Below are 57,671 nucleotides of genomic sequence, written 5' to 3'. Positions count from 1 at the left end.
ACATACTGATGTAACGACATTTACCTCTAGAGGAAAAAACATTTACCATTAGAGGTAAATGTCGTTACAACGGTATGTAAACGGCAATTATTCCTATTGATTCTCCTCGGAAAGCAGATTCCCCTCCTCATCCCAGCTACGCCAGACACCAGATTTCTTCCCTGCCGTATAGAACATCTCATACAACAAATTTCCCTTATCGCTCCAGATACGCCAAGGGCCGTCCTTTTGCCCTTCCTTATAAGAAGCCAGGCCGATCAGCTGGCCGTTATCGCTATACGTGCGCCATTCACCATGGAAGATCCCGTGATAGTAGGAACGCACCTCGGCGATCTTGCCATCCGGATAATAGATCACATAGGTTCCCTCGGGACGGCCATCCTTCAGGTACAGCTCCATCTTGAGCATGCCATCCTCATAGAATTCCGTATAGCGGCCCGTATACGGGGTGGTTTGTGTCTCATCGGTATAATACTGTCCCTCGCTCAATACCAAGTCTTGCGCCAGCACGGTCCAAGAGGCTCCCGCCAAAAAAGCGGAAAGTAACAATAGCTTTTTATTCATGATACATTCTTATCTAAATTATACATAAAAAGACACCGAGGGATCTTTCCGGATACCTCAGTGCCTTTAACAAATTCACAACCTATTCAATGCCAAGCTTGATTAATATTCGGTATTTTGAGGATCCCAATTAGTCCAACCGGCAGTCCAGTCATTCTTTCCGTCGAAAGCACCTTTGTAAGTTACTTTTTCGAAGAAGCTGTTGTTCAATACCTCATCGACAAATTCAGCGCCTTGCACAGCTGAAGCTACGACAGAAGAGTAATCACCATCTTTAGAGATAATCTCGTTGGTCGTTGCCAGAGTCGTGTTGCTACCGGCAAGATTGAAGAAGTTCTCACTTACCTTATCATCCTCATAGAAGTTCTTCCACATACCAGCAAAGATCACATTCTTGATGGCGATGCCATCGTTTGCCGTACCTTTCTTATCAGTAGCACGAAGTCCGTAAGGCCAGCCGGTGAATACGGAGTTGTAAACATTCAAGCTGGTATTACGACGCAGGTGCATGGCTGCCTGGAATTTACCACCCTTGGCACCGTTAGCAGCGTCGGCTGTCTTGGCTTCCACCTCAGCCTGTGTCTTATCGGATACCTTGCCATAGAAAGGACCTATCAAGGTTACATTGGAGAAGACCGGCTTGGTAAGCGGAGTGTTGGAAGAACCGTCACCGTCGTTATCAGATTCAAAACCGTTAGAGTCTGAAGTATCAGCGATATTCTTATCACGTACGCTCAACAAGAATTGCAGTTTACCCGTATAACCGAAGTCTGTATCGAAATCATCATCCCAGCCTTTGTAAGCGATCAAGTGTTTGGCATTTACCGTTCCACCGAACCATTCGTAAGAATCATCGTTCGAAAATGAAACCTGAACGAACTCCACTTCCGTGCCGCTACCAACGCCGCCGAAGGTTAAGCCATTGATTTCCTTGTCTGGCTCCAAAGGATAACCGGCAAACTCGATACGAACGTATTTCAATTTACCGGAACTTTCCGCATTAAACTCATCGGAGGTCGTATTTCCATATAATGTACCAGGTCCTCCTTCGATAGTTGGTTGATTGGTACGATTCACACGAGCGTTACCACAAATAATCAGACCGCCCCAGTCACCTGTCAAACGTTTACCCGGCTCTTTATCGGACGTAAAGACGATCGGTTTGTCAACAGTACCTTCGGCGATGATCTTAGCGCCCGGCTCGATAATCAAGGAAGCGGCTTTCTCGCCCGGACTAACGGACACACCTTTGATAACAGAACCAGCCTCAATAGTCAATGTAGCGCCTGATTTCACGTATACGAAGCCTTTCATGAAGTTCTTGTCGGCAGCGTTGATCGTTAGATCAGCCGTGATATTTCCTTCCAATATCACCTCTTTGGAAGACGGAGCATCATTAGAGACAGTCACGGTACAAGTAGCCGTTTTACCGCCATCCTTCGTAGTTACAGTAATCGTAGCGGAACCTTCGGCCACGGCTGTTACCTTACCGGCATCAACAGTCGCTACCTTTTCATCGGAAGTACTCCATGTAACCGTTTTATCCGTAGCGTCACTTGGAGTAATAGTCGCGGACAAGGTAGTGGATTCGCCCACCTTGATAGTAGCGGTAGTAGGACTGACTGCCACAGCCGATACGGCTACAGAGCCATCAGGTTTATCATCGTCATCACTACACGATACAGTCCCAAACATAACGGCCATCGTTAACACAGAGGCCAAACCTTTTAAGAGAAATCTGTTCATAATAAAAACATTTTGTTTGTAATAGATATATATTCAATTAAACATCAAAACCTAAGGGAAACACCGATATTGATATCCACTCCCGGGCGATAGCTGCGGATCAGTTGCTCACGCTCGCTCTTGCCGCCTTTGTCGTCTGTCAGTTTCACGAACTGCTTGTACTCGACCTTGGAGTTCAACATATCCTGGATTCCCGCCTTGATCTCGACAATCTTGCCAATCTTCTTCGAGAAAGTAAGATCCAACGAGTTGCGGGGCATCTCATATATATCAGGGATATCCTCGTTCTGGTTCTGCATCGGGACACCGACCGACTCAATACGCTTCCCGATCCGGTTATAGAGCAGGGAGGCGGAAATCCCCTTGTCATCGTACTGGTAGAAAAAGCCGGCATTAACCAAGTAGGGAGATTGCCCTGCCAAAGGGCGATCCCGCTCCGGTGCCCCTTCCTCAAAACGGACACGGCTATAGATATATGCGGCGTTGCACACAAAGCTCAAGCCTCGCAGCCCTATAAAGTCGAGGTTCTTTTTAACGTCCAACTCTACGCCGAAGGTCTCGGCGTTCTTCGCGTTATGATAGGTATATTGCAGGCCGGAACCAGCCTCGTTGTACGTCTCCTCGATAGGATCCTTGAAGTGCTTGTAGAAACCGCCGATCGTGATCATTTCGCCCGCGGCTGGATAGAACTCATAACGAAGGTCGATATTGTCAGCATAGGCATTCTTCAGCTCCGTATTTCCCACGATGTTTGCGTCTCGCTCGAAGTTGAAGTACACATAAGGCACTACCTCTCGGAACTCCGGACGGTTGACCGAGCGACCGTAAGCGGCGCGGACCAAATGTTTTTGTGAGAGGTTGTAGGCAACATTAACTGAAGGGAAAAAATCCGTCGTCTTATTATCCAAGTGTACCGGGGTCGTACCGTCCGAGCTATATCCGTCCATCTTCAATTGGTAGTATTCCATACGAACACCGATATTAGCGTTCAACACCTCCCCATAATTCAGTTTAGCGGAGACATAGGCGGCTCCCAACATGTTCTCGGAAGTATAAGAGTCACTGTTCGTAGTTGTCTCACGCATCCATATCTTATCCGCCGAGATATTTTCATCAGCGAACAACTCCGTATAATCCCAGTCCGCATACCGGTCGTAGCCGCTACCCAACAGGTTGTAGCCAAAGCGACGGGCAGCGAAGGTACGGCTCTTATATTCACCGTAGACACCTCCATTGAGAACAGGAGCGAACCTATCGGATACGGTGAATTTATGTTCGTAGTTGGCGGCTATAGAGGCGCTATGATCCTTCAATTCTTGGTAATAACGCATCGGGTCAGAGACATAGTAGTTCGGCTGTTCCGTACGGTTCTCGTCAAGGATGGAGTTCACGATCTTACGATCCGGCTCACGGTAGGAGGCGAAGGCATAGCCCGCCGTCCAATCCACCTTGTTAACATTCTCTCGCAAGGTATGCACACCGCTGATCTGCCCGGAGTAAGTGGTACGCCCGGTATAGAGGGATTCCCACTTACGGATATTCTTGTCGGAATAATAGTTCATTCCTTCCCTTTGTGTCAGAGCGGAAACGCCACGCTGGCTGAAGAAGTTGCGAAGCTCATATTTGCTGCCATCCCGTTGGAATGACCAGTTAAAGAGGGCCCCTAGCTTGGAGGTATTCTTATAGCGGATATCGTTGTACTCAAAGCGGGGACGGGATACGTCGTTCTTCACGTCGTAGGCGATGTAGTTGTTATTCACCGTCTCCGAGTAATCGTACTCGGTACTCCAGTTCAAGTTCGTAATATTTCCGATCTTCCAGCCGCCCACATCATAAGAGCGGTGCGAGGTAAGGGATATCTTCTGATCGGGGATGGCGGTGAACTTGTTGATCCCCCAACGTTGGTTGATTTGACGGGTAAAGGCAGCCGCCTCATCCGTGGAGTGTTCTCCTAGGTGAGCGGGGAAAGAGGAAGGCAGGTTTCTCACGCCCGCTCCGAATCCAAGGTAATCCTTTGCCGTGCCGTCCGTCAGCTGGAAGTTACGGAAGGTGGCGTTCGTGTTGAAGCCCATTTGGCAGGATACGTTGAAGGTGTTCCCGTCCGGGATATTCTTGGTCATCACCCGCACGAAACCGCCGGAGAAATCCGCCGGAAGCTCGGCCGAGGGGCTCTTGTATATCATCATGTTATCGATCAAGGAAGAAGGAAGCACATCGAACGAGAAGGCACGGCTGTCCGTCTCGCTGGAAGGGGTCGTGGCGTTGTTCAGCCATACATTATTATAACGTTGCGCAAGCCCTCGAACTACGATAAAACGATCGTCCACGATGGTGATTCCCGGGATGCGGCGAAGCACCTCGGCGGCATCGCTATCCTGTGTTTTACTGATTTGTTGGGCAGAAATGCCGTTCACGACCGGAAGGCTCTTGCGTACGGTATTTAATACGGCCATCTCGGTTCCCAATTTCCGTTGGGCCACTACGACCACATTCTGTAATTGGAGGTTAGCGTCGGAAAGCTCGATATTCAACACCACCTCTTGACGTGCGACTACCGGAACATCCTTTACCGTTTGCGTTTGGTACGACACGTAAGAGGCGGCTACCGTATAAGTACCTGGTCTCACGTTCTCGATACGGAAATTACCGTCTATATCCGTGATAGCGCCAACCGTAGTCCCCTCGATCACAACCGAGGCGCCGATCAACGGTTCTTTTATCTTTGCGTCCGTAACCGTCCCGCAAATAACCCCTGTTTGTGCCCATAGAGAGAATGACAGGAAAACTCCCACCCAGAAAAGCCCTAACCTTTTCAATCTTTTGCCCCTTAAACTCTTTCCCATTATCTTACTACTTATTATTTCATCTTTGATTTCGACGCAAAAGTACGGGGGCGGTATTTCAAAGATGTTTAGATCCAATAACAATGAAGACAACAAATGTTACATTTTTAAGACCGCAACTTTTCCTTATCGTTTGACATAGCTAACGTATTTTTACTACATTTGCACTCCTGAATGCATAAAGACATTTAATAACATGAAGAACATTAAAATTTTCCCGAAAGACTGGTTGCAGTTGCATCCCTATAAACAAAGCACTCCCGTGGATTCCTATTATACCGGAATAGCGAACCGTATCTACGATATCATGGAGAAGACCGAGTTGGTAAACTCCTTCGAGGGCGAGGAAACAAAGCAGATCTGTATCCGCATGGCCGCCTACTTCGAAGACGTGATCTCCGGCATGGGGCTTTGGCGTGCCTTCATCCTTACCCATAAGGAGCTATACGGCAAATACCTCCCCTTCTACACTCCGGACGATCATTATTACGACGATGAGGTGAACCTTGAGGACGTGCGTTTTCTCCTTTGGCATTATACCCAGCAGTATCACGGCTATCGTAAAGGCACTTTCGTCAGTCCGGACAACCCTGCCAACGAATCCACCGGCATGCTTATCTACGACCTGTTCTGCAAAGAGTGGACCACGGCGCCGGAGAATACCCGCATGGCCAAGCTTTTCGCCCTTGATACCCGCTACGAGCGGCAAGAGGATTACGACCGTCTATTGCAATGGTTCCATTACGAATCCTATATCCTGCCTGAGTCGGCCCGGGAACTGAGCGACTTCGCCCACGACCGCTGGAAGGAGCAGCCCGACCTCAACCAAGAGCAGCTTAACAACCTGCTCGTCAACAGCCACGGCATGATGGCCTACACCAGCAAGACCTCCTTGCTAGGCCTGACCTCCCCGCAATGGCTGGCAAAGATATTGCCCGCCGAGCATCCCGACCATGCGGTATTTCAGAACACCGCCGACGAGTCTGTAGCCACCCTGCCCGACGATATGCTGGAGGAAAACCGCCAACAATACGAGACTTTCCGCAAAGCCGCAGGTGACAAACTGCTTCTCTATTTCGACAAGACCGAAGATGCACAAACATTTATCACGGAGACTTCCGGCCTTATCCCCGCCGAGAACTTCCATCTTCCCGAGGACTGGCAAGGCAAGAAGCTGGCGATCTACGCCACGCCCGAGGAAGGCGCCCAAGTCATTACCCGTGACGTGGAGCTGATCAAGGATGAGAACAATCCCTTCTACGACGCCAACCGTGCCGCCAAGCAAGCGCTCTCTTTCTTCATCGTGAAACATTGCAGCGTTTACTTCCTGAAAGAGCTGGTAGACCGAGGCATGTTGGCCGACGCACAAACGAAAAGCCTTACCAGCCCGGAACGTGGCAAGGCGATCATACAAGATAATTGGAAATTCCTATCCCGCTATTTCATCCGAGAATATCCCGATAGATAAAACAGATAGGAAGCGACATCACAATCCGTGACAGCGCTTCCGGAGAAAAAGAAGCACTGTCGCAATCCGTGACAGCGCTTCCGGAAAAAAAGAAGCACTGTCGCAATCCGTGACAGCGCTTCCGGAAAAAAAGAAGCACCGTCGCAATCCATGACAGCGCTTCCGGAAAAAAAGAAGCACTGTCGCAAAACGTGACGGTGCTTCTTTTTTAGTTTGTCTTTCATTTAGAAAACTAACCAGCCAAATATCTTTCAAATAAAAAGAATAAACCCAATAAATACTTACAAATAGAAACATCAGATAAGATATTCTTATCTTTTCTCCATTCTTTCGCTCCTACAAGCAATCACATTATGCCATTAATACCTATATTTGCGAAACAAATTGACGCAATAATCATTTATACGCAAACATAAGGTCAACAAATGAAAACAAACAGGAATCATTTTAATAGCAGACAAGGATTATACGACCCGTCTTATGAACATGACGCTTGTGGAGTAGGAATGTTAGTAAATATCCACGGCGAGAAATCGCACGACATCATCGAATCAGCCCTTAAGGTACTAGAGAACATGAGGCATCGAGGCGCTGAGGGAGCCGATAACAAAACGGGTGACGGAGCGGGAATCCTATTACAGATCCCTCATGAGTTCATCCTCCTGCAAGGAATTCCGGTTCCAGAGAAAGGCAAATATGGCACCGGACTAATCTTTCTCCCCAAAGACGAGGAACAGCAAGCAAGCATCCTCAGTATCCTCATCGAGGAGATCGAGAAAGAGGGATTAACCTTGATGCACTTACGCAAAGTTCCCGTTCATACGGAAATCTTGGGAAAGGACGCACAAGCGACCGAACCAGATATCAAGCAGATATTCATCATCGGCTGCAACGATCAGCAAGAGCTGGAACTAAAGCTATACCTCATACGTAAGCGGGTCGAGAAAAGGGTATCGGCCACCGACCTTCCGGCCAAGGATGATTTCTATATAGCGTCTCTTTCCACCAAAAACATCGTTTACAAAGGCATGCTGGAATCCATGCAGCTACGCCATTACTTTCCGGACCTGACGCAACCTTATTTCACTAGCGGACTGGCATTGGTACATTCACGCTTCAGTACCAACACCTTCCCCACTTGGAGTCTGGCGCAACCTTTCCGCCTACTAGCACATAACGGGGAAATAAACACGATACGGGGCAACCGGGGATGGATGGAGGCCCGGGAGAGCGTACTATCCTCCCCCAGAATCCCGGATATCAACGATATACGCCCGATCATCCAGCCGGGCATGAGTGACAGTGCCTCACTGGATAACGTATTGGAATTCTTCGTGGCCTCCGGGATGAGCCTGCCGCATGCCATGGCGATGCTGGTACCGGAGAGTTTCAACGAGAAGAACCCGATCTCCGAAGACCTAAAGGCTTTCTACGAATATCACTCCATCTTGATGGAACCGTGGGACGGGCCTGCCGCCCTGCTCTTTAGCGACGGACGCTACGCCGGAGGCATGCTAGACCGTAACGGTCTCCGCCCCGCCCGTTACCTGATCACGAAACATGACATGATGGTCGTGGCCTCCGAAGTCGGCGTCATGGATTTCGAGCCTAACGAGATCAAGGAAAAAGGCCGTCTGCAACCCGGAAAGATCTTACTCATCGATACCGAGAAAGGCGAGATTTATTACGATAGCGAGCTGAAGGAACAACTGGCGAACGCCCAGCCCTACCGTACTTGGCTGGAGAAAAACCGGGTGGAATTGGACGAGTTGAAATCCGGCCGTAAGATTCCTCATAAGGTAGAGAAATACGACAAGCTACTGCGTACGTTCGGATACAGCCGTGAGGATATCGAACGTATCATCGTACCGATGTGCACGGGAGGGGCGGAACCGGTCGGCTCCATGGGCAACGATACGCCACTGGCCGTATTATCCGCCCGTCCGCAAATCCTCTATAATTATTTCCGCCAACAATTCGCCCAAGTAACCAACCCGCCGATCGACCCGATCCGCGAGGAACTCGTCATGAGCCTGACCGAGTATATCGGGGCCGTGGGAAGCAATATCTTAGTTCCAACCGAGAGCCACTGTAAAATGGTTCGGCTGAACCATCCGATCTTGACCAATACACAACTGGATCTCCTGTGTAACATCCGGTATAAGGGCTTTAAAAGTGTTAAGCTCCCCACTTTGTTTGACGCAGAGAAAGGATGCGCAGGACTGAAAGCCGCCTTGGACGAATTATGTAAACAAGCGGAGCAATCCGTCACCGACGGCGTTAACTACATCATTTTAAGCGACAGGAACGTAGATGAGAAAAAAGCGGTGATCCCCTCCCTGTTAGTGGTAAGCGCCGTGCATCACCATCTGATCTCCGTGCAGAAAAGGGTGCAAACAGCGCTGGTAGTGGAAACCGGCGAGATGCGTGAGGTAATGCACGCCGCCCTCTTACTAGGCTACGGAGCCAGTGCCATCAACCCTTATATGGCTTTCGCTATCTTGGATGATCTAGTAGACAGGCAAGAGATACAATTGAATTACGAGACTGCCGAGAAGAATTACGTAAAAGCCATTTGCAAGGGTTTATTCAAGGTTATGAGCAAGATGGGGATCAGCACGATCCGCAGTTACCGGGGAGCAAAGCTTTTCGAGGCGATCGGCCTAAGCCGGGATCTGGCAGATACTTACTTCGGGGGAACCACCAGCAACATCGGTGGTATCCGCTTGGAAGAGATAGCGGCAGATGCGATCGCCATGCACAATGACGCATTCTCCCACCCCACGGATTCTTTATTGGAACATAAAGGCATTTATTCCTTCCGCAAGGATGGCGAGAAACACGCTTGGAACCCGGATACCATTTCCATGCTTCAACTGGCTACCCGCTTGGGGAGCTACAAGAAATTCAAGGAATATTCCCATGTGGTTGATGAGAAGGAAAGCCCCATATTCTTGCGTGATTTCCTGACCTTCAAACAACGCACCCCGATCCCCTTGGAGCAGGTAGAGCCGGAAGAAACGATCATGCGCCGCTTTGTCACGGGAGCGATGAGCTTCGGCTCTATCAGCCGGGAAGCGCACGAGACGATAGCTATAGCCATGAACAAGATACACGGACGCAGTAACACGGGCGAGGGTGGTGAGGACTCGGCTCGTTTCATCCCCCGTGAGGACGGGTTATCGCTCCGCTCCGCCATCAAGCAAGTAGCCTCCGGACGCTTCGGCGTGACCACGGAATATCTGGTAAACGCCGACGAGATCCAGATCAAGGTCGCCCAAGGAGCGAAACCGGGCGAAGGAGGACAGCTTCCCGGCTATAAGGTGAACGATATCATAGCGAGAACCCGTCACTCGATCCCGGGTATCTCTCTGATCTCTCCCCCACCTCACCACGATATTTACTCGATCGAGGACTTGGCGCAATTGATCTTCGATCTGAAGAACGTGAACCCTCAAGCCGAGATCAGCGTGAAACTCGTATCCGAGAGTGGCGTGGGAACCATCGCCGCCGGTGTAGCCAAGGCAAAAGCGGACCGGATCGTGATCTCCGGGGCAGAAGGAGGAACGGGGGCTTCCCCGATAAGCTCTATCCGTTACGCCGGAATCCCACCCGAGCTAGGACTATCCGAGACTCAACAGACGCTCGTGATGAACGGCCTCCGGGGACAAGTCCGCTTGCAAACAGACGGACAATTGAAAACCGGACGGGATATCGTATTGATGGCGATGCTGGGTGCCGAGGAGTTTGGATTCGCCACCTCCGCCTTGATCGTCTTAGGCTGTGTGATGATGCGTAAATGCCATATGAACACGTGTCCGGTAGGTGTCGCTACCCAAGATGAGGAATTACGTAAACGCTTTCATGGCCGACACGAATATTTGGTGAATTTCTTCACCTTCCTCGCCCGTGAAGTTCGGGAATATCTGGCAGAGCTAGGCTATACGAAACTAGACGATATCATTGGCCGTACGGACTTACTCATGCGTAAACCTTCCGATCATATCGAGAAACATGATCTATTGGATCTCAGCCGCTTGATCCATCTACCGGAACAAGCCGCCACGCAGGCCATCCATCATGTCACCCGTCAACTCCACGCGATCGACAACGTGAAAGATGTGGATATAATCCGTCACGCAAAGGCCGCCATCGAATCCGGACAGGAAGTATCGTTGGATTACGCGATAGCCAACACCGATCGTTCCGTAGGAGCCATGCTTTCCGGCGAGATCGCCAAGCGGTACGGGAACATCGGGTTACCGGAGAACACCCTGCATATCAAGTTCAAGGGGGCGGCGGGCCAGAGCTTCGGAGCCTTTCTGGCTCACGGCGTACATTTCCGGTTGGAAGGCGAGGCGAACGACTATCTCGGAAAAGGATTGAGTGGCGGACACATCAGTTTAATGCCTCCGGTACGCTCCACCTTTATAGCGGAAGACAATACGATAGCCGGTAATACCTTATTATATGGGGCTACCAGCGGTGAGGTTTATATCAACGGCCGGGTCGGAGAGCGTTTCTGCGTGCGAAACTCCGGGGCGATCGCTGTCGTGGAAGGTGTAGGCGACCACTGTTGCGAGTACATGACCGGAGGCCGGGTTGTCGTCTTAGGCAATACAGGCCGGAACTTCGCCGCCGGAATGAGTGGCGGTGTCGCTTACGTATGGAACAAGAATGGTGATTTCGATTATTATTGCAACATGGAAATGGTAGAGCTTTCCTTGATCGAGGATAGCACCTCACGGAAGGAACTTCATGAATTGATCCGCAAGCATTATCATCATACCGGCAGCCATCTGGCCGGATTAATGCTCGATAACTGGAACAAGTACGTGGATGAGTTCATCCAGATCGTCCCGATCGAATACAAGAAAGTACTCCAAGAGGAACAGATGCGCAAACTCCAACGCAAGATCGCGGAGATGCAGAAAGACTACTAAATATTTACACAAAAACAAGAGAACTATGGGAAACCCAAGAGCATTTCTAACGATACATAGACAAGAGGCGGGCTATCGTCCCGTCCACGAACGTATAGATGATTTCAGCGAGGTAGAACAGACCTTGAACAGCGGCGACCGCCGTACGCAGGCCTCCCGCTGCATGGATTGTGGCGTACCCTTCTGCCACTGGGCCTGCCCGCTGGGTAACAAGCAACCCGAATGGCAAGATTTGTTATACAAAGGCCGTTACAAAGAGGCATATCACGTATTGGAGCAGACCGACGACTTCCCGGAGTTCACGGGACGTGTCTGCCCCGCCCTCTGCGAGAAAAGCTGCGTACTGAAACTTAGCTGCGACGAACCTGTCACGATCCGTGAGAACGAGGCGGCTATCGTGGAAGCCGCTTTCCGGGAAGGATACGTACAGCCTATCCAACCGGTACGCAACGGGAAAAAGGTAGCCGTGATCGGTAGCGGTCCCGCCGGATTGACCGTGGCGAACCAATTGAACCGGAAAGGATATGAAGTCACCGTATTCGAGAAAGATGAGTTACCGGGCGGCTTGCTACGCTTCGGCATCCCCAATTTCAAGCTAGGCAAGCACATTATCGATCGCCGTATCCGTATCATGGAGCAAGAAGGGATTCTTTTCCGTGTAAACACGATGGTCGGCAAAGAGATATTAGCGAAAGATGTAGTGAAAGATTTCGACGCTGTTTGCGTAGCGATCGGCGCCGAGGTTCCCCGGGATCTATCTATCGAGGGACGTCATTTAAGAGGCGTACATTTCGCCTTGGAGTTATTAAGCCAGCAGAACCGGATCTTAGAAGGCATCCCGATCCCGCCCAAAAGCCAGATCAATTGCAAAGGCAAGAAAGTCTTAGTGATTGGCGGAGGTGATACGGGTAGCGATTGTGTAGGGACAGCGAACCGTCATGGGGCGGCCTGTGTCACCCAGATCGAGATCATGCCCCAGCCACCCGTCGGACAGAATCCGGCGACACCTTGGCCCATGTATCCGCAAGTACTGAAAACCAGCAGCAGCCATGAGGAAGGTTGTATCCGCCGGTGGAACCTAACCTCTAACCGTTTTATCGGAGAGAAAAACAACCTGATAGGGGTTGAGGTAGAAGAAGTCGAATGGGTTCCCTCCCCAGACGGAGGCCGTCCGCAGATGAGGCTGACCGGCAAGAAAGAGATCATCGAGGCCGATCTGGTTTTCCTCGCCATGGGCTTTCTGCATCCGGAACAAGAAGGATTGATCAAAGAACTGCGATTGGCTACCGACAACCGCGATAACATCGCCGTAGACAACGCCGGATATACCGCCAACAGCAACCTATTCGCCTGCGGAGACGCTGTCAGCGGAGCGAGCTTAGTCGTAAAAGCGATGGCCTCCGGCCGTAATGTCGCCCGATCCATCGACCGTTTCTTACAAACCAACTAATTTTCAACTTTCAATTTTTAATGATCATGTGTGGTATAACAGCGATATTCAATATACACGACGGAGCGCAAGCCCTGCGTAAACAAGCGTTATTAATGAGTAAACGAATCCGTCACCGGGGGCCGGACTGGAGTGGTATCTACCAAGGCAAAACCGCTATCTTAGCCCATGAACGCCTTTCCATCGTAGACCCTGCCTCCGGAGGGCAGCCTTTGGTCAGCCCCGACGGCAAACTCATCCTCTGCGTCAACGGAGAGATCTACAACCATCAGGAATTACGAGAACGGTTAAAAGGCGATTACGAGTTCCAAACCGGCTCCGATTGCGAGGTGATCCTCGCCTTATACAAGAAGAAAGGGATTGATTTCATCGAGGATCTCAATGGTATTTTCGCCTTCGCTCTCTATGACGAGGAGAAAGGGGTTTACTTGATCGCCCGTGACCCGATCGGCGTGATCCCGCTCTACATCGGATACGATGACGAGGGACACTTGATGGTATCTTCTGAGTTAAAAGGACTTGAAGGCTTCGCCACTCATTACGAGCCGTTCCTCCCCGGTCATTATTTCTATAGCGAAGACCGTAAACTCACGAGATGGTACACCCGTGACTGGATGGATTATGCCAACGTGAAAGATAATCCTACCGACGTACAACAACTTCACGATGCGCTGGAAGCCGCCGTCAAACGCCAACTGATGAGCGATGTCCCTTATGGCGTCCTTCTATCCGGAGGTCTGGATTCCTCCATCACCTCCGCTATCGCCAAGAAATACGCGGCGAAACGCATCGAGACCAATGGGAAAGCGGACGCATGGTGGCCTCAACTCCACTCGTTCGCCATCGGATTGAAAGATGCCCCGGACTTGCTCGCCGCCCGTAAAGTAGCGGATGCGATCGGTACGGTTCATCATGAGATCCATTATACGATACAAGAAGGATTGGACGCTTTACGAGATGTCATTTATCATATCGAGACCTATGATGTCACTACCGTCCGAGCCTCTACCCCCATGTATTTATTGGCCCGTGTGATCCGGAGCATGGGTATCAAGATGGTACTAAGCGGCGAGGGTGCGGACGAGGTATTCGGGGGATATTTATATTTCCATAAGGCCCCGAATGCACAGGCTTTCCATGAAGAGACCCTGCGTAAATTAAGCAAATTGTATTTATATGATTGCTTGCGTGCGAACAAAAGCCTTTGCGCATGGGGCGTAGAAGGACGAGTGCCGTTCTTGGATAAAGAGTTTCTTGATGTGGCCATGCGTCTGAATCCGGCGGCAAAGATGTGCCCGGGTACGACCATCGAGAAGAAGATACTTCGAGAAGCATTTTCCGACAGCTTGCCCAAGGAGATCGCTTGGCGGCAAAAAGAGCAATTCTCGGATGGGGTAGGCTATGGCTGGATCGATACATTAAAGAAAATAACCTCCGAGTCGGTCACTGATGAAGAGATGGCGAATGCCGCCAAACGATTCCCAATCAATCCACCCCAAAACAAGGAAGAGTATTATTACCGCTCCATCTTTGAAGAGCATTTCCCCAGCGAAAGCGCAGCGAGAAGCGTACCTTCCATTCCTAGCGTAGCATGTTCTACCGCAGAGGCTTTAGCTTGGGACTCGGCTTTCAAAAACATGAACGAGCCAAGTGGCAGGGCCATAAAAGACGTACATGAATCCGCTTATTGACGAATATTTCTTTTCTTTAGTAGCAAAATGCACCAACTTTTATGAATAATAAACGCTGGTGCATTTAATTTTTATAATAACTTTGCCAGCTAGAGTCATAAAACACTTTAAAACAAATTTATATGAAGAAAATCTTTACATGCATTAGTTTGGCAGCCGCTACATTCATGGCTACCACCCCAGTGATGGCACAACAACAAAAACAATTAACAGATAAAGAAAAGGCTGCTGTTGTTAAAGTTATTGTTCCTGCCGTTTTTGATCAAGTAAAGCAAATCAGTGGAGTTGATTTCATGTCTCTCACAAATCCTAATATCGAAAGCATAATTAATTCCCCTTTATTTTTGCCTCAAGTATCAAGCCTACGTGCAGATCAATTAAATCCAATCTCGGTTACTCCTGATAGTTTAAAATTGGATCTTAGTTCTATGGATTTTTCTGCGATAGCACCGGGAATGGGTGATTTCATCGCAGGGATCGTTAATGACGTAAAACTGACATTCAGTGATTATAAAGAATATAACGTTTCACTTAACGGACAATCCGTAAAAATTGATTTACCAGAGAAAATTGATGTATCCGCAGCTGCTTTAGTTGACGCAGAAACGGGTAAACCCACAAATTTATTATCGGTATTAATCAAGACCGGGAACAAAGGAACCATTCTTCCTTTCAACAGCTTATCCGTAGAATTGAAATTAGGTTGGTTAGGTACCGTGGGTAGCATGATCCCTAATTTCCCGCTTAAAGATGGAAAATTGATAAGCCTAACAGAAACAGCAAATAGCTCTGGTACGATTGATTATACGATTACTTTAGAAGATAATTTACGTAGTCTAGCTGCAACGTTAGCTCAAGTCCCGAACTTCCAAATATCTCTTGATATGACAAAGTTGATGACAGAAAGTACTATCAAGGCTAGCTTATTCGGTAAACCTCTACAAGCACCTAACGCAAAATTGCCAATGGGTGACGCCGTCGTATATGCAAACTTGAAATCAACAACAGGCATGCCTGCAGATTCTATTGTCTTGACTTCATATGATGCCGCATCTAGCAAAATCAAAGGATATAAGAAGTTGACTCCGACAATTGGCGTATCTGGAGCAAATCTAGTTTTAACGACAACAGATTCAGTACGTGCTGACGTAAATACAGCTTGGACTCCAATGTCTAAACAGATCGTTACAATGCCAGCAACAATGAGCACAGCAATCAATTCTATTATGTCCTCTCTTGTTAATGGTGTCGTTAGTAATCTTAAAGCAAGCGCAGAAACCAATTACACTATTACAATCGATTCTATTTACGAAGCTAAAAAAGATGAGGTTATTCGTGTAATGGAAATCGACGCAACGACAAAAGTTGAAGCTACGAGCTTAAAAGATACAAAGATGATCGTAGATGTCAACTTCTTGAAAGGAAGCAGTAAAGAAAAAGTCATGAATATCAAGGCTACGGCTCCTACAAATGATACTAAGATTACGGTAGACTTTAGTCCTGCTGTTGATCCTAATGGCGATGGCGTTAAAGAAAATGTCCGCATGGCGACATTATATATTACATCTGACGCTATGGGTATCATCACCGATAACGAGACTATCAGTGACGAGGTTCAAGAGGTTACGGTATCTACAAACGCTAGCGGTCTTTATGTAAAGAATGGTAAGGGTAATTATGTAATCGTTAATATGGTAGGTAGAGTTGTTTCTACGGGTATCATCACTAGCGATGAGCAATACATCAGTACTCCGAATATGCCGAACGGTATTTATATGATCTCAATCGATCAGTCTAAGCTCTTGAGATCTGCTCATAAGACAACTGTTAAGTTCGTAAAATAAATTATCTAGATAATTAGTTAATCTGATAAAAGGAGCTATCCGGAAACAAAACCGAGTAGCTCCTTTCTTTTTGTCAATTTGTAAACCAAACTCCCGGAGAGTTGATTTTTCTGGCCTGATGTACTTCTCGTCCCTAAATATGAGAAAAAATATTAGCAAATGATTGTTTAGTAATATATTAGCCAAATACGACCTTTTGTTCTAGAAAAATAATTCATGCTAGTTCACATTTATACGGGTCAAAACATATTTTTTATACGGATAAAAGAGGCATTTCATACGGTTGTATCGCCCGACGCGACTATATGTATCGCCTTATGCGACCTATTGCGTTGGCTAACGCCACTACTTGCGTCGCCCAACGCAACCTTTCGTGTGACAAAACATGACCTTTTACGTAGAAATCAGTGGTTAAATACGTATTTTCACCCATTATCTATCCCTAGTTAAGGCTTCTTGAAAAAGAGGCTCGTCAGACAAACAGACTTATTTTAAGCAAATAGATAGATATATAGCTTTTTTACTTACAGTTACAGCAACCCATATTCACAAAGCATATATTACGATATAAAACCAAAACACACACTTCTAATTATCATTTATAACTAAAAGCATATATTATAACTTCAATCTATTACAAACCTCATATTTATAAAACATTCGAGCCTCTCACCTGTTATATACTTATCAAAACGTTATATATTTGCATTACAATAAAACAAAAAGAAATAATATAAAGAATAATATCATCAAAATGACAAAATCAATCAGATTCACAAAGATGCACGGTGCCGGAAATGATTACATCTATGTAAACACGATGGTCTATCCGATAGACAATCCCGAGGAATTATCTATCGCATGGAGCAAGCCGCACACAGGCATAGGATCTGATGGTTTGGTCTTGATAGGTTCTTCAGACATCGCCGATTTCAGCATGCATATCTATAATGCGGACGGCTCCGAGGCGATGATGTGCGGAAACGCATCCAGATGTATTGGCAAATATGTCTATGAGGCCGGCCTAACGCAAAAGAACAAGGTCACCTTAGAGACCTTATCAGGTATCAAAGAGCTACAATTGAAAATAGAGCGTGAAGAGGTCACCGAGGTCACGGTAGATATGGGAATGCCTGCCGTAGGCGAGATGGCCTTGGAGGTTGAGGCTGGAGGAGAAATTTACACCGGCACCGTCATCTCTATGGGAAATCCTCACTTGGTTATCTTCGTGGACGAGATGGACCAGGTCGGTCTGGCAAGCGTAGGCCCGTTACTGGAATGCCTCCCGCTTTTTCCGGACCGGACAAACGTGGAGTTCGTGCAGGTGCTAAAGCCGGACGAGGTACGGATGAGGGTGTGGGAACGAGGTTCCGGCATCACACAAGCCTGCGGAACCGGAGCTTGCGCCACCGCCGTGGCCGGGGTCGTACGTGGGAAGACAAAGCGAAAGACGAAGGTCATCATGGATGGGGGCCCTTTAACCATCGAGTGGGACGAGCGAAGCGGTAAGGTCTTTATGACCGGCGGAGCGGTCAACGTGTTCGAGGGATTCATCAAAGTCTGACACGGGGAACAAGACAAAACAACAAAAACAACAACATAAAAACAAAAGAACTGAGTATGGCACTAATTAATGAACATTTCCTGAAACTACAGAACAATTACCTTTTCTCCGACATCGCGAAAAAGGTAAACAGCTTCAAGGTTACCCATCCCAAAGATAAGATCATTCGAATGGGTATTGGTGATGTTACGCAACCACTTGCCCCCGCCGTTATTGAGGCGATGCATAAAGCCGTGGAAGAAATGGCGAGCAAGGATACATTCCACGGATATGGCCCCGAGCAGGGATATCCTTTCCTAATCGACGCTATCATCAAGAACGATTATGCCAGCCGGGGAGTCTTTATCGAACCGAGCGAGGTATTCATCAGCGACGGAGCGAAAAGCGATTGTGGAAATATAGGTGACATGCTCCGCCACGACAATAGTATCGGGGTGACAGACCCCGTATATCCGGCCTACATCGACTCGAACGTAATGAGCGGACGCACCGGGGTATTGGAAAACGGGAAATGGAGCGATGTCGTATACATCCCTTGCACGGAGGAAAACAACTTCGTACCGGATCTGCCCAGTCGCAGGGTGGACATCCTTTACCTCTGCTATCCCAATAACCCGACCGGAACGACCTTGACTAAGGACGAATTGAAGAAATGGGTAAACTATGCCCTTGCCAACGACGTGCTTATCATGTACGACTCCGCTTACGAAGCTTATATACAGGACCCGAATATCCCCCACTCTATCTACGAGATCAAAGGAGCGAAGAAGGTAGCTATCGAATTCCGGAGCTTCTCTAAAACCGCCGGGTTCACGGGGATACGTTGCGGATACACGGTCGTACCGAAGGAGCTGAACGCCTTCACGCTGGACGGGCAACGGGTACAGTTGAACAAATTATGGAACCGTCGCCAATGCACGAAATTCAACGGAACCAGTTACATAACCCAACGGGGTGCGGAAGCGGTTTATTCCACCGCCGGGAAACAGCAAGTGACAGCTACTATCAATTATTATATGACCAACGCGAAGATCATGAAAGAGGGCCTGCAAAACTGCGGTCTCACGGTGTACGGAGGCGATAACGCCCCATACCTCTGGCTAAAGACCCCGGACGGCCTCTCCTCATGGAAATTCTTTGACAAACTGCTTTATGAAGTCAAGATAGTCGGAACCCCCGGAGTGGGATTCGGACCGAGCGGGGAAGGTTATCTACGCCTCACCGCTTTCGGCGATAGGGATGACACCCTAGAGGCCATGGCTAGGCTGAGGAAGTGGCTAAGATAAGTCATTTACTATAAACAACAATAATCATCAGGTATTATGTCAAAGTTAAGATTTAGAGTCGTAGAATCGGCGTTCGAGAAAAAAGCGACCGAGCTAACCACTCCCGCCGAGAGACCTTCCAAGTATTACGGCGAGCTGGTATTCAACCGTGAGAAGATGTTCAAATATCTTCCAGAGAGAGCGTACGAGAGACTGGTGGACTCCATCGACAACGGTACCCCGTTAGACCGTGAGACAGCGAACGCCGTGGCCTCCGGCATGAAGAAATGGGCGATGGAAAAAGGCGCTACCCACTACACCCACTGGTTCCATCCCTTGACGGAAGGTACCGCCGAGAAGCACGATGCTTTCATCGAGCACGATGGCAAAGGCGGCGTACTTGAGGAATTCGAGGGGAAACTACTGATCCAGCAAGAGCCGGACGCCTCCAGTTTCCCGAACGGCGGTATCCGCAATACGTTCGAGGCCCGTGGCTACTCGGCTTGGGATCCTTCCTCCCCTGCTTTTATCGTAGGAGACACCCTGTGCATCCCGACGATCTTCATCGCTTACACAGGCGAGTCCCTCGACTACAAAGCTCCCTTGCTGAAAGCCTTGGAAGCCGTGAACAAGGCGGCGGTCGATGTCTGCCACTACTTCAACCCGGACGTGAAGAAAGTATACGCCTACCTAGGTTGGGAACAGGAATACTTCCTAGTAGACGAGGGCCTATACGCCGCACGTCCCGATCTGTTGATGACCGGCCGTACTCTGATGGGGCACGAGAGCTCGAAGAACCAACAGTTGGAGGATCATTACTTCGGAGCCATCCCCACCCGTGTCATGGAATTCATGAAAGACCTCGAGGTTGAGGCATTGAAACTTGGCATTCCCGTAAAGACCCGTCATAACGAGGTCGCCCCGAACCAATTCGAGCTGGCTCCCATCTTCGAGGAATGCAACCTCGCCAATGACCATAACTTACTGATCATGGCCCTAATGCGCAAGATCTCCCGCAAACATGGGTTCCGTGTCCTGTTGCACGAGAAACCGTTCAAAGGCGTGAACGGTTCCGGCAAGCACAATAACTGGTCGCTGGGAACCGATACCGGAATCCTTTTGATGGGACCGGGTAAGACGCCGGAAGACAACCTGCGCTTCGTGACCTTCGTGGTCAACGTACTGAAAGCCGTGTACACCCATAACGCATTGCTGAAGGCCAGCATCTCCAGCGCGACCAACGCCCATCGTCTGGGAGCGAACGAGGCTCCCCCAGCGATCATCTCCAGCTTCTTAGGGACACAGCTATCCAAGGTATTGGAACATCTGGAGAACAGCGATACGGAAGATTTCAACCTAGCGGGAAAGCAAGGCATGAAACTCGATATCGCCCGTATCCCCGAGTTATTGATCGATAACACGGATCGTAACCGTACCTCCCCTTTCGCCTTCACCGGTAATCGTTTCGAGTTCCGTGCCGTAGGTTCCTCCGCGAACTGCGCCGCCGCCATGCTGGTATTGAACGCCGCCGTAGCGGATCAGTTGAGGCAGTTCAAGGCCGAGGTAGACGCTAAGATAGCCACCGGAAAGGATAAGTTCGCCGCTATCATCGAGGTAATCCGCAAGGATATCAAGGAATGCAAGGCGATCCATTTCGACGGCAATGGCTACAGCGAGGAATGGAAGGCCGAGGCCGCACGCCGGGGCTTGGATTGCGAGACCAGCGTGCCTTTGATCTTCGACGCTTATTTGAAAGATAGCAGCGTCCGCATGTTCGAGTCCACGGGAGTCATGACCCGCAAGGAGCTGGAGGCTCGCAACGAGGTCAAATGGGAGATGTACACGAAGAAGATCCAGATCGAGGCCCGTGTATTAGGCGACCTGACAATGAACCATATCATCCCGATGGCCACCAAATACCAGTCTTCCTTGATCGACAACGTATATAAGATGCGTGAATTATTCCCCGCCGATAAAGCCGCCCATCTATCCTCCAAGAACATGGAGATCATCGAGGATATAGCGAACCGCACGATCTTCATCAAGGAAAAAGTGGACGAGATGGTCAACGCCCGCAAGATAGCCAACAAGATCGAGAGCGAGCGGGAGAAGGCGATCGCTTACCACGACCGGATCGTCCCGATGATGGAAGCCATCCGTTACCATATCGACAAGTTGGAACTGGTTGTCGACGACCAGATATGGACCTTGCCGAAATACCGTGAGCTTTTATTCATCAGATAGTCTTATTCAGACAGTAGTTTTTTGTTGATTGTTTTGTGTTAATAAGGAGAGGATGCTGCGAAGTATACCTCTCCTTCTTTTTTATCCCATACAAAATACATACCTTTGGGGCATAAATATATAGGAGGGAAATTGATATGACGACAATAGAGTTACAGCAATGGAGAGAAAGCTTCGTGGAGAGATACCTTAACAAGATCGATGACATGGAGATATCGGAGGAACTGGAACGGGCTGCCAAAAAGATCTTTTCCAAGAGAAGGACACCCCGCCCTTGCGTAATCCACTCGCAAGAGGAGATGATAGCAGAGGTACGGAAATCGGTAGAAGACGCCCGAGAAGGTAGAGTCACATCAAGTGAGGATCTAGATAAAGAGATAGAGACATGGTTCTGAAACAGAAAAATCCATATTGGACAGCCAAGGCCAAAGAAGATTTGAAAGAAATTACGAAGTATTATAAGAAGGAGATTTCTATCAACATGGCCCACAAGAAAGTCAAGGACCTGAAACATTACGCCGATTTGTTAGCTGACAATCCTCTTCTCGGTTTTTATGAGCAAGCTTTATCCTCGGAGCCGCAAGGCTTTCGGTCTCTTGTTCATGAACATTACAAAATCATCTATTTTATAGAAGATGATATCATCTATATCTCCGCGATCTTCGACTGTCGTCAAAACCCCGATAAATTAAGAACATCTATCAGATAAACAATAACAAATATGAATTACGGATTCGTCAAAGTAGCGGCAGCCGTACCACATGTTAAAGTGGCTGACTGCTTTTATAATATTCAACAGATCGAGGGATTGATGCGCCAAGCGTCCCAAAAAGAGGTCCAGATCATCGCTTTCCCCGAATTATCGGTTACGTCTTACACTTGCATGGACTTGTTCTCGCAAGAGACCTTACTCAGAAACGCCGAGAAAGCCTTGCTGGATTTAGTGAACAACACCGCCGATCTGGATTTACTAACGATCGTAGGTTGCCCGCTTGTCAGCGGAAGCCAACTGATAAACGCCGCCGTCGCTTTCCAACGGGGCGAGATACTAGGGGTAGTGCCCAAGAGCTACCTGCCCAGCTACAAAGAGTTCCAAGAAGAGCGTTGGTTCACGGCCTCTTCACACCTACAGCAATCCATGATCACGATCGGTAACCGGGAAGTGCCGCTGGATTGCTACCTGATCTTCGAGTATGATGAGGTACGTGTGGGTATCGAGATCTGCGAGGATCTTTGGGTTCCCATCCCTCCCAGCTCCGAGCTAGCCATGCAGGGGGCCAACTTGATATTCAATCTATCCGCCAGCAACGAGTTGATCGGTAAGCATGCTTACTTACGATCCTTGATCTGCCAGCAATCCGCACGTTGTATCGCCGGATACGTCTACGCATCCGCCGGTTTCGGGGAATCCAGTACCGACCTCGTATTCGCAGGAAACGGTATCATAGCGGAGAACGGCACGTTGCTGAAGGAATCCGAACGTTTCTCCATGGAGGAGCAACTCGTTATCAGCGAGATCGATATCCAGAACTTACAGAACGACCGACGGATCAACACCAGTTTCATGCAGGGTTATCTCAACCATAACATGGATAACGGCACCGTAGTCTCATTCAGCCTTCCCAACCGGACACTGGATTTGACCCGGGCAATCGACCCGCATCCCTTTACCCCCTCCGGCGACGCGCTGAAAGAACGTTGCGAGGAAATATTCCATATACAGGTAGCGGGACTCGCCAAGCGTATCCTCCATGCCCACGCCCAAACCGCCGTCGTAGGCATCTCCGGGGGACTGGATTCCACCTTGGCCCTACTGGTCACCGTCATGACCTTCGATGCCTTGAAGATCCCACGGGATAAGATCATCGGCATCACCATGCCCGGCTTCGGAACGACGGATCGTACCTATACCAATGCCTGCGACTTGATACGCTCCCTTGGCGTGACCCTCCGGGAGATCTCCATCAAGGAGGCTTGCGTCCAACATTTCAAGGATATTGATCACGACATCCATGTACATGACGTGACCTACGAGAACAGCCAAGCCCGCGAGCGTACCCAACTTCTTATGGACGTGGCGAACCAAGCGAACGGCCTCGTGATCGGTACGGGGGATCTCTCGGAGCTTGCCTTGGGCTGGGCTACTTACAATGGCGACCATATGTCTATGTACGGCGTCAACGGTAGCATTCCCAAGACATTGGTCAAATATCTGGTGGAATGGGTTGCCAACAACAAGGTAGACGAGGCTTCCCGCGCCACGTTATTAGATATAGTAGACACTCCGATCAGCCCGGAATTGATTCCCGCCGACGAGCATGGAAATATCAAGCAGAAGACGGAGGATTTGGTAGGCCCCTACGAGCTGCACGATTTCTTCCTCTATCACTTCCTACGCTTCGGTGCCTCCCCCGCGAAGATTTATTTCTTGGCGAAGCGGGCATTCGGGGAAACCTACGACGATGCCACCCTCAAGAAATGGCTCCATACCTTCTTCCGCCGCTTCTTCCAGCAACAGTTCAAGCGCAGTTGCCTGCCCGACGGCCCGAAAGTAGGCTCCATCAGCCTCTCCCCGCGTGGAGACTGGCGAATGCCGAGCGACGCGATGGCTACGCTTTGGCTGGATGAGATCGCAGGGCTTTAACATTCGTTCACGGGTATGGTCATAGACGAGGCTCTCTCATGGGTGTCGAAGCCTCGGCTATGACCCGTGAGAGAGCCTCAGTTATGATCGGTGAGAAAGCCTCGGCTATGATCCTGCCTAATCGAACTGCGTGATCACCCTCCGGATCCGGGTGAAGCTATCGCCGTCCTTCTCCAGTTTATAGATGTGCTTATAGGACAGGGCATCCTGCTCGGTCGGTGAGCCATTGATCAAGAGAATATCCCGGTCGTTGGCGAATTTCAAGATCCCCGCCACGTTATTCGGGTGTAGCTTCCCGATCTCATCCATCATGCAATGTAGCTTGAAATCAGAGAATACCGTGGAGGCGTTCCGCTTGAACACGTTCAGCAACATGATATTCACCATGGATTTGACCAAGATATCCGTACCCTCGGAGCCTACGTTCGTAAGGCGCTCCACGAAGCCCGTATCATTCCGGTTCTCGATCACCCGGAATTTAAGGTCGAAGAAATCCGCCAGACGGATCAAGTTGCCGGAATAAGCGTCCATCGACTTGATCAACTCACGTAGCAACGTCGTCGCCTTCTCCCGGGTAGCCGTATCGTCGGCCGAGGAAGCGAACAGGTTCTGCCCCAAATCCCAGCTATATTCCTCGTTGAATCGCTTGATCTCCTTCAACAGATTGACGATCTTGTTCTGGCTCGGATCGATACGCATCTCGATACACTGGATAATCCCCACGAAGTTCTTCTCCTTGAAATCGGCGTTGATCTGATCCACCACGCCACGGATATTGCCTTCCTGAGAGACCATGCTTTTCGTGTCCGCCGTAATCTGCCGGAAGATATCGGAGTTGCGGGTATTGATACGCAATTGGTATTCCGAGACCTTGTCCTCGTCGATAAACTCCTTCAAGTCGCAAGCGAAATCCATATACTCTTTATCATCCGAGAAGCTCGTCTTGAAGGCGAACACATTATCCTCGGAGAAATTGCCGGTGTAGGCGGTTATCTCCTTGCGCAGCTCGGAAAGTTTCTGGGATTGCTCGCTGACGCAGATCGTGATCTCCCGTACCAAGGAACGGCAATCGCCATTCGTATCCGTACGGTTCATGGAAGAGAAGACGGATTCCCTAGAGGTAAACCAGTCCAACAGGGTAGAGCGATGATATTCCTCCCGGTTCTCCAACGCTTTCCGGTTGGCCTCCTTCAGCTCCTTCAGCTCGGCATCTATCTTGAAGATATTCCGGTTCACGTCCGCCAGACGCTTTTTCAATTCCTCCTGTTCCCCGTGGATGATCTGCTGCAAACGTAGGCTCTCCGCCGTCCAGTCAGGTACCTTATCCAGCATCTCTCGTTTATCTTTCAGATACTCGATAATCAAAGCCTTGGTCTCGTTGATATACTTGATCTCCCCACCGATATACGCCAAGCGGGAATGTATCTCCTCCAAACGCCTCGGATCGCCACCACTGGCGGTCAGGCTATCCAATTGCTCCCTGTCATATCCGGATTTGCGCTCTTCCAGCTCCACTTTCTTGCGTGCGATCTCCTCCGAGATAGCTTCCCTCCGGGCGGAGAGTTCCTTATCCAAAGCAGCCAACTCATCTTTCTCTTGCTCATCCAAGGAAGCGAGTTCCCGGTCCATCTTGCCTTGAAGCGTGGCGATCTCCTGCCGGATCGAGGAAAGGGCGGCCTCGGCAGCGTTCAACTCCTCCTCCAAACGCCGGATCTCCTCCTGCCTCAGACGGGTCGCCTGATCCCGCAAGGCCGACAGACGAGACTCGTCCTCTTTCTTGCGAACCGCCAGTTGCTCCAACTCATATTCCGCGTGATAGATATCCTCCTTGATGGGCTTCACGGAGGATTGATATTGCTTGCGGAGATTCTCCTTGGCCGCCTCCAAATCCTGCCGCGCCGTAGCGATGAAGCGCTGGATTCCGGCACGTTTTTCCTCGGCCTCCTTCTTCTCCGTCAAGTAATCCTCCTTGGTCTTGACATTCCGGTGAATCCCGGAGGTGAAGCGGATTCCATAAAAGGTATCTCCCTCGCCTACCTCCGCCGTAAACTCTTTCCCGTAAAGCAGGCGCTCGTCACACACTTGCCCGATCGTCTGCTCCCAGCCGGGTTTATGCTCGGACAGCCAGTTGAAGAAGCTATCTTTCTGGTTATCCAAGAATTCCGTCAGTTCCGCTAGCTTAGCGCTCAGGGCCTCGATCTTCACCTCGTTGGATTCCGCTAGCTTTTGATAATCCTCATCCAAATGCTTCTCGGCGGTCTCGAACTCTTTCATCTGGTAGTTCAACTCGTACTTCAGCTCACGGATCTTCAGCTCCAAGTCCTTCCGGTTCGCGTCGTAATTACCGAGACGCCCTTTGACCGCCTCCAATTCCTCCGAGGTTCCCGACTGCCCCCGGGCAGTCTTGATACGCATCTTCAAGGCGGCGACCTCCGTCGTACGTTTCTCCCGATCCACCAACAAACGCTCTTTCTCCTCCGAGGCGGCATGGCGCGATTCCTCCCGTAGCCGTCGATAATACTCCCGGCGAGCCTCCCGACGAGCATTGATCTCAGTCTCTGCCGCCAGTAATTGTTTCTGTTTCTCGTTCTCGAAGCCGGCCAACTCGTTCTTCAGATTAGCGATCAAATTGGCGTGCAAGACCGAGGCTTCTTTATTCTTGGAAGAAAGCAAATCTTTCTCCACGACTAAGGATTCCTGTTCCTGCTGTAAGATCTCCAATTTGTTACAACGATCCATCGCCGTCTGGATATCTTTTCCGGCATAGAAAACCCGTTTCGCTTCCGCCTCCGACAAGGCGTTTTTCAGCACGGCCAACTCGCCTTCCATCGTGGCTGTCCGGTTCTTCGATTCAGCGTCCAGCTTATCCCTTTGCTTATAGAAATCCGATTTGACCGCCTCCTGCTCGTGTATCTTCCGGGACAACTCCGGCAAGATACGCTCCGTTTCCAGATAAGCCCCGCGCAATTGGCGGCACAGATCGTTGATCCGTAAATCCCGCTTACGGATATCGTCCGACAAGGTAGAGATCCCAGCGGCCTTCCGCGCCATGCCCGGCTCACGGAAAACACCGATATCATTCAGTTGCGCCTCAAAACCGGATAGATGGCTCCGGTAACGGCTCAAGTCGATCACGCTATCCGCCTCGTTCAAGGAGGTGATGATCGTCTGCTTGATATAATCCGCCTCCAAGCGTGAATTCAGCAAGACGTTCTGGATCGTACGGATGATATTCTGATACGAGCCGCTCTCCATCAAGGAATAACAGGAGTAATCCCGTTTATTATCCGAGTTTCCGTAGAGGATATTCCGGTATTCCTCATACGTGGAGATCGCCCCGCTATATTTGATACCGTTCTTATCGAGCACCGAGCGGATACGATCCGACGGATAAGGCGCTCCCTCCTCGTCGATAAAAAGATCCGGCCGGTACGGAGAGGCGATAAAACGGTAGCAGATACGGTTCATCGTCTTATAACTAAGTACCGTAAACCAACCATCCTCCCTCGCTACCTCGTAGATGATCGAGGAATCGGCATAAGGGAAATAATAATCCTGATACGACTTCTTCTCGACCGGGATTCCGAGCCGCTGCGTATCGGCGTTGTAAAAGAAAAGGATCGCACGGAGGATCGTACTCTTCCCCACTCCCTGCGTTCCGATTAAATGTATATTTCCATCCAGCTGTACTTCCGAGTAACGGATAGCGGCGCTGTTTATAAATACTATTTTATTGAGATATCTCATCTTCGTTCTTTATGTTAATACTATGGATCATCTTCGTGAGGTAGTCCCACGAGGAGAGCACTTTCCACGTCCCGTTCATATCGCTTACGCACTCGATAAAGCCCTCTTTCGTCATCCTGTCCAAGATGGTATCGAGGATATCCTTGCGTTTCTCCTTGCCTCCGGTATGTTTTTTCAACCCGTCCAGCTTCATCTCTAGATCCATGTCGATACGGGAACGTACCAATATCTCCGCCGGCGAGAAAGTGAAACCGGGCCCGAAGGCCGTATCGTACGTACAGAAGAAGTCCATGATATCGATCCAAGCGAAGAAACGCTGGAGCTTTTGCTCCAAGGTAGCCCGGGGCTCCTTGCGGGAGAAGTAGAAGTAATTATTCCCCTGCTCCAACACGAAATTGATATGCGAGAAATAATCACGTAAACGCTCAAAATTATCTTCTACGACCGAGAAGAGTGTCCTCAACTCCTTTACACTTGTATTCGAGCACAGAAAATTACCTTTCGACAGGTAATCATAGATCTGTGCGGTCTGTACCGGTAAATTATCTATCATCCTTATTATTATTGTTGTTCTATTTTATCCAGTTGTAGAGACGGGGCGTGCCCCGTCTCATCACAGGGGGCACGCCCCGTCTCTACAACTAGGTTCTTTGAATAATGGCATATTCTATATGCTCCATATGCCCAAAACGGTCTGTTATCTCCAACTCATTCTCATAGAGGGAGAGTAAACGGCAAAATAACGTAACCTTCGCCTCGAAATCCATCTTCCGGTTATAATCATACGCCATCACGAAAGAGAACAAATCCCCTCCGGTCCGGCTAAAAACATCCATCATCTTCCGGGTATTGATAGCAGCCTCCCCCACCTCTTGATTCTCCATCTGCTCGGCGGAGATCACCCCCAGCTCCTGCCGGTGGATCACCTTGTCCGGCCGTATGCCGTCGGCCACCTTCAAGATGACATCCTGTGCCTCGTCCGTTTGCAAATAAGGAATGGAAACCTTGAATAAGGTAGGCTGCACGCCCTCCAATACCACGGAACGCTCCGCATCTACCACCTCCCGCACGTTCGTGTTCTCCTGTAACTCAAACTGCTCCCGCAGATATTTGATACGACGCAGCTTACGGGTAAAACCCACCTGCGTACGGATCTGGTTCAAGTAATCAATGATATCCTGTTGGGAATGGATCAAGCTATGGCCGGCGCTCAATAACTCCGTCTTCAACTCACGGGCGATCGTCAACAGCTCCTCGTCCGGGGCTTGGGCGAAAAAGGGAGTCCGTTCCCGATCCAGCAGCTTCTCCACTTCCACGATCAGGCGGTTGATCTCGATTCGTTTAGCGTCCAGATTCTCCAGTTTGGCGATCTTCACCTTATAGCTCGGCTCGTTCTTGAACGTATTATCGATCACCCGTTGCAAGGACACCACGTTACGTACCAAGATCTTCCCGATCTTCCGCAAATGCGCCTTGACCGATCGCAGATAGCCCAACTTACGCAAATCGTTATCCTCCTTGCTATAATAATCGATCAATTGATACACCAACTGGATATTCTCATCGATCACCGAGGTAGAAATCTCCTCATTCGCCTCCAGAAGCAGCTCATAGAAAGAGAGATAATGCTCATCCATCTCGATATAAGGGCCGTTCCTGCGGATCACCTCACGCTCGATCAAGATATTCAATTTATTCTCATCGATAATATCCAACGCATAATCATAGCGAAACGGTAATGATTTTCTTTTCTCAAATAAGACCTCCAATAGGTCCTTTCCCAGATTTAGCGTGTTCGTTATATGGGGTATTGAATTATATATGTACATCCTAAACAATTAAGGACACAAAGGTAATAAAAATACAAGTAACCCTTTTTTCTCCGTGATGAAAAAGGATTTCCATCGTAGTGAAAAAGCTTTTTCATCACGGTGGAAAAAGTTTTTCACTACGATGGAAAAAATGGAAAATCACGAAGAGTTATCAATCCGCCGGATAGACAATTCCCAACTGCCGGCGTACTTCATCGATAATCTCCAATGTAATCAAAGAATTATCAAGGCTATTGATTTCTGACTCCCGCTTGCCAGACAAGACGAGGTTGATAAATTCCGCTACCTCATAATAGTACTCATCCTTATCGGCGACCACGCTTAGGTCTTCCGGAACCGGTTCCGGGCCTTTTCCCATCGCCGGAGCTAGACGAGGAGAATACGTCACTTTACGGATGATATTGATTCGGTCCAAGGTCAAGTTCCCCTCCTCTCCTTGTATCTCGGTAGGCAAGGCGGAGTTGGCGATCTTAGAATAAAGCACCGTGGCGTTCATCCCCTCATACAAGAAATTCACGGCCCCTTGCCCGTCCGCTCCTGAGGACAGGACTATGCCCGAGGCGTCTATCTTCTTTGGGCGACCAAACAAGACAACCATCGGATAGACCGTATAAATACCGATATCCATCATGGCCCCATTAGACAACTCCGGCTTGAAAGCGTTCAACACGATTCCTTCCTTGAACTTATCATAACGGGAGGAATACTGGCAATAGCAGGCGAAATAACGACGAACCGTACCTACACGCTCAAGATTCTCTCGTACGGCAAGAAAGTTCGGCGTAAGCGTAGGCTTCATCGCCTCCATCAACGTGACATTATAGGTACGGGAAGCCTCGATCATCGCACGTACTTCTTTTGCGTTGGAAGCGAAGGGTTTCTCGCAAAGAACATGCTTGCCATAGCTCATGCAAAGAATACTCTGGGAGGCATGAAGGAAGTTCGGGGAGGCAATATACACGGCGTCGATCAACGGGCTTTTCGCCATCTCCTCCAAGGAGGTAAACGTATACGGTATATTATGTTTCGAGGCGAAAGCATCCGCCGTCTCCTGAGTTCTCGAATATACAGCTACCAGTTCAAAACGCTCATCCTGCCGGGCTCCGGCAATCACCCAATCGGTTATGAAATTGGTTCCGACTACACCAAAACGTACTTTATCCATATTCTATCGTATTATGTTCTTCGCTTACAAATGTACGATTTCTGTTTAACATAAATACTCCGTGGAAATGTTATTGTATCTATAAAATGGATAAGCCGCAGGAACTTTTTCGCAACGACGCTGTTTAATCTATACAATTTAAAACCGTTTTAAAACTAAATCAAGTATGAAAAGAATTGTATCTTTTATCGTCGTTCTCGCTGTCGCTATGTGCGGAATGACACAAGTAATGGCTCAAAAATCGATAACAAAGGAAGCCAAAAAAGTAGAGAGAGAAATCAAGAAACAAGAGCGTCTGGCACAAGATGCCGTAGAAGGCCAAGAAGAGTTTAACGCCGCTGTACAAGCTATCAACAACCAATCATTCGTATTGGAGGCTAACAACATACAACCGATGAACGGACAGGTATTCTACGTAAATTCAAATACGAACTTCGTATCTTTGAATGACGGACAGGCTATGGTCCAGATCGCGTCCAACTCTCCGTATCCCGGTCCTAACGGATTAGGTGGTATCACCGTACAAGGTAGCGCCTCCAATATCCAGACCAAGCAGGATGACAAGGGCAATGTTTATCTGAACATGAACGTACAGGGTGTGTTTATCTCCGCTACCGTTAGCTTGATGCTTACCAACGGAACAAACAACGCAACCGTTACCGTAGACCCGAACTTCTCCGGTAGAAACTTGAGAATGACCGGTACCCTACTTCCGTACTCACAATCGAACATTTTCCAGGGAACAACATATTAATCATGTCCAACTTTTCTATAATAAGGAAGGCGGTGCTCCGTGAGGAACATCGCCTTCGAACTATTTATAGATAGCCTTATCTCTTATTTACGGAAAGGAGCCTTTACCACTTGAGCCTTCAAGTTCTTATTACGCACCTTGATAAAGATATCCGTACCAGCTTTCGCGAACTCAGGTTTCACGTATCCCATACCGATCCCCTTCTTCAATACCGGAGACATCGTACCGGAAGTAACCACGCCGATTACATTCCCTTCCGCATCGGCGATCTCATAGCCATGACGGGGAATTCCCTTTTCCTGCAGCTCGAAAGCACACAACTTACGGGTTACGCCCTCTTTCTTCTGACGCTCCAATTCCGCACGATTCGTAAAGTTCTTACCCTCGGCGAACTTCGTGATCCAGCCTAAACCAGCCTCGATCGGAGAAGTCGTATCATCCAAATCATTTCCATACAAGCAGAAGCCCATCTCAAGACGAAGCGTATCACGTGCTCCCAAACCGATCGGCTTGATCCCTTCCGGCTTTCCAGCCTCGAAGATAGCGTTCCAGATCGTCATCGCATCACTCGGATAGAAATACAATTCGAAGCCACCCGCACCGGTATACCCCGTGTTGGAGATAATCACGTTTTTGCAACCGGCGAACTCACCCGTCACAAATGAATAGTAAGGAATAGAAGATAAATCAACCGGAGTAAGACGTTGAAGAACCTCCTGTGCTTTCGGTCCTTGGATAGCCAATTGAGCCGTACGGTCGGAAGAATTCTCCAATTCGGCACCTACCGTATTATGGCTTACGCACCAATCCCAATCCTTGTCGATATTACCGGCGTTTACGACCAGCAAATATTTCTCCGGCTCGTAATGATATACCAAAAGGTCATCCACGATACCTCCCTTGTCGTTCGGGAAGCAAGTATATTGAGCCTTACCAAGCGGCAAGACAGAAGCGTCGTTAGAAGTTACGCTTTGAATGAAAGCCAAGGCGTTCGGGCCTTTTACCCAAAACTCGCCCATGTGGGAAACATCAAACACACCTACACCATTCACTACAGTCATGTGTTCGTCGATAATTCCGGAATATTCGATAGGCATATTGAAACCTGCGAATTCGTGCATCTTTGCGCCCAACGCGATATGCACGTCGGTAAACGGAGTTGTTTTCATGTAATTATTGCATTTAAGATTTACGAGCCGATAGCTCTATGATTTTTATAACTGTTTCCATACTCTTCTCCAACGAACGAACGGGCAAGAACTCATAACGTCCGTGGAAATTCAGGCCTCCCGCGAAAATATTCGGGCAAGGCAATCCCATAAACGACAGGCGGGCACCATCCGTACCTCCCCGGATCGGTTTCACGATCGGTTCTACCCCAACGGAGGTCATCGCCTCAAACGCCAAATCAACGATATGTTTCTGGGGCTCCACAACCTCGCGCATATTGTAATATTGATCCCGAAGCTCTAAATGCGCACATCCCGGATGCGCTTCATTCATCTTATCAACCAACGTACGAAGCAATTCTTTCTTCTCCTCGAACAACTTCCGGTCATGGTCACGGATGATGTAAGATAGAGTAGCTTCCTCGACCGAACCGGTCATACCGGTCAAATGGAAGAATCCCTCATAACCAGTCGTATGCTCCGGACGTTGCTCGGCCGGCAACCAAGAAGCAAACTCGATCGCACGCAAGGAAGCGTTTTGCATCTTATCCTTGGCGTATCCCGGATGTACGTTCAAGCCCTTGAAGATAATCTTAGCGCCGGCGGCATTGAAATTCTCATATTCCAACTCACCGATTTGTCCACCGTCAATCGTATATCCCCAATCACAACCGAACTTCTCCACGTCGAAATGATCGGCACCTTGTCCGATTTCCTCATCCGGGGTAAAAGCGATACGGATCTTACCGTGCTTGATCTCCGGATGATCCTTCAAATATTGCATAGAGGCGACGATAGCGGCTACACCTCCCTTATCATCGGCACCTAATAAAGTCTTACCATTCGTTACGATAATATCCTGTCCCTTATAATCTGAAAGCTCTGGGAACATCGATTGAGATAGTACAACATTTTCTTCCGCATCCAAGACAATATCACCACCCAGATAAGTCACGATACGAGGCTGGACATTCTTACCCGACATATCCGGACTCGTATCCAAATGAGCGATAAAACCGATAGTCGGGATTTTCTCGTCCGTATTAGCCGGCAGAGTAGCCATTACATAACTATTCTCATCCAAGGAGATCTCCTCCATACCAATCGCTTCCAATTCCTTCACCAAAGCCTCGGCAAAGACACGTTGTCCCGGCGTACTAGGAGTCGTACCCGTCTCCTCGTTCGACTGGGTATCGAACGTAACGTACTTTAAAAATCTATCTAAAACTGTCATAACTCACTCTTTTAAAACAGCCATAAAAGTAGACAAAGCAAGTTACATGACAAAAAAATAGCGAGACAAATTGTCCCGCTATTCCTGTTTCTCTCAAAAAATGTCATCAAAAGCAGCTTGAACCGTCGAAGCAGTGCGTACAAACCTTACACTTAGGCAAGCCGATCGCCTCCACCAAGGTTTCCAGCGTATTAAACTTCAAGGAACTCAACCCGAAACGCTCGGCGATAATTCCGACCATCTTCTTATATTCCGGAGAGTCTGTCGTAGCATATTTATCCAGATTCTTATTCTCATCCCCTTCCAGTTCCTTGATAATCTGACGAGTTATCAACTCCAAAGGACTCTTGGAAGAAGTAAAACCGATAAACGGGCAACTATAAATCAATGGAGGGCAAGCGATACGCATATGTACCTCTTTCGCCCCATAATCATATAAGATCTTCACGTTATCACGAAGCTGTGTACCACGCACGATCGAGTCGTCGCAGAAAAGGATGCGTCTGCCTTCCAGCATCGCACGGTTCGGTATCAATTTCATCTTAGCCACCAAAGCACGCATCTCTTGGTTAGCCGGGGTAAAACTACGAGGCCACGTCGGTGTATACTTAGCGATAGCCCGATGATAAGGCACCCCCTTACCTTCCGCATATCCCAAGGCCATACCCACGCCGGAGTCCGGTATACCACAGGCGCAATCCACCTCCGAGTCATCCTTCTGCCCCATCTTATATCCACTCATAAACCGGACATCCTCCACGTTCTTACCCTCATAGCAAGAAACCGGAAATCCATAATACACCCAAAGGAAAGAGCAGACCTGCATCCCTTCATTCGGTTTACGCATCTGCTCCATACCATCGGCACGCAAACGGACGATCTCGCCCGGGCCTATAAATTTCTCGATCTCATAATCCAAGTTCGGAAGACTGCTAGACTCACTGGTCGCCGCATAAGCTCCGTCTTTCTTCCCGATTACGATCGGCGTACGCCCCCACTTATCACGGGCGGCGATAATACCATCCTCCGTCAGGAGCAACATAGAGCAAGAGCCCTTTATCTTATTGTAAACATTCTCAATACCCTCCACGAAGTCCTTGCCTTGTGTAATCAGCAAAGCGACTAACTCCGTCTGATTCGTTTTTCCGGAACTCAATTCCGAGAAATGCATGTTCGCTTCCAATAACTCCTTTTCCAGCTCGTCCAGATTATTAATCTTCGCCACCGTCACGATCGCGAATTTACCTAAGTGAGAGTTGATAACGATAGGCTGCGCATCCGTATCGCTGATAATACCGATCCCGGCTTTTCCTTTGAATTTAGGAAGCCCCGGTTCAAACTTGGTGCGGAAATAAGAATTCTCCAGATTGTGGATCGAACGCGTAAACCCTTCTTCCTTATCGTACGTAGCCATACCGCCTCTGCGGGTTCCTAGATGAGAATTGTAGTCTGTACCATAGAATAAATCCGTAATACAGGCTCCTTTAGAAATAGTTCCGAAAAAACCACCCATTGTTTTTTATGTTTGTATTTATGTTTGAGACCGCAAAGTTACAAGTTTATTTATATATGTTCCAAAATTTACTTCATAACGTTTATTATCATCGGCAATAAAAAAAGGATACCCCTTTTCAGGATATCCTTTTCCTTATTCTTTGGTCGCAGAAACTTAAGCCTCAGCAACAACTTCTTTTACAGAAACAAATGATCTGTTTTCTTTTCCTCTACGGAAAGTAACAACGCCATCTACCAACGCATACAACGTATGATCCTTACCGATACCTACGTTCTCGCCCGGATGATGAACCGTACCTCTTTGACGAACGATGATGTTACCAGCTTTAGCAACCTCACCACCAAAAAGCTTAACACCTAATCTTTTACTTTGTGATTCACGGCCGTTCTTAGAACTACCCACACCTTTTTTATGTGCCATTTCTTTTCTTCTCCTTTAAACGTTAAGCAATAACTTCTTTAATACTCACCTCAGTGAACTGCTGACGGTGACCGTTCAATTTACGGTAACCTTTTCTTCTCTTCTTGTGGAATACCAGCACCTTGTCACCTTTTACCAGCGGAGATAATACCTCGCATACTACCTTTGCGCCCTCTACAGTAGGAACACCCACTGTTACCTCACCGTTGTTATCTACTAACAACACCTTGTCAAACTCCACAACAGCACCGCTTTCCGCGTTCTGAATGTGATGAACGAACAATTTCTTGCCTTGCTCAGCCTTGAACTGTTGTCCGTTAATTTCTACGATTACGTACATCTGTCTTAAAATCTTTTAAACAGGTTAGGTCCCGGGGGTGGGCTCCGTCTCCGGCTCCACTTATTTACCCTCTGCGGAAAATCGAGTGCAAAGATAGAGTTTTTTATTTAATTCCACAAACATCTTCTTGAACTTTTAAAAAGCCACGCATAAGACGATGAGAATACAGAGCTTTTTACTACCTTTGCAACTAATAATATATTACTATTATCCAAATAAAGATGCAGGAAACAAACAATATGTTATCAGTTCTTGACAACTATACGCTAGACAACCCGGATGAGATCGCTAAAGAAATAGCCAACGACTTCCGCAAGCGACGTATAGAGAAGAATCTGACACGCGAACAAGTGTCGGAGAAGGCAGGTGTAGCAGTCAGTAATATCGTGCGATTCGAACAGAAAGGTCTTATCTCACTCAAGAACCTTATCGGCATAGCAATGGCATTAGGTTACACTTCGGAGATAAAGAAGCTTTTTTCCGAACCAAAATACTCCACCATGGAGGAGCTACTACAAATCCGCAAGAATACCAACAAGAAAAAAGTACATAAGTAATGAGAATCAAAAAAATAGAAAGACTTATCGTAAAGTATCACGAACAGATAGTCGGGACGCTTTCGCTCACTCCCGACAACAAACAGTGTGCCTTTGAATACGATAAAGCATGGCTTTCCAACGGTTTCAGTATATCCCCATTGGAACTTCCGCTGAAACCGGGATTGTTCATCGCAAAGCCCTCACCTTTTTATGGGAATTTCGGTGTTTTCGAAGACAGTCTGCCCGATGGCTATGGTCGCTACCTCTTGCATAAGGCCTTGCTCAAAGAAGGCATCAACGATACCCAATTGTCAGCGCTCGACCGTCTAAGTCTAGTGGGAAATGGGGGTATGGGAGCACTCACATACGAACCGGAAACCAGCATAGGTACTTCGCATGAGCCCCTTGATTTCGATCTGCTGCAAGAAAAGGCCTTAGAAGTGTTGCATGAGAAGAACGACGATGACGTAGAACTTCTTCTTTTTAACAGCCGAAATAGCGGCGGATGCAGACCCAAGGCATTGTTCTCCAACAATGAAGGGCATTGGATGGTGAAGTTCCGCCATACATACGACCCTCAAGACATGGGATTGATAGAATTTCATTACAATGAGTTAGCACGACAATGTGGCATCCGCGTTCCAGACTTCAAACTGATCAACGGTAAGTATTTCACGACACGCCGCTTCGACATCTCGCAAGATGGAGAACGTTTGCATACAGTCACAGCCGGAGGGCTGCTTAACATTCCACTATCCAACCCAATTCTCGATTATAGCAACTTACTGGCCCTAACTGGCTATCTAACGCAGAATCCTTTAGAAGTGGAAGAAATGTTTCGTCGTATGGTTTTCAACTATTTCACAGACAACAAAGATGATCATTGCAAGAATTTCAGTTTCACAATACAGAAAAGTGATACCAGCACATGGCAATGGCATCTTGCTCCCGCCTACGATCTCACCCTATGCACAGAGGGTTATAATGGTGAACATGCGACTTCGGTCAATGGAACCGGACATCCCACCATTCAAGACATGATAACCATCGGTACTAAAAACAAGATGAATAAACCGCACTGCATACGAATCATTGAAGAGGTTAGGACTGGCTGCGGAGATTTGTTGCGGAACAAAGACTGGGAGTAATTTCGACAATAGGAGCTGCCTTCCAATCTATCAGACCATCCGCCGTACGTAAGTCCATAAAATCAAAATCCATAAGCCATCGTTTCAATTTCTCTTCCGCTCCACGCAAGCCATAATACGATTTGAAACGACGGATATAATTTAAGTCCTCAATCATCGGTTGCTCCGCATCCAGATCACGAGGATGGATGTAAGCCAACAAATATTCCGGACATTCACGTGTCCATTTCCTCAATAATCTATAGGGAACCAAGCGGAAATAGCCTCCTCCAGAGAAAACGATATGCTTTCCCAATATCTTACGATACACGATCGGGAATTCTTTCATCCTTATTCCGTTATATTCCACCCAGCTAGGCACCGCAGAAACATATGATGGCATTCCTCCATGCGCATGATGCGCAGGAAAAACCGAGCTATCCATACGAATTCCCAATTCATGCAATATCTCGAAAGCCCACCCCTCGCTCTCACGGATCGAGAATCCCGGCGCACGGAAAGCCTCTACCTTCTGCCCCGTTATATCCTCCAGCAATTTTATGGAAGAAGAGACATCCTCTTTGAATGCCTCCCTCGATTGCTGCCACACCAACTGATGATTCATCGTATGGCTTCCCACTTGATACTTGGATGCGATCTGTCGCACGATATCCGGATACGTCTTGGCGATCCAGCCGATCACGAAAAAAGTAGCCTTCGTATCTGTCTCCTCCAAGATACGAAAAATGCGCTCCATATTCTCATAGATACGCACTTCAAACCTTTTCCACTGCTCCTCGGAGCGTGTAGAGTCGTTATCGAGGAGATGAAACCACTCCTCGATGTCGAAAGTTAGTATGTTCATAGGAATTTAGAAACTTACAACAAATCGTAATTAGACAGGTTTACCTCCCAATTTCGGATATCATAAAGTGAATCATCAAAAAAATCTTTCACTAAAGGCTTACATGTAAAATTGAAATGTTTAGGTTCCAAACGATGAGGGACAGAAATCAAGCCAATAGGAGTAAAAGGCAAATTTCCCACGTAAATAATCATGTCTATCCCCTTCCGCTCTTTCTTATAGATATATCGGACAGCTTCTTCAAATGCAGATCTCGAAAGTGGCCATACATCCAACAAGAAAGCGGTCTCAACTTCATTATAACGTTCTAACTTATAAACAAATTGAGATCCTTTACGTGACACTTTTCGATAATCTCCTCCAAACCAGCGATAACGCACCTTATCAAAAGACTCACGCTCTTTATGATACTTATAGGAATACAACCTATGACCAATCGACAAGAAAGAACATGTGTACAGTACTCTTGAAAAGATCCGGCTAAAAATATTCAAGAAAGCAAGTCTTCTTTTTACTGCTCCGATATTACGGATCATGCAATAGATTGTCAGTTTACCCACATCCCGATGCTTCAATCCTTTTTTTAGTATAGGATAAGAATTGTCATTCGGGAAACCGATCCTCAATACACAACCGTCTTCTCTTAACTGTTTTTGGCATTGGACGATCATATCGTGAAAACTGAAATAATCACGATACGCCTTTTTCACCATCGAGTCGATACCAAGCGCAACCATAAAACGCTCATTGCCTCTTTGGTAATAGAAAGGCATGCAGGAATGGAAACCTACCGTATCTCCCTCCTCATTCAATAATATACTATGGTAAGAATACCCCAAAGGTGTATTTGAATAGTTCTCACGAAACGTAGCCACATCACGTTTCTGCCCAAACACCTCCTCGAAAAGAGCATAAATCGCTACGATCTCTTCATTCGAGAGCTCAAAAGTTTTCTTCACTAATACTTCCATAGTCCCATCTTATTGAGCCGTATATCCCCCATCTACCACGATATTTTGCCCTGTGATCCAGCGAGAAGCGTCCGAAAGAAGAAATAGGCAAGTTCGAGAGATATCAGTTACTTCACCTACCCCCAAAGGGAATCCACTTATACGTTTTTCATAGTCCTCCTTGGAAAGAGAGGAAAGAAAACGTTCCATTAATGGCGTTCTTACTGTACCCGGTGATATACAATTTATACAAATCTTTCTAGGGGCCAACTCCAATGCCATTGCCTTAACCGCACTAACCATAGCACCTTTTGATGCCGCATAAGCAGAAACACCACCCCTTCCTACAATAGACAGAATAGATGAGATCAAAACGATTCGTCCTCCATTATTAAAATTCTTTCGACTGCTAAAACAACGTATAAACTCAAAAGCACTTAACGCATTAACCGTAAATACACTTTTATAATCATCCGAAGATAAAAATTTCAATGGCAAAGTTTTTTCTATTCCGGCCGCATGAACATAGGCATCTATCTTTCCATTTGCGGAAACAATATTATCCACTAATAATCTAATCTGGTCTATATCAGACAGATCTATCGAATAATAACAATGCCTCTCCGGATACTCCATCTGAGCTATCGTCTCCTTCAACCGTTCTTCATCCCGGGCGATCAATACCACTATGGCCCCCATCTTGCTACAATCTATCGCACATTGCCGACCGATACCGGAAGAAGCACCTGTCACGATGATCAATTTATCTTCCAAAGAAAATGGATTCATCATACTTCCACTATATCACTTATTTTACAATCTACAAATGGAACAATACCCGTAGCCCACGTCATACCCACACCGAAAGCACTTAACAACAACTTCTTGTTACCATAAAGCCTATCTTTCAACTCACTTACAATTGTCAACGGCACCGAGACAGATGACGTATTACCATATTTAGCGATGGTAGACGGTATCTTATCCGTATCCAGTTTCATTTTCTTAGCGATATAAGCATTGATAAAATTATTCGCTTGATGAAACACGATATAATCAAATGAGTCCGCAGTATCACCCGCATATTCCAATGTCTTTTTTATATCACGAGGAATTTCCCGGATCACGAAGTTAAAAACATCCCCGCCTTGCATATACCCCTGCTCATCGCTACGAATATTGCCATACTCATCCACGACTTTCTCTCGCAATGTCTCCTCAGAACTGGGATGTCGATATCCTCCACCTTTTATCATGATAAGATCTGCCCGAGAGCCATCCGAGTTCAATGAGAAATAACTTTTCCCAAACTTCTCATCTCGCTCCACCAAGGCAGCCACCCCACCGTCTCCAAACAGGAACGCACTCCGACGATCCTTGGGCGAGTAAACCTTTGAACGAGTCTCTCCATCCAATATCAAGGCTTTTCGAATCCCCCCAGATTGCATCATGCCATATACCACGGAAAGGCCATAACAAAACGCCGAACATCCTAAAGAAATATCAAAAGCCACACATGAATGAGATAGTTTCAGTCGATCTTGAAGAATGACAGAAGTAGCAGGCATCCGATAATCCGGAGTCTGGGAGATAAATACCAACAAATCAATTTCCTCTTTATTTATCCCATTATCCTCTATCAATCTCTCCGCCGCAGCAAAACACAAATCCGAAGAACATGTATCGGCATCAGCGAAACGACGTTCATAGATCCCTATCTTATCAACAACCTCCTTTACTTGATCTTCCGGGAAGTATTGAGTATATTTATAATTATCAACCACACACCGAGGAACCGCAGCGGCCATTGCCGTTATACCTACTCCCTCGTAAGTCAAAAATGCCATCTCTCAATCTATTTTACAGCCAAATCATACAAATCTCCAAGTGTAACACACGCTTTCAGCTCCTTACCGCCAACCTCTTTTTCAAACTCCTCATCGAACAAAGCGATAAGAGACAACACCGCCAAAGAGCTCCACTCATCCAAATCGCGAAATTCCGTATTCTCTGACAATTTTTTCGTATCTTCTACTTCTATCGCTTCAGCGAACTTCTCTATAAAAACTTGAATATCCATAATCTTACTTATATAATTTAAATTTTACGATTCCATTTATACCCCAACAAAAAAGACAATAAGCTGCCTTAAATAAAGAGACATGCTCCACCGTCCTTAGCACCTTCCATTGCGAGAAGATAGTCTTCCTCTTATTAGCCGTCACCGCCCCTTGGCGCACTCTATACAGAATTGAGACTCCCGGATTATAATGCGCATAAGGTACATCTTTCAACATTTCAAGCCAATATACATAGTCATCACGCATGCTGCCCAATGCCTCATTGAAATAATATTTTTCACACTTTGACAAATCATATACCGTGGCCGATGGACATATCGGACATACCTTCAACAGATCCTTATAATCAACCCTATCAGGACGGGGAAAAGGAGAGCTGATTTTTTCTTTTGTATTCTCATCTATCCTTTGTACACCGCCATAAGCGATCACGACATCCTTATTGCTCAAAAACAAAATTTGGGACTCCAAATACTCTTCCGGCCACATATCATCCGAATCAAGGAACGCTATGTACTGTCCTTGCGCCTCTTTCAACGCGATATTTCTCGCTCCCGAAGATCCCTTATTTATCTTACTTTCTATCAACTTAATCCGGGGATCCGCATATCGCTTCACGACGTTGATCCCCGCCCCATCATCGGGAGAACAATCATCCACGATAATCATCTCCCAGTTCGTATATGTTTGCTTCAAGACAGATTCTATCGTGTCTCCAACAAATTCAGCCCCTTTATACATAGGGGTAATGATCGAGACCAATCCCTTTTCCATATTTATTTGATTTTTATATTATAATCACACTCCGATCAAAAGACCAACGAACCTTGTCAGCCGATTCTTGTTTCTCACCCTTGCGTATAGAAACCCGATAACCATTGGCAAGCCAAAGCCCATCACGATCGATACCAACGACAACACATATTGATTCACTTCCGGCAAGGCATGGGCGATAGGTCCCCGAATGAACATTTGCGGAAAATAAGACAACAAGAACACGGTATAGGTAAATCCCGACAACCTTATCATTCGATCTCCACAATGCTTCTCCACCGAGAGCGACAAGGTCAGACTAAAAGCAATGCCGACCAAAGCGGCCATTACTTTTACCGGAATCAAGCCTGCCGATAGGACGAATGAGCCCAAAAGCATAGCACCCCTATAGCGCGACAGAATCGCATCCACCCTTCCCTTGTAGATACAATAAAGAATCCCCAAGCCGAAATAAACCGAATAATGAACCGCGGACGATATTTGCATAAATGACAGATCGGGTATCACACGGCTTAACACAAATAGCAGAATTACCCCCCCCATTTGTAAATATATGTTAACGCATATCCATTTCCTTAAAAGCGAGAAGAACACGAATATCATGAACAACGCCGGTAAAAACCACATAAAGCCAATCGGATGAAAAAGCAAACTCTCCACCCACGAGGAGAAACTAAACGTCAACGGATGCTGCATCAAATCGGCAGAAACAAAACGTGACTTTATGACGAAAATCACACTATTAATGAATAAGAATGGCAATAAAAGCCGCTTGACCTTTTTCCATATAAACGGGAAAAATCTCATTCCCTTCATCTTATTCTCAGGGTGTGTATATGCGAACAAGAAGCCGGACACCAAAAAGAATAGAGGCATATGAAATGAATACACCCATTTATGAATCCAGAGATCTTTGTAATCCAAGGTTATATCCGCATGGCCTATCACGACCAACAATGTCGCGAAGACAAATAAAAATGATACTTGCGTGAGTTTATTACCCATAATCATTCCATGTTTAGCACAATTTCTCCGCCAATTCCAACGCGCTAGCGATCACCTGATGCATATCATAATATTTATATTCCGCCAGCCGGCCCCCAAAGATCACTTTCTCCTGCCCATCGGCCAACGCCTTGTATCGAGCATACAGATCGCTGTTCCGTATATCGTTTACCGGATAATAAGGCTCATCCCCCGGTCTCCACTCCTTGGAATACTCTCGTGAGATCACCGTGTCCGGTTGCTGTCCGAACTCAAAATGTTTATGTTCGATAATACGGGTATAAGGAGTATCGGCATCCGTATAGTTCACCACGGCATTTCCTTGGAAATTAGGAACTCCTTCCAATAACTCTGTTTCGAAACTCACGGTTCGATACTCCAAGTGTCCAAAGCGATAATCAAAGAAACGATCAATCTCCCCCGTGTAGATTACCCGGTCCGCTATCGAATCAAAATATTCTCGATTTTCGAAATAATCTGTATCAAGACGTACTTCCACGCCCTCTAACATCCGCTCGATCATCCTCGTGTATCCGCCCTCCGGGATACCTTGATATTTATCGTTGAAATAATTATTATCGAAAGTGAAACGCACAGGAAGTCGTTTGATGATAAACGCAGGAAGTTCCGTAGATTTACGCCCCCATTGCTTCTCGGTATAATCCTTGATTAACGTATAATAAATATCCTTCCCTATCAAAGAAATCGCCTGTTCTTCTAAATTCTGCGGGTTAATGATTCCAGATTCTTTCCGTTGCTTCTCTATCATCTCCTTGGCCTTCTCCGGGGTAGTCACTCCCCACATCTGATAGAAAGTATTCATATTGAAGGGTAAATTATACAGTTTTCCCTTATATTTTGCCACTGGAGAGTTGGTGTACCGATTGAACTCCACAAAAGAGTTCACGAACTCCCATACCCTCCTGTCACTGGTATGAAAGATATGCGCCCCGTACTTATGCACGTTGATGCCATTCACGGACTCCGTATAGACATTACCGCCAATGTGAGGACGTTTGTCTATAACCAAACATTTATATCCTTTTTGATGAAGGAGGTAGGCCATTGTGGTTCCAAAGAGACCAGAACCGACGATAAGGTAGTTGTATTGATTCATTATTTAATGCATCCTATAATTAAAAAAGTTCAAAACTTTCATTGTTACAAAAAGGAGAAACGGAGATTTGGAGATAGAATACATGATTCTATGTTTTCGCGGTAAAAAAACAGCAAAATCGCCATATTCCAAATAACAGGTAGAACTCATGCAAAAATTATACATCTTACAATATTGCGGATATTGAAGCCGTTGAGCTATTTGAAGCAAATTATACAAATTTGATTTTAGATATCTCGCTTTATACAACTTGTCCAAAGGCTCATTATAGCAATTATGCTCCTCCATAAAAGATCTAGCAGACAACAAGGCAATATTCATATCTTGGAATAATTTTTCAAAAGAAGAACGCGATATACTCCCCTCCCTCTCCCGGATATCGAATAAGACCTTATCAACAAACGAAATTTTCTTTGCCAAACAAGCTATTTGAATAGAGAAGAGAGTGTCCTCATTCACAATTCCCTCCTTAAATAACAGGCCATTCTCATGTAAAAAATCACGGCGGTACAATTTACCCCAAGCCGAAGTAGGAAAAGTTTTCACTAATAAGGCATTCGGTAGTATCTCATCCCCGGTTAGGCTATTAATTCCAAAAGAGCTACGTCCTCGTCTTATTGTACCCATCGCGGAAATATATTGTGCCAAACAACAACTCACATCAGAATTATTCCGCTGAATATCTTGGTATAGCTCTTGAATGCAATTCTTCTCAATCCAATCGTCACTGTCTACAAATAAGACATAGTCTCCTTTAGCAACCTTTAGCCCAGCATTTCTCGCGGCAGACAATCCTCCATTTCTTTGATCTATTAAGATGACACGAGAATCTTTCTTCTCTATTTGTTTAGCAATTTCGCAAGATCCATCCGTAGAGCCGTCATTGACTAATATTACCTCTATATTATTAAAAGATTGAGACAAAATACTATTACAACACGTTTGCAAATAATCCTCTACGTTGTAGATAGGTACTATGACTGATACTAAAGGCATATTCATTGTTTAATAAACTTATAAATATTATCGACAGTAGATTGAACATCAAAATCAAGACTTTTTTCAACAGCCCGATTTGAGTAATACTCCCTTAATGAATTATTAGTTATCATTCTCAGCGTATTCTTCAAGAGAGAATCATCATCTTCTTCAGAAAGTAAGCCATATTCTGAATCGGCCAATATCTCTTTCGAGCCAGAGACCGCAGTTGCGATAATTGGTTTACCCAAACACAATGCCTCACAAATTACCAAAGGATAGCCTTCTGTCATAGATGTACTAAGAAACAAATCTGACGCTGCAATATAAGGATATGGATTAGATTTGAATCCCAAAAAATGAACCATATCTTCAACACTCAAATCTCGAGCTAGCCTCCTTAATTCTGCTTCTAAATAACCTGTACCAAGAATCCAAAAATCCACATCTACATTATTCTTTTTAAGGTGATACGCAAGACGTACCATTCTATCATAAGCTTTCTGAGGCATTAAACGTCCTACAGAGCAAATTGTAAAACGATTCTTATCTATTACATTCTTCTTTGATAATAACACTATATTCTCTCTATCTATTGGATTATATATTGTTGTTAGTTGCCCATCAACATTAAACAGTTTAACAAACCCCCTTTTTGCATCATCTGACACAAAAGCGATTTTATCCATTCTTTTATATATTGACCTTTCTTCTAAGAATGAATAAAAATAATGATTTGTATAATGTTTTGTCAACAGATCTATATGAATCCAACTCACATTAGTTCTACCTTTATTCAAAACATAACTATGAAATTTCACAGATATTCCTTCCATAAAAGATATAATAACATCATAATTTTGTTCAACTACTCTATTTATTCTATATAATTGAAAACAAGATATATTAAAATACTTGGCTAAAACAAAATGGAGTTTATACAACAAGCCATCATTCTCACAATAAACACACTTACGATTAACAAATGAAGGGATTTCATCTAAATAAACTCCTCTATTAATAATTAGACACAAATCTACGTCATACTTCGAATAATCCGTATATTTCAAAACATCAATCAATACCTTCTCTGCTCCTCCACCAGATAAAGATGGCATAATAAACAATATCCTATTTTTTAACATAACTACAAACAATTTGTCTTAGTTTCTCAAACGTACTAAACCATATTAAGAGTTTAACAATTTCAAACACACTTCCTCTAACGATAAATACAGAATCAGATACCATCACAGAATAAGCAATAAAGCAATATATACTATTAATAGAATTCGATTTACAATATTGCAAGTATATTCCAAACAGATAAAAGATAACAACAACTCCTATCAAGCCAAAAGATAAATATATATCAGATACCATATTCGTACCTAGACCCAATTCCCCTGCCACAGATCCAAAAGTAAGATAAGAATTAAAATCCGCAGATGTCAAATTATGCAATCCGACATCAAAAACATTTACAATAAAAGATTGAGCAAATGGTATAAAAGAAAATATTCCAAGCTGAGTTGAGAAATAGGTATATCCATTATGTTCCGCATAAGAAATCAACGAATACAAATTTCTATTATTAATAATCAAATCCAAGAATAAATCAAAAGGAGATTCTATAATATCACTAAAATCTAAAAAAGAAATTGAAGAATCATATCTGAAATAAGAAAAAAAAGACAATAATACAACTCCTATTACCCCAAAAGCGAAGAGCCACGAAAGATTAATTTTCCTAATGCAATCATTAAACCCTATCAATAGAAGCAAAAGGACACCTAATGGCATACCTCTATTTCCAGCTAATATAAAGCACATACACACAGCAACTATTGTATAAATATATTTTTTACGTAACACATGCTTATTTTTATACATTTGAAACATATACATAAGAAATATCAACATCAAATATCTTAGAGACATAACCATAATCCTAATATAAAATGGCGTTGATCCAAAATTATCATTTTCATAGGTATCTTCTATATAATCAAAACCTCCTAAAAATGTATAGCAAAAGAAAAGCAATAGAATTAAATAGAATAAGGCATCAATAAAACTACAAGTCACAAACCTTGCATTACAACTCTTCAGCTTAAACGCCATTTTTCTATCAACAGATAATACGCCTAACAAATAGCAGTTATATGCGCAAAAAGCTACCGAGGTAGCATATGATATAACAGACTCATCAAATTCAAATCGAAAAAGAGACACATAAGTATTATCCACATAATAAAAGACTGGATATATAAAATTAGCAAAAAGGAAAGAAAGAAAAAAAACGCCATGAAAAGAAACTACATCTTCCTTATAACAAGTAAAATAAAGCAGATTCTCGATCAAATACAAAAATAATATACAAGCACAGAACTCATAAGAAAAACACCTAGGAGAAAAGAACACTAACAACACAGATAAAAGCAGAAAAGCAAACTTTAACAAAAGAGCAAATTCCCTCATACCAAAATGATATATATATCAATAAAAACAACCAGCATTTATTCAAAGTAAGTCTATTGGCCTAAACAAATTTACATAAAACTCATAAAATCTCTTTTCTACAGGCAAATAAAATTTCTTCGCACCCAACTTTTCCTTCAAGCTCTTTTTAATACCAACATAATTCAAATCTTGTACATACTCATCCAAACTATCCAATGATTCAATTTCTAAAATAAGAGATGAAATATCACTATAATATGGAAATTTCATATTTACATAATACTCATCATAAAGTTTTAAGATATCAGTACCATCCAAATATTTTTTCTGCGAAGAGAATGCATAATGAACCATTATAGAATTACCAACAAAGCAATTAGAGCATCCTAAACTTGTTGGCTTTACAACAGATAAGAACTCCTCATCATCTCCAACGACCTCTCCTGAAAACTCATTAAACGATGATCCAAAAAATGAAACCGCATTTATTGAAAATCGATTCATCGCTATTTCCTTATTAGATATCATAACATCTTCCACACAATTACTTTTTATAATATCATAAAACCATCGATGATACTTTTCAGAAAATTTAGGAGAGCACCACCCAGCCACATCCTCCATATAAGCTTTAAGATAGCGAGAGAGTTTTAGTTTACCGGAATTATATAAAGCGTAAGCACATAGACCATTATTTATAACTATGGGAGAAACAAGAAAATATTCAGGATTATTTATCCGATAATCCACCAAAGTACACAAAGCATTATTATCCATCCATATTATATCATCATCCAATTTTAAATAAATAGATTTTGGATCTACACAATATTTATAGAAGGCGTTTATAGAAGCTATGCCATTTATTTTTCCATCTGGCTGATAAACAAGATTTACCTTAGAATATTTATTTTCTAATTCCTTAAAAAATGCGATATCCAATTTACTCATTGTATTAACCCAAATATCATATCGATCGATCATATCCGACTTCAATATATGAGGTATTAAGAACTTCATATATTGCCTTCTACCTGCAGCTGTAACAGCCACTATATTATAACCATTTCTCATAACACTTACTTTTTTGATAATAAAACAATTTAAAGAAGAAATTCTTTATTAACTATATAGACTTTGCTAAAATCAAGAGTAAAATCACATCTTTAAGATTTATTCTCCTAAGGCTTGTAACGAAAGCCCACATATCTTCCTGGATTATCATAATTCAAGACTTTCGCTGGTACACCTGCAACCGTAGCATTCTCAGGAATATCACGTGTAATTACAGCACCGGCTCCAATAGTGCTATTATTCCCAATATGCACATTTTCAACAATACAGACATGTGGACCGATATAAACATTGTCTCCAATAATAGCTGGAGTATTTTCATTGGTTCCTATATTTAAGAACTGTGATATATTGACATTGTTCCCAATAATAGTTCCTTCATTGATCACAATACACATATTATGCCCCATATATAATCCATACCCAACCTTAGTTCCAGGGGGAATCTCAACATGCGACATCCAAGAGGCAATTTTATACATCAGTTTACAAAACCACCAAAACCGCCCCTTACGATAAGAGGCCATCCGAAACCAAAACAACACATTACGACCAAGAGGTAACAGTCCTTTTAAAATTATTTTAATTGCACTATTTACCCCCCCGAAAACCTATATAAATCACTACTAATCAAACATATACAATCTCCATAATTCTCAGGCACAGGAATACTCAATGTACTATTATCAAGATCAAAATATTCTATTTTCATGAGTAAATATTTTTAAGCATCTACTTGTTTTTGATTAGTTTAGTCGCAAAACTAAAGATCTCCAAAAAGAGGATATCCCGCTTGAACCATAAGAATCCGGCATACGAGAAAGCTCCGACCATCACGCTTGCCGTAATCAATAACCAGCTATTCGAAATCAAAAGGCTCAAGCCACAAAGGGCGAACGCCATCAAAACGGAGGCATGGAGATAATTCAAATAATCCCGCTCAAACAAGCGGATCGACAAATATCTGCGTCCTACGACGATTTGGATAAGCAACACGATTAACTCGGCTCCAAAAGTAGAGATGGCCGCACCAACGGCTCCCAGCGAAGGGATCAGTAACAGGTTCAAAAGGAAATTCAGCACGGCCCCTCCCACCGTACTCCAAATCACGATGCTTTCCTTACCCATCGGATAGAGGATCTGTAAACCGATCACATTGCTCAACCCGATAAACAAGATGATGGGAGCCGTCCAACAAAGTACGGGTACCGCCGCCAAGAACTCATCCCCACAAAAAATTCGTATGACGGGTATTGCCAAAACGATCAAACCCACGATGCAGGGCAGTGACAAACCTACAACCAAACGATAGGATTTGCTCGTCACTTTCGAGAAAGCCTCCATCTGACCGGTCTCTATCAGATTGGAACAACGGGGTAACAAGACAACCCCCAAGGAGGCAACCACGCTCAATACCACATGCGACAACTTATTGCCCGCCGTATAAAAACCCACAGCGTCATCGCCCCGCATAAAACCAAGCATCACCGTATTCAAATTCAAGTAAATGCTGGTCACCAAGTTAAAAACAAAAATACGCAACGAGGGACGCAAATGCCTCCAAATACGTAACTCAGCCCAAGTGATGGAATGGAAGGGTATCCACTTACGCAGATGGATGAAGTTTATCAGGTTATTACCTACCGTAGAACCTACCAAGACAAAGGCATAGATCAACAGATCGTCCTTGTCTCTGACAAACAAGAAAAGCCCCAACGCCGCCAACATGCGAAAGCACAAGGCCCGAATCGTGATGAACTTAAAGTCCTCGACCGCCTGATAGAACCAGTTCACACCCAAGCTTGTGAACAAGATCGTCAGGCTTAACGCATAGAATACGCCTAACTGAGCGGATATTTGCGGCACATAGATACCCAACACGGCGACCGCCACATACCCGAACAAACAGAGAATGACGCTCAACAACAATATCTCCACCGTGATCCGATTTCGGATGGCTACATCATCCCGATACTTAGCCACCTCCCGAACCGCATACATCGGTATGCCTAAGCTGGTCAACAAGACAATATAAGCAACGATCGACTGCAGGAAATTCACGGCACCAATTCCTTCCGGCAGCAACACACGTGCCGCGTATGGGAATGTGATCACCGGGAATACAATTCCCGTAACCGTATTCAAGAAATTAAGGGCGACATTCGTCTTTAAAGATGGCATTCGATAAATATTTTCGCCAAACTGTTAATAGTAGTAAGCACTCTATCGCTTCCATCTAACCTAATATCAGCAAGGTTGAATAATAATTGTAAGCACTCAATTTAGGGCACACACCCTCAAAAGGGCACGTACAGTGTCCTAAACCGAGTTCTGTAAAAAATTAATTCTGATTTTAACATGAGCCAGTGCCCCATGTGATTGCATCGGGTATCCAGAGTTGTGGTCGAGTAAGGTAAGTACTCACTGCCTGTCCCCAAGTTCCCTCAATAAATCATTTAAAATATAATCGTCACTCATCAAATGAAGTCCATACTTGCTATCATGCAACATAGAACAAGTACGCGTATCATAGAAGATGGCAAGCGCACGCTCCGGGGATATCTGCAAACGCTCCGCTAGTCGCATAATAATCCGGGCGACCTTTCTCCAAAGCACTTGCTCTCTCATACCGGCCTCCCTTCTCGTATATCATTAAGCCGCTCGCTATCAACAAAACGTAAATACTTATCGAGCAACGACTGACTCAATATACATATTTGATTATTAGGTGAGGTATATCGCAATTTACCCAATGCTTGATCAACCGTGATATTGCCACTTATATAATCCTCCACGGTATCGATCACACGGCAAAGTCCAAATCTTCCCGCCCCACACACGCCAAGGGTTGCTCCAACCGAAGTGTTGTCTCATGATATAGAACAATCATAACTCACCTCCTTTCGCACCTCCGGACGCAGCGGCTTCCCAGTTTCGCAAGGCCTCCACGACATCCTCCGCTACATTCCTCAGACTTTGGGTGTGCATGACATCATAGCAATCCAACAGCAAGCGACGCACCAATCCTACCTTCTCCAAGCGTCTACGCATTTCCATCGGAGAAATACGCATTTTCTTGGCAGAGGCTTCTATGGCCATCACCGCAAAATGGATCTTATCTCCTATTTCTGCTTGTCGAGTATCCATGAGTCTTATATTTATCCTTCTTTATCTACAAATAAAATCACATTTACGATTTCCCCACACCTATCCCGATAATAATTCTTCACTTACCGCAGTTGTTCGCTCTCTTTCCGTTCCCGATTACGCTTAATCAGCCCATTCAAGCCTACATGCAATATACTCCAGCAAAAGAGGTTCAAGAAAAACAAATAGGTTATGTCAACACGCCATGCCAACGAGCTATTAAGCAGGATAAAGAAAGCGGAAATCGCAATGATACAAACCATCACCATCCGTACCCGCATCCCCGTGCGCAACAACTTATGATGAAAGTGATTCTTATCCGGCAAAAACGGATTCTTGTGCTCACGCAGGCGATGCAAGACCACACGGATCACGTCCAGCAGCGGAACCAGTACCGTAGAGAAAGCGATCACCATGTACGGGTTGGACAATGTCGGAGAGACCTCGTTCGTCACGCTCATGTGGATGATCAGGAAGCTGATCACGTAGCCCAGCGTAAGGCTGCCGGCATCCCCCATGAAAAGCTTATGTCCACGGTTGGCGTTACCGAACACGTTGTAGCACCAAAAGGGCATAAGGATACCCAGCGTACAGATCGCCAACAAGGCGTAAACATACTGCCCACGAAGAAAGAATATCACGCTCAAGACCGACAAGGCGATACAACACAGGCCCGAGGCCAAGCCGTCGATACCATCAATCAAGTTAATGGCATTTGTTATATATACCACGATAAACACCGTGAACGGCACCCCTACCCAAACCGGCACCGAGTAAATACCGAACAAGCCACCAAACGAGTCGAACCAGTTGCCTGACAGTACCAACAGAAACGCCGCAGCAATCTGCACGGCGAACTTATAGCGGTAGCCTACACCGACCAGATCGTCGCAAACACCCACCAGATAAAGCAGCGTCATGCCCACGAACAGGAACAGGTACTCATAAAGCATATTGAATGACAAGCCGGACACGTTCACATCCCAAAAGTACAGACGAAAACCGATCACCAGGAACATCGACATCAGGATCACTGGAAAAAAGGACAGCCCACCCAGACGAGGAACCGGCATCGTATGTACCTTACGGGCGTCCGGGACATCATAGAGCCGTTTCTTATGGGAAATCACCAAGATCCTCGGGATGATCACCATGCCGAGCGATACGGCAAACAGGAAACCGAATAATAGAAACAAAGATGTTTGCATGATCCTAACGTATAAGATTATTTCTTTCTTTCATCCATCTTCCCCCGCATGTAAGCGATATACCGCTCCACGGCTTCATGGGCCAGTCGGCGGAACCGATCCTCGTCATCCAGATGTTCCCAAAGGAGGTCCAACAGACGGACATAGATGCTGAAATGCATGTCTATACCTTTTTTAAAGCGTTATAGGTACTGCCGCCCATACCTCCGGTTACGCAGACGATGGATTTGGTCAGCTTGGTGACTTTCAGCAGCGTGTCGATGTAATCACCCAGACGGGGAAAGAATTGTTGTCGGTACATATGTGATAATCGTATTAATTTCTCTGAAATCCGTACGTGTGGGGATACGGCAGTCCCGATACCTCCCGGTCGTGCCACGACCGGTAATCTTCCGCAGGGAAAACGGGGACGGTCAATCGCTTATAATCCGGCTCGTCTATCCGCAAGATATGCTTGCGGGCGTACGAACGCAGCGAGCGATCCGTTACGGACACCATCACGACCGGAAACGGATACCCGAACAGGCGCATCGGCGTGGTCTCGCTGTCCGGGAACGCACGACGCAACTGATAGGCCGAACGCTCGAAGGCAACCCAGTAAGGCCCCGTACAATATAGGTGCATGGAGGTATGGTTCGCACGCTCACGTTCCATGATCTCGCACAAATGGTCGTTCAGCAACGCCACCAAACGAACGCCGGAAGGAAGGGTAGACATCAAATTTGAATTATGAATTTTGGATTATGATTTAAACTGTCAACTGCCACTTCTCAACTGTCAACTGATTCGTGGCCCAGCCATCTATCATAGTCGCCCAGCCGGTGGATCAAGGATAATTTACTTTTCTTAGGCGAGGGATCGACTTGCCAAGGATCCACTAGCTCGTGTGCCATGCGACGGTAGAGAGCGTTATCCGTACAGCCGTACAAGGTGACCAGCAACAGGGCACGGGATTGCGGTGCTTTCACGACAGGCAATAAGCCGCGCATCGTGTCGTGCAAGCGAACGAAAGCCTCCTCATCGCCCGACAGCTTATAGGTCGGGAGGAGCAACGCGCACAGCTTGCAGCGCATCACGTCTGTCTCCGCACGCAAAGAGGCATACCCCCGCAGTACCTCGCCGGCCAATCGTCGATCCTCCTCGCAGACACTGCCGGAAGCATGGTAACGTCCCAAGGCCTCGTGCAGGCCCTCCGACAGGCGGTCGTTGTCCAGATGGGTATAAACGTGCTTGCTCTTCGTGTTCAACTCGATCAACTCGTACTCACCCGCCTTTACCTCGAACAAGGGTACCCACATGCAATCCAGTATGCGCGCCATCACCTCCTTATGACCGCCGCCCGGCTGGATCACCACCTCGGCCTCCATCCCGGTAAAATAACCGGACGTGATGCGTACCCGATCCCCCTTCAACAAGCGGGTACTCTCCGGCACGTACACCGGGAGCTCGTTGGAGTAAGCCTCCGCCACCCAGCGCAAATTCGCCATCTCCTGATCCAAGAGGTGCGGGAAATAGGTCGTACTCCCGGAAGAGACACGGGGAAGGAAATTATACAAGGGGAGTGCCTGCTTCATGCGGAAGATTTCCTCTACCGAAGAACGGATAAACACGTAGTTGAACAGCAAAGGTCGCCTCGTGTTGACCAGCTTGCCACCCACCTTTCGCACCTCCACGTACGAGGGGGCGAAATACTCGAAAAGAGCCTCTCCCCGACGTTCCCGCCGGGAAAGCTCCACGTCCAAGCCTTTGGAGGGACTGATCCGGTCACGCCGTCCACCCGCGGCGGTAGGAAGCGTGAGCACGTACCAGCGCACGGCTTTCAAGTCATGACGCTTGCCGGCCTGTGTCAGGCCCCCCTTCGGACGATCGTTTCTCAAAATACACGTCGGCATGATTCTCTTTTCCCTAAGATATACGAGGAGTTCCCCTCTGATTAAACGACAATTCAAAGCCCTGCCAAACGTACCCTATTTACGCCTAACACACAGCACTTTAAGTTTTCAAATATGGCATTTCTGAAAATTACCATACCTAGTGAATATTTAGCTACTCGGGAAGTAGCGTAAAAGGAGGGGAAAATTACCCAGTTGTAGAGACGGAGCACGCTCCGTCTCCCATCGTCTGACGGTAATTTAAATACCATTTTGAGGAGATGAGACGGGGCACGCCCCGTCTCTACAGGGATACACACAGGTTATGAGGCATGGTGGAATGATACCGGGAACAAGGGGTCGTTTCACCCGCGTCACCATGTCTATACGTTTAGGATAAAATGGGAAAATCAAAGAATAGAGAGGATCAAACGCCTAGAATGAGAAAACAAGCGGATCTATTCGCTTGTTTTTAGTTATTTTTTACTACATTCGCGGCATGAAAGAATACGCTACTTCCCGAGTAGCCAATCTCTTACCCCACCTCGGATACCGATTTATACACGCTCTCGAAGCAAGCCCGGTTCACCGCCGACAGACGTTCCAAGGAAAAGCTCTTCAAGTAAATTTGCGTGGTCTTGATAGACGTATGCCCCAACAGCTCGCTGATCATCTCGATCGGTACGTCCTGTTCCTTCAAGGTCGTGGCGAAAGAGTGACGGATCGTGTACGAGGTGACCGGCTCACCCACACCACAAGTCTCCGCCAGCGACCTCAAGTCGCGGTTAAAGCGCAGCAAGGCGCCGTTGTATTCCGCATAGGCCGCCTCACCCGTTTTCTTCCCGCTCAGAAACGGGAACAGGTAAGGCGAGTCCTTGTCCGTGCAAACCGCCAACTCATCCAACAAGAGCCGTACATCGGCCGGGATCTCCACCCGGATGAAAGACCCGCTCTTCTGACGATGGTACGACAAGACCCCGTCCTTGACATTCTCTTTCCGCAAATGGGCGAAATCCACGAACGCCATCCCGCTGAACGAGAACATCAGGCAAAAACACAGCTGGGTTCTCCGCATCTCCGGCTCAACTCTCGGAGTCCCCATCAACGAGCGCAAGCAATCCAAAGGCAACGCCTTCTTCCGCTTGCTCTCCACGCCAGTAAACACCCCCTTGAACAGATTCGGGATATACGAAACCTCGCCAGCCTCCACCGCCAAGTTATAGATATGCCGGATTCGCCGCATATAGGTGGACACCGTATTGCGCATACAGCCCCGCTTCGACAGCCATGCCTGATAAAGCAAGAGCCTCTCTTTGTCTATATAGGCATAAGGGATTTCCTCCATCCCGCAAAAACACTTGAACGAGCGTAAAGCGTCCAGATAACTCTTCGCCGTGGAATAACGCCCCACCTCACGAAGGTGGGCTATATAAGCCAACATACCCGCCACCACGTCTTCTTTTTTCATATAAATCCTCCTTAAATCCTTGTTTATTCTGTTATCTTTTATTTAATCATGTCAACACCATTAACATTGGGACGAACTGTTCGTCCCGCACTTTATTTTATTAATCCGACCTTCACCGCCGTTAATCTAAGAAAAAGAATACATGAAAAATGAATTTAAAATGTCCCTTTTCGCAGCCCCGATCTCACCGGTCAAAGATAGCCTAACGGGACGAGTATCACGACCGGCTACCGTATATCCCAGTCGAGAAGTCACCTTACAGGAGGTGGCCCGACTCATCACCGGCGATCCGACCCTCGAACGCCTCACCCGGCAGCTCCGCCTCCCGCTTGAGACGGGTGACAAGGAACGATTCAGCGAGCTGAAACGGCAAACGCTACCGTATGTCACGCCTTGCGGGACTTTCTCCTACCGGAAAAGCGATCGGCTCCTGGCCCCGAGCGGATTGGTGGTAGTGGATGTAGACGGATTGGACTCTACCGCGGAGGCGGAAGCCCTCCGAAGACAGCTGTTCGACGATGCCTACCTATGCCCCGCTCTCTGCTTCATCAGCCCGAGCGA

Annotated in this window: 49 protein-coding genes (1 of these 49 cut by a window edge); 15 read left to right on the top strand and 34 right to left on the bottom strand. The window is 46.4% G+C overall.

Features of this window, described 5'->3' with window-relative positions; translation table 11 throughout:
• Positions 1 to 93: 93 nt before the first annotated feature.
• The 3 genes from HMPREF0999_RS18530 to HMPREF0999_RS18520 all read right to left on the bottom strand — a co-directional run bounded on the left by HMPREF0999_RS18530 (position 94) and on the right by HMPREF0999_RS18520 (position 5,153).
• Positions 94 to 564: a toxin-antitoxin system YwqK family antitoxin gene (locus tag HMPREF0999_RS18530; protein WP_005861956.1), complete on the bottom strand. Its 471-nt coding sequence runs from the start codon at positions 562 to 564 to the stop codon at positions 94 to 96.
• 102 nt (positions 565 to 666) lie between these two features.
• On the bottom strand, positions 667 to 2,310 hold the full coding sequence (locus tag HMPREF0999_RS18525) for an Ig-like domain-containing protein (RefSeq protein WP_005861954.1): 1,644 nt from the start codon (positions 2,308 to 2,310) through the stop codon (positions 667 to 669).
• Between the two features lie 44 nt (positions 2,311 to 2,354).
• Positions 2,355 to 5,153: a TonB-dependent receptor gene (locus tag HMPREF0999_RS18520; RefSeq protein ID WP_009276609.1), complete on the bottom strand. Its 2,799-nt coding sequence runs from the start codon at positions 5,151 to 5,153 to the stop codon at positions 2,355 to 2,357.
• Positions 5,154 to 5,349: 196 nt separating this feature from the next.
• Here HMPREF0999_RS18520 and HMPREF0999_RS18515 point away from each other — a divergent pair, with 196 nt between their 5' ends.
• From HMPREF0999_RS18515 to HMPREF0999_RS18465, 11 genes are all read left to right on the top strand, one after another.
• Complete coding sequence (locus HMPREF0999_RS18515) at positions 5,350 to 6,621, top strand: DUF3843 family protein (RefSeq protein ID WP_009276608.1); 1,272 nt, start codon at positions 5,350 to 5,352, stop codon at positions 6,619 to 6,621.
• A gap of 425 nt (positions 6,622 to 7,046) precedes the next feature.
• Positions 7,047 to 11,564, top strand: a complete 4,518-nt coding sequence (gene gltB, locus HMPREF0999_RS18510; RefSeq protein WP_009276607.1) for a glutamate synthase large subunit — start codon at positions 7,047 to 7,049, stop codon at positions 11,562 to 11,564.
• A gap of 25 nt (positions 11,565 to 11,589) precedes the next feature.
• Positions 11,590 to 13,014 carry a glutamate synthase subunit beta gene (locus HMPREF0999_RS18505; RefSeq protein WP_009276606.1) on the top strand — a complete coding sequence of 475 codons (1,425 nt, stop codon included), beginning with the start codon at positions 11,590 to 11,592 and terminating at the stop codon, positions 13,012 to 13,014.
• Positions 13,015 to 13,040: 26 nt separating this feature from the next.
• Positions 13,041 to 14,705 (top strand): asparagine synthase B, encoded by a 1,665-nt coding sequence (asnB, locus tag HMPREF0999_RS18500; RefSeq protein WP_009276605.1) that lies wholly within the window; start codon positions 13,041 to 13,043, stop codon positions 14,703 to 14,705.
• A 122-nt stretch (positions 14,706 to 14,827) separates the two neighbouring features.
• Positions 14,828 to 16,549: a DUF6383 domain-containing protein gene (locus HMPREF0999_RS18495; RefSeq protein WP_005861940.1), complete on the top strand. Its 1,722-nt coding sequence runs from the start codon at positions 14,828 to 14,830 to the stop codon at positions 16,547 to 16,549.
• Positions 16,550 to 17,303: 754 nt separating this feature from the next.
• Positions 17,304 to 18,113 carry a diaminopimelate epimerase gene (dapF, locus tag HMPREF0999_RS18490; RefSeq protein WP_005861939.1) on the top strand — a complete coding sequence of 270 codons (810 nt, stop codon included), beginning with the start codon at positions 17,304 to 17,306 and terminating at the stop codon, positions 18,111 to 18,113.
• A gap of 56 nt (positions 18,114 to 18,169) precedes the next feature.
• Positions 18,170 to 19,399, top strand: a complete 1,230-nt coding sequence (locus HMPREF0999_RS18485; protein ID WP_005861937.1) for an LL-diaminopimelate aminotransferase — start codon at positions 18,170 to 18,172, stop codon at positions 19,397 to 19,399.
• A 36-nt stretch (positions 19,400 to 19,435) separates the two neighbouring features.
• Positions 19,436 to 21,622, top strand: coding sequence for a glutamine synthetase III (locus HMPREF0999_RS18480; RefSeq protein WP_005861934.1), 2,187 nt, complete (start codon positions 19,436 to 19,438; stop codon positions 21,620 to 21,622).
• Positions 21,623 to 21,759: 137 nt separating this feature from the next.
• Positions 21,760 to 22,017 (top strand): hypothetical protein, encoded by a 258-nt coding sequence (locus HMPREF0999_RS18475; protein ID WP_005861932.1) that lies wholly within the window; start codon positions 21,760 to 21,762, stop codon positions 22,015 to 22,017.
• Positions 22,008 to 22,331, top strand: coding sequence for a type II toxin-antitoxin system RelE/ParE family toxin (locus tag HMPREF0999_RS18470; RefSeq protein WP_005861930.1), 324 nt, complete (start codon positions 22,008 to 22,010; stop codon positions 22,329 to 22,331). Before HMPREF0999_RS18475 ends, HMPREF0999_RS18470 begins: the two co-directional genes overlap by 10 nt.
• A gap of 12 nt (positions 22,332 to 22,343) precedes the next feature.
• Positions 22,344 to 24,266 carry an NAD(+) synthase gene (locus tag HMPREF0999_RS18465; protein WP_009276604.1) on the top strand — a complete coding sequence of 641 codons (1,923 nt, stop codon included), beginning with the start codon at positions 22,344 to 22,346 and terminating at the stop codon, positions 24,264 to 24,266.
• A gap of 117 nt (positions 24,267 to 24,383) precedes the next feature.
• Here the strand turns inward: HMPREF0999_RS18465 and HMPREF0999_RS18460 are convergent, their stop codons facing one another.
• The 4 genes from HMPREF0999_RS18460 to HMPREF0999_RS18445 form a co-directional block, all read right to left on the bottom strand.
• A complete protein-coding gene (locus HMPREF0999_RS18460; RefSeq protein ID WP_009276603.1) occupies positions 24,384 to 28,013 on the bottom strand; it encodes an ATP-binding protein in 3,630 nt (1,209 codons plus the stop codon).
• Positions 27,997 to 28,566, bottom strand: coding sequence for a condensin complex protein MksE (locus HMPREF0999_RS18455; RefSeq protein WP_005866029.1), 570 nt, complete (start codon positions 28,564 to 28,566; stop codon positions 27,997 to 27,999). The genes HMPREF0999_RS18460 and HMPREF0999_RS18455 overlap by 17 nt, the downstream gene beginning before the upstream one ends.
• An 88-nt stretch (positions 28,567 to 28,654) precedes the next feature.
• Positions 28,655 to 29,842 (bottom strand): hypothetical protein, encoded by a 1,188-nt coding sequence (locus HMPREF0999_RS18450; RefSeq protein WP_009276602.1) that lies wholly within the window; start codon positions 29,840 to 29,842, stop codon positions 28,655 to 28,657.
• 154 nt (positions 29,843 to 29,996) lie between these two features.
• On the bottom strand, positions 29,997 to 31,010 hold the full coding sequence (locus HMPREF0999_RS18445) for a Gfo/Idh/MocA family protein (protein WP_009276601.1): 1,014 nt from the start codon (positions 31,008 to 31,010) through the stop codon (positions 29,997 to 29,999).
• 166 nt (positions 31,011 to 31,176) lie between these two features.
• On the opposite strand from HMPREF0999_RS18445, the gene HMPREF0999_RS18440 reads away from it, so the two are divergent.
• Positions 31,177 to 31,764: a DUF4251 domain-containing protein gene (locus HMPREF0999_RS18440; protein ID WP_005861917.1), complete on the top strand. Its 588-nt coding sequence runs from the start codon at positions 31,177 to 31,179 to the stop codon at positions 31,762 to 31,764.
• Between the two features lie 83 nt (positions 31,765 to 31,847).
• Here HMPREF0999_RS18440 and gcvT read toward each other — a convergent pair whose 3' ends face one another.
• From gcvT to rplU, 5 genes are all read right to left on the bottom strand, one after another.
• Complete coding sequence (gcvT, locus tag HMPREF0999_RS18435) at positions 31,848 to 32,933, bottom strand: glycine cleavage system aminomethyltransferase GcvT (protein WP_005861915.1); 1,086 nt, start codon at positions 32,931 to 32,933, stop codon at positions 31,848 to 31,850.
• Positions 32,934 to 32,946: 13 nt separating this feature from the next.
• Positions 32,947 to 34,167: a peptidase T gene (pepT, locus tag HMPREF0999_RS18430; protein WP_005861913.1), complete on the bottom strand. Its 1,221-nt coding sequence runs from the start codon at positions 34,165 to 34,167 to the stop codon at positions 32,947 to 32,949.
• A 106-nt stretch (positions 34,168 to 34,273) separates the two neighbouring features.
• The gene (locus HMPREF0999_RS18425; RefSeq protein ID WP_008780836.1) at positions 34,274 to 35,680 is read right to left on the bottom strand and encodes an amidophosphoribosyltransferase; all 1,407 of its coding nucleotides are present in this window, start codon (positions 35,678 to 35,680) and stop codon (positions 34,274 to 34,276) included.
• 156 nt (positions 35,681 to 35,836) lie between these two features.
• Positions 35,837 to 36,103, bottom strand: a complete 267-nt coding sequence (gene rpmA, locus HMPREF0999_RS18420; protein ID WP_005861909.1) for a 50S ribosomal protein L27 — start codon at positions 36,101 to 36,103, stop codon at positions 35,837 to 35,839.
• 22 nt (positions 36,104 to 36,125) lie between these two features.
• Positions 36,126 to 36,443 (bottom strand): 50S ribosomal protein L21, encoded by a 318-nt coding sequence (gene rplU / locus HMPREF0999_RS18415; protein WP_005861907.1) that lies wholly within the window; start codon positions 36,441 to 36,443, stop codon positions 36,126 to 36,128.
• A gap of 221 nt (positions 36,444 to 36,664) precedes the next feature.
• Here rplU and HMPREF0999_RS18410 point away from each other — a divergent pair, with 221 nt between their 5' ends.
• Complete coding sequence (locus HMPREF0999_RS18410; protein ID WP_005861905.1) at positions 36,665 to 37,000, top strand: helix-turn-helix domain-containing protein; 336 nt, start codon at positions 36,665 to 36,667, stop codon at positions 36,998 to 37,000.
• Entirely contained in the window at positions 37,000 to 38,130 is a 1,131-nt protein-coding gene (locus HMPREF0999_RS18405) for a type II toxin-antitoxin system HipA family toxin (RefSeq protein ID WP_009276600.1), read from the top strand. Before HMPREF0999_RS18410 ends, HMPREF0999_RS18405 begins: the two co-directional genes overlap by 1 nt.
• Here the strand turns inward: HMPREF0999_RS18405 and HMPREF0999_RS18400 are convergent.
• From HMPREF0999_RS18400 to HMPREF0999_RS18305, 22 genes are all read right to left on the bottom strand, one after another.
• Positions 38,084 to 38,974, bottom strand: a complete 891-nt coding sequence (locus HMPREF0999_RS18400) for a polysaccharide deacetylase family protein (RefSeq protein WP_009276599.1) — start codon at positions 38,972 to 38,974, stop codon at positions 38,084 to 38,086. The two genes, HMPREF0999_RS18405 and HMPREF0999_RS18400, sit on opposite strands and share 47 nt — an antisense overlap.
• Before the next feature lie 14 nt (positions 38,975 to 38,988).
• Positions 38,989 to 39,945, bottom strand: a complete 957-nt coding sequence (locus HMPREF0999_RS18395; RefSeq protein WP_009276598.1) for a GNAT family N-acetyltransferase — start codon at positions 39,943 to 39,945, stop codon at positions 38,989 to 38,991.
• Positions 39,946 to 39,954: 9 nt separating this feature from the next.
• Positions 39,955 to 40,716: an SDR family NAD(P)-dependent oxidoreductase gene (locus HMPREF0999_RS18390; RefSeq protein WP_009276597.1), complete on the bottom strand. Its 762-nt coding sequence runs from the start codon at positions 40,714 to 40,716 to the stop codon at positions 39,955 to 39,957.
• Entirely contained in the window at positions 40,713 to 41,771 is a 1,059-nt protein-coding gene (locus tag HMPREF0999_RS18385) for a 3-oxoacyl-ACP synthase III family protein (protein WP_009276596.1), read from the bottom strand. The genes HMPREF0999_RS18390 and HMPREF0999_RS18385 overlap by 4 nt, the downstream gene beginning before the upstream one ends.
• 8 nt (positions 41,772 to 41,779) lie before the next feature.
• Positions 41,780 to 42,004 carry a phosphopantetheine-binding protein gene (locus tag HMPREF0999_RS18380; RefSeq protein ID WP_009276595.1) on the bottom strand — a complete coding sequence of 75 codons (225 nt, stop codon included), beginning with the start codon at positions 42,002 to 42,004 and terminating at the stop codon, positions 41,780 to 41,782.
• A 4-nt stretch (positions 42,005 to 42,008) separates the two neighbouring features.
• Positions 42,009 to 42,779: a glycosyltransferase family 2 protein gene (locus HMPREF0999_RS18375; RefSeq protein ID WP_009276594.1), complete on the bottom strand. Its 771-nt coding sequence runs from the start codon at positions 42,777 to 42,779 to the stop codon at positions 42,009 to 42,011.
• Between the two features lie 24 nt (positions 42,780 to 42,803).
• Entirely contained in the window at positions 42,804 to 43,784 is a 981-nt protein-coding gene (locus HMPREF0999_RS18370; RefSeq protein ID WP_009276593.1) for an acyltransferase family protein, read from the bottom strand.
• Between the two features lie 13 nt (positions 43,785 to 43,797).
• Positions 43,798 to 44,901 (bottom strand): UDP-galactopyranose mutase, encoded by a 1,104-nt coding sequence (glf, locus tag HMPREF0999_RS18365; protein ID WP_009276592.1) that lies wholly within the window; start codon positions 44,899 to 44,901, stop codon positions 43,798 to 43,800.
• 3 nt (positions 44,902 to 44,904) lie between these two features.
• Complete coding sequence (locus tag HMPREF0999_RS18360) at positions 44,905 to 45,903, bottom strand: glycosyltransferase (protein WP_009276591.1); 999 nt, start codon at positions 45,901 to 45,903, stop codon at positions 44,905 to 44,907.
• Complete coding sequence (locus tag HMPREF0999_RS18355) at positions 45,900 to 47,024, bottom strand: glycosyltransferase (RefSeq protein WP_009276590.1); 1,125 nt, start codon at positions 47,022 to 47,024, stop codon at positions 45,900 to 45,902. The genes HMPREF0999_RS18360 and HMPREF0999_RS18355 overlap by 4 nt, the downstream gene beginning before the upstream one ends.
• Positions 47,011 to 48,360 (bottom strand): O-antigen polysaccharide polymerase Wzy, encoded by a 1,350-nt coding sequence (wzy, locus tag HMPREF0999_RS18350; protein ID WP_009276589.1) that lies wholly within the window; start codon positions 48,358 to 48,360, stop codon positions 47,011 to 47,013. Before wzy ends, HMPREF0999_RS18355 begins: the two co-directional genes overlap by 14 nt.
• 42 nt (positions 48,361 to 48,402) lie before the next feature.
• The gene (locus tag HMPREF0999_RS18345; RefSeq protein WP_009276588.1) at positions 48,403 to 49,416 is read right to left on the bottom strand and encodes a hypothetical protein; all 1,014 of its coding nucleotides are present in this window, start codon (positions 49,414 to 49,416) and stop codon (positions 48,403 to 48,405) included.
• Between the two features lie 107 nt (positions 49,417 to 49,523).
• Positions 49,524 to 49,898: a serine O-acetyltransferase gene (locus HMPREF0999_RS18340; protein ID WP_232306319.1), complete on the bottom strand. Its 375-nt coding sequence runs from the start codon at positions 49,896 to 49,898 to the stop codon at positions 49,524 to 49,526.
• 250 nt (positions 49,899 to 50,148) lie between these two features.
• Positions 50,149 to 51,597, bottom strand: coding sequence for a flippase (locus HMPREF0999_RS18335; protein WP_009276585.1), 1,449 nt, complete (start codon positions 51,595 to 51,597; stop codon positions 50,149 to 50,151).
• Positions 51,598 to 51,837: 240 nt separating this feature from the next.
• The gene (locus HMPREF0999_RS18330) at positions 51,838 to 52,044 is read right to left on the bottom strand and encodes a DUF3791 domain-containing protein (protein ID WP_008778057.1); all 207 of its coding nucleotides are present in this window, start codon (positions 52,042 to 52,044) and stop codon (positions 51,838 to 51,840) included.
• 258 nt (positions 52,045 to 52,302) lie between these two features.
• Entirely contained in the window at positions 52,303 to 52,563 is a 261-nt protein-coding gene (locus HMPREF0999_RS18325) for a DUF3791 domain-containing protein (RefSeq protein WP_009018540.1), read from the bottom strand.
• An 83-nt stretch (positions 52,564 to 52,646) separates the two neighbouring features.
• Complete coding sequence (locus tag HMPREF0999_RS18320; RefSeq protein ID WP_009276584.1) at positions 52,647 to 53,771, bottom strand: MraY family glycosyltransferase; 1,125 nt, start codon at positions 53,769 to 53,771, stop codon at positions 52,647 to 52,649.
• Between the two features lie 17 nt (positions 53,772 to 53,788).
• Positions 53,789 to 53,932 (bottom strand): hypothetical protein, encoded by a 144-nt coding sequence (locus tag HMPREF0999_RS22780; RefSeq protein WP_005861867.1) that lies wholly within the window; start codon positions 53,930 to 53,932, stop codon positions 53,789 to 53,791.
• Positions 53,933 to 53,934: 2 nt separating this feature from the next.
• The gene (locus HMPREF0999_RS22775) at positions 53,935 to 54,072 is read right to left on the bottom strand and encodes a hypothetical protein (RefSeq protein ID WP_005861865.1); all 138 of its coding nucleotides are present in this window, start codon (positions 54,070 to 54,072) and stop codon (positions 53,935 to 53,937) included.
• A 14-nt stretch (positions 54,073 to 54,086) separates the two neighbouring features.
• Positions 54,087 to 54,488 carry a hypothetical protein gene (locus HMPREF0999_RS18315; RefSeq protein ID WP_005861863.1) on the bottom strand — a complete coding sequence of 134 codons (402 nt, stop codon included), beginning with the start codon at positions 54,486 to 54,488 and terminating at the stop codon, positions 54,087 to 54,089.
• Positions 54,489 to 54,541: 53 nt separating this feature from the next.
• The gene (locus tag HMPREF0999_RS18310; RefSeq protein ID WP_009276583.1) at positions 54,542 to 55,663 is read right to left on the bottom strand and encodes a transcription termination/antitermination protein NusG; all 1,122 of its coding nucleotides are present in this window, start codon (positions 55,661 to 55,663) and stop codon (positions 54,542 to 54,544) included.
• A 514-nt stretch (positions 55,664 to 56,177) separates the two neighbouring features.
• Positions 56,178 to 57,110: a tyrosine-type recombinase/integrase gene (locus HMPREF0999_RS18305; RefSeq protein ID WP_009276582.1), complete on the bottom strand. Its 933-nt coding sequence runs from the start codon at positions 57,108 to 57,110 to the stop codon at positions 56,178 to 56,180.
• A gap of 142 nt (positions 57,111 to 57,252) precedes the next feature.
• Between HMPREF0999_RS18305 and HMPREF0999_RS18300 the strand changes: the two genes are divergently transcribed.
• On the top strand, positions 57,253 to 57,671 hold the 5' portion of the coding sequence (locus HMPREF0999_RS18300) for a BT4734/BF3469 family protein (protein WP_010185435.1). It continues 214 nt past the right edge of the window; only the first 419 of its 633 coding nucleotides appear in the window; its start codon is at positions 57,253 to 57,255; the stop codon falls past the right edge of the window.

This window comes from Parabacteroides sp. D25 (assembly GCF_000307475.1).
In the GTDB taxonomy this organism is placed as follows: domain Bacteria; phylum Bacteroidota; class Bacteroidia; order Bacteroidales; family Tannerellaceae; genus Parabacteroides; species Parabacteroides distasonis.
This window is presented reverse-complemented; position numbering and strand designations above follow the sequence as displayed.

Coding starts and splice junctions, on each gene's coding strand:
- HMPREF0999_RS18370 (WP_009276593.1), bottom strand. CDS start 43,784: ATGGGTAATAAACTCACGCAAGTATCATTTTTATTTGTCTTCGCGACA.
- HMPREF0999_RS18390 (WP_009276597.1), bottom strand. CDS start 40,716: ATGATGAATCCATTTTCTTTGGAAGATAAATTGATCATCGTGACAGGT.
- gcvT (WP_005861915.1), bottom strand. CDS start 32,933: ATGAAAACAACTCCGTTTACCGACGTGCATATCGCGTTGGGCGCAAAG.
- asnB (WP_009276605.1), top strand. CDS start 13,041: ATGTGTGGTATAACAGCGATATTCAATATACACGACGGAGCGCAAGCC.
- HMPREF0999_RS18305 (WP_009276582.1), bottom strand. CDS start 57,110: ATGAAAAAAGAAGACGTGGTGGCGGGTATGTTGGCTTATATAGCCCAC.
- HMPREF0999_RS18445 (WP_009276601.1), bottom strand. CDS start 31,010: ATGGATAAAGTACGTTTTGGTGTAGTCGGAACCAATTTCATAACCGAT.
- HMPREF0999_RS18340 (WP_232306319.1), bottom strand. CDS start 49,898: ATGTATAAAATTGCCTCTTGGATGTCGCATGTTGAGATTCCCCCTGGA.
- glf (WP_009276592.1), bottom strand. CDS start 44,901: ATGAATCAATACAACTACCTTATCGTCGGTTCTGGTCTCTTTGGAACC.
- HMPREF0999_RS18450 (WP_009276602.1), bottom strand. CDS start 29,842: ATGTACATATATAATTCAATACCCCATATAACGAACACGCTAAATCTG.
- HMPREF0999_RS18475 (WP_005861932.1), top strand. CDS start 21,760: ATGACGACAATAGAGTTACAGCAATGGAGAGAAAGCTTCGTGGAGAGA.
- HMPREF0999_RS18335 (WP_009276585.1), bottom strand. CDS start 51,597: ATGCCATCTTTAAAGACGAATGTCGCCCTTAATTTCTTGAATACGGTT.
- HMPREF0999_RS18460 (WP_009276603.1), bottom strand. CDS start 28,013: ATGAGATATCTCAATAAAATAGTATTTATAAACAGCGCCGCTATCCGT.
- HMPREF0999_RS18355 (WP_009276590.1), bottom strand. CDS start 47,024: ATGTTAAAAAATAGGATATTGTTTATTATGCCATCTTTATCTGGTGGA.
- HMPREF0999_RS18440 (WP_005861917.1), top strand. CDS start 31,177: ATGAAAAGAATTGTATCTTTTATCGTCGTTCTCGCTGTCGCTATGTGC.
- HMPREF0999_RS22780 (WP_005861867.1), bottom strand. CDS start 53,932: ATGCATTTCAGCATCTATGTCCGTCTGTTGGACCTCCTTTGGGAACAT.
- HMPREF0999_RS18515 (WP_009276608.1), top strand. CDS start 5,350: ATGAAGAACATTAAAATTTTCCCGAAAGACTGGTTGCAGTTGCATCCC.
- HMPREF0999_RS18495 (WP_005861940.1), top strand. CDS start 14,828: ATGAAGAAAATCTTTACATGCATTAGTTTGGCAGCCGCTACATTCATG.
- HMPREF0999_RS18530 (WP_005861956.1), bottom strand. CDS start 564: ATGAATAAAAAGCTATTGTTACTTTCCGCTTTTTTGGCGGGAGCCTCT.
- HMPREF0999_RS18480 (WP_005861934.1), top strand. CDS start 19,436: ATGTCAAAGTTAAGATTTAGAGTCGTAGAATCGGCGTTCGAGAAAAAA.
- HMPREF0999_RS18465 (WP_009276604.1), top strand. CDS start 22,344: ATGAATTACGGATTCGTCAAAGTAGCGGCAGCCGTACCACATGTTAAA.
- HMPREF0999_RS18320 (WP_009276584.1), bottom strand. CDS start 53,771: ATGCAAACATCTTTGTTTCTATTATTCGGTTTCCTGTTTGCCGTATCG.
- HMPREF0999_RS18405 (WP_009276600.1), top strand. CDS start 37,000: ATGAGAATCAAAAAAATAGAAAGACTTATCGTAAAGTATCACGAACAG.
- HMPREF0999_RS18395 (WP_009276598.1), bottom strand. CDS start 39,945: ATGGAAGTATTAGTGAAGAAAACTTTTGAGCTCTCGAATGAAGAGATC.
- HMPREF0999_RS18310 (WP_009276583.1), bottom strand. CDS start 55,663: ATGCCGACGTGTATTTTGAGAAACGATCGTCCGAAGGGGGGCCTGACA.
- rplU (WP_005861907.1), bottom strand. CDS start 36,443: ATGTACGTAATCGTAGAAATTAACGGACAACAGTTCAAGGCTGAGCAA.
- HMPREF0999_RS18485 (WP_005861937.1), top strand. CDS start 18,170: ATGGCACTAATTAATGAACATTTCCTGAAACTACAGAACAATTACCTT.
- HMPREF0999_RS22775 (WP_005861865.1), bottom strand. CDS start 54,072: ATGTACCGACAACAATTCTTTCCCCGTCTGGGTGATTACATCGACACG.
- HMPREF0999_RS18455 (WP_005866029.1), bottom strand. CDS start 28,566: ATGATAGATAATTTACCGGTACAGACCGCACAGATCTATGATTACCTG.
- HMPREF0999_RS18325 (WP_009018540.1), bottom strand. CDS start 52,563: ATGGATACTCGACAAGCAGAAATAGGAGATAAGATCCATTTTGCGGTG.
- HMPREF0999_RS18525 (WP_005861954.1), bottom strand. CDS start 2,310: ATGAACAGATTTCTCTTAAAAGGTTTGGCCTCTGTGTTAACGATGGCC.
- HMPREF0999_RS18400 (WP_009276599.1), bottom strand. CDS start 38,974: ATGAACATACTAACTTTCGACATCGAGGAGTGGTTTCATCTCCTCGAT.
- HMPREF0999_RS18315 (WP_005861863.1), bottom strand. CDS start 54,488: ATGTCTACCCTTCCTTCCGGCGTTCGTTTGGTGGCGTTGCTGAACGAC.
- pepT (WP_005861913.1), bottom strand. CDS start 34,167: ATGACAGTTTTAGATAGATTTTTAAAGTACGTTACGTTCGATACCCAG.
- wzy (WP_009276589.1), bottom strand. CDS start 48,360: ATGAGGGAATTTGCTCTTTTGTTAAAGTTTGCTTTTCTGCTTTTATCT.
- dapF (WP_005861939.1), top strand. CDS start 17,304: ATGACAAAATCAATCAGATTCACAAAGATGCACGGTGCCGGAAATGAT.
- HMPREF0999_RS18385 (WP_009276596.1), bottom strand. CDS start 41,771: ATGGCATTTTTGACTTACGAGGGAGTAGGTATAACGGCAATGGCCGCT.
- HMPREF0999_RS18330 (WP_008778057.1), bottom strand. CDS start 52,044: ATGAGAGAGCAAGTGCTTTGGAGAAAGGTCGCCCGGATTATTATGCGA.
- HMPREF0999_RS18380 (WP_009276595.1), bottom strand. CDS start 42,004: ATGGATATTCAAGTTTTTATAGAGAAGTTCGCTGAAGCGATAGAAGTA.
- HMPREF0999_RS18505 (WP_009276606.1), top strand. CDS start 11,590: ATGGGAAACCCAAGAGCATTTCTAACGATACATAGACAAGAGGCGGGC.
- gltB (WP_009276607.1), top strand. CDS start 7,047: ATGAAAACAAACAGGAATCATTTTAATAGCAGACAAGGATTATACGAC.
- HMPREF0999_RS18360 (WP_009276591.1), bottom strand. CDS start 45,903: ATGAATATGCCTTTAGTATCAGTCATAGTACCTATCTACAACGTAGAG.
- HMPREF0999_RS18520 (WP_009276609.1), bottom strand. CDS start 5,153: ATGGGAAAGAGTTTAAGGGGCAAAAGATTGAAAAGGTTAGGGCTTTTC.
- HMPREF0999_RS18470 (WP_005861930.1), top strand. CDS start 22,008: ATGGTTCTGAAACAGAAAAATCCATATTGGACAGCCAAGGCCAAAGAA.
- HMPREF0999_RS18410 (WP_005861905.1), top strand. CDS start 36,665: ATGCAGGAAACAAACAATATGTTATCAGTTCTTGACAACTATACGCTA.
- HMPREF0999_RS18375 (WP_009276594.1), bottom strand. CDS start 42,779: ATGGAAAAGGGATTGGTCTCGATCATTACCCCTATGTATAAAGGGGCT.
- HMPREF0999_RS18345 (WP_009276588.1), bottom strand. CDS start 49,416: ATGAGAAATGGTTATAATATAGTGGCTGTTACAGCTGCAGGTAGAAGG.
- HMPREF0999_RS18425 (WP_008780836.1), bottom strand. CDS start 35,680: ATGGGTGGTTTTTTCGGAACTATTTCTAAAGGAGCCTGTATTACGGAT.
- rpmA (WP_005861909.1), bottom strand. CDS start 36,103: ATGGCACATAAAAAAGGTGTGGGTAGTTCTAAGAACGGCCGTGAATCA.